Origin of the sequence: Tenacibaculum ovolyticum DSM 18103 (genome assembly GCF_000430545.1) — a bacterium.
Lineage (GTDB): Bacteria > Bacteroidota > Bacteroidia > Flavobacteriales > Flavobacteriaceae > Polaribacter > Polaribacter ovolyticus.
In genome coordinates this window covers 1-57,671 of record NZ_AUMF01000023.1, presented here as the reverse complement: position 1 = coordinate 57,671, position 57,671 = coordinate 1, and the positions used below count along the sequence as shown (strand labels likewise).

The 57,671-nt window shown below is 29.5% G+C and carries 56 protein-coding genes (1 of these 56 running past the window's edge); 34 read left to right on the top strand and 22 right to left on the bottom strand.

What is annotated here, in order from left to right; all coding sequences use genetic code 11:
• The 8 genes from H518_RS0109185 to H518_RS0109150 form a co-directional block, all read right to left on the bottom strand.
• On the bottom strand, nucleotides 1-866 hold the 5' portion of the coding sequence (locus tag H518_RS0109185; protein WP_028888780.1) for an aminotransferase class I/II-fold pyridoxal phosphate-dependent enzyme. Its footprint begins 388 nt before the window's first position; only the first 866 of its 1,254 coding nucleotides appear in the window; it begins with the start codon at nucleotides 864-866; its stop codon lies off the left edge, out of view.
• A 151-nt stretch (nucleotides 867-1,017) separates the two neighbouring features.
• The gene (locus H518_RS0109180) at nucleotides 1,018-3,222 is read right to left on the bottom strand and encodes a xanthine dehydrogenase family protein molybdopterin-binding subunit (protein WP_028888779.1); all 2,205 of its coding nucleotides are present in this window, start codon (nucleotides 3,220-3,222) and stop codon (nucleotides 1,018-1,020) included.
• Nucleotides 3,223-3,233: 11 nt separating this feature from the next.
• Entirely contained in the window at nucleotides 3,234-3,695 is a 462-nt protein-coding gene (locus H518_RS0109175; protein ID WP_028888778.1) for a (2Fe-2S)-binding protein, read from the bottom strand.
• Between the two features lie 77 nt (nucleotides 3,696-3,772).
• Complete coding sequence (locus tag H518_RS0109170) at nucleotides 3,773-4,246, bottom strand: hypothetical protein (protein ID WP_028888777.1); 474 nt, start codon at nucleotides 4,244-4,246, stop codon at nucleotides 3,773-3,775.
• A 79-nt stretch (nucleotides 4,247-4,325) separates the two neighbouring features.
• Nucleotides 4,326-5,513 carry an enoyl-ACP reductase FabV gene (gene fabV / locus H518_RS0109165; protein WP_028888776.1) on the bottom strand — a complete coding sequence of 396 codons (1,188 nt, stop codon included), beginning with the start codon at nucleotides 5,511-5,513 and terminating at the stop codon, nucleotides 4,326-4,328.
• Nucleotides 5,510-5,902, bottom strand: a complete 393-nt coding sequence (locus H518_RS19580) for a hypothetical protein (RefSeq protein WP_051263721.1) — start codon at nucleotides 5,900-5,902, stop codon at nucleotides 5,510-5,512. Before H518_RS19580 ends, fabV begins: the two co-directional genes overlap by 4 nt.
• Nucleotides 5,895-6,842, bottom strand: coding sequence for a phosphoribosylaminoimidazolesuccinocarboxamide synthase (locus H518_RS0109155; protein WP_028888775.1), 948 nt, complete (start codon nucleotides 6,840-6,842; stop codon nucleotides 5,895-5,897). The genes H518_RS19580 and H518_RS0109155 overlap by 8 nt, the downstream gene beginning before the upstream one ends.
• Before the next feature lie 57 nt (nucleotides 6,843-6,899).
• Nucleotides 6,900-7,853 (bottom strand): PhoH family protein, encoded by a 954-nt coding sequence (locus H518_RS0109150; RefSeq protein ID WP_028888774.1) that lies wholly within the window; start codon nucleotides 7,851-7,853, stop codon nucleotides 6,900-6,902.
• Nucleotides 7,854-7,972: 119 nt separating this feature from the next.
• Here H518_RS0109150 and H518_RS0109145 point away from each other — a divergent pair, with 119 nt between their 5' ends.
• From H518_RS0109145 to H518_RS0109115, 7 genes are all read left to right on the top strand, one after another.
• Entirely contained in the window at nucleotides 7,973-8,836 is an 864-nt protein-coding gene (locus H518_RS0109145) for an SAM hydrolase/SAM-dependent halogenase family protein (RefSeq protein WP_028888773.1), read from the top strand.
• 4 nt (nucleotides 8,837-8,840) lie between these two features.
• Nucleotides 8,841-9,137: a putative quinol monooxygenase gene (locus H518_RS0109140; protein ID WP_028888772.1), complete on the top strand. Its 297-nt coding sequence runs from the start codon at nucleotides 8,841-8,843 to the stop codon at nucleotides 9,135-9,137.
• Nucleotides 9,137-9,661 (top strand): GNAT family N-acetyltransferase, encoded by a 525-nt coding sequence (locus H518_RS0109135; protein WP_028888771.1) that lies wholly within the window; start codon nucleotides 9,137-9,139, stop codon nucleotides 9,659-9,661. Before H518_RS0109140 ends, H518_RS0109135 begins: the two co-directional genes overlap by 1 nt.
• Entirely contained in the window at nucleotides 9,661-10,371 is a 711-nt protein-coding gene (gene gldF / locus H518_RS0109130; protein WP_028888770.1) for a gliding motility-associated ABC transporter permease subunit GldF, read from the top strand. Before H518_RS0109135 ends, gldF begins: the two co-directional genes overlap by 1 nt.
• Nucleotides 10,364-12,007: a gliding motility-associated ABC transporter substrate-binding protein GldG gene (gldG, locus tag H518_RS0109125; protein ID WP_028888769.1), complete on the top strand. Its 1,644-nt coding sequence runs from the start codon at nucleotides 10,364-10,366 to the stop codon at nucleotides 12,005-12,007. The genes gldF and gldG overlap by 8 nt, the downstream gene beginning before the upstream one ends.
• Before the next feature lie 31 nt (nucleotides 12,008-12,038).
• On the top strand, nucleotides 12,039-14,804 hold the full coding sequence (locus H518_RS0109120) for a DEAD/DEAH box helicase family protein (RefSeq protein ID WP_205618008.1): 2,766 nt from the start codon (nucleotides 12,039-12,041) through the stop codon (nucleotides 14,802-14,804).
• A gap of 125 nt (nucleotides 14,805-14,929) precedes the next feature.
• Nucleotides 14,930-15,847, top strand: coding sequence for a hypothetical protein (locus tag H518_RS0109115; protein ID WP_028888767.1), 918 nt, complete (start codon nucleotides 14,930-14,932; stop codon nucleotides 15,845-15,847).
• A 61-nt stretch (nucleotides 15,848-15,908) separates the two neighbouring features.
• Here H518_RS0109115 and H518_RS0109110 read toward each other — a convergent pair whose 3' ends face one another.
• The gene (locus H518_RS0109110; protein ID WP_028888766.1) at nucleotides 15,909-16,106 is read right to left on the bottom strand and encodes a hypothetical protein; all 198 of its coding nucleotides are present in this window, start codon (nucleotides 16,104-16,106) and stop codon (nucleotides 15,909-15,911) included.
• A gap of 172 nt (nucleotides 16,107-16,278) precedes the next feature.
• Here H518_RS0109110 and H518_RS0109105 point away from each other — a divergent pair, with 172 nt between their 5' ends.
• The 15 genes from H518_RS0109105 (at nucleotide 16,279) to H518_RS20485 (ending at nucleotide 28,485) form a co-directional block, all read left to right on the top strand.
• Nucleotides 16,279-16,494, top strand: a complete 216-nt coding sequence (locus H518_RS0109105) for a helix-turn-helix transcriptional regulator (protein WP_028888765.1) — start codon at nucleotides 16,279-16,281, stop codon at nucleotides 16,492-16,494.
• 8 nt (nucleotides 16,495-16,502) lie between these two features.
• Nucleotides 16,503-16,982, top strand: a complete 480-nt coding sequence (locus tag H518_RS0109100) for a hypothetical protein (RefSeq protein ID WP_028888764.1) — start codon at nucleotides 16,503-16,505, stop codon at nucleotides 16,980-16,982.
• A gap of 793 nt (nucleotides 16,983-17,775) precedes the next feature.
• On the top strand, nucleotides 17,776-19,140 hold the full coding sequence (gene tssD / locus H518_RS20490) for a type VI secretion system tube protein TssD (RefSeq protein ID WP_051263720.1): 1,365 nt from the start codon (nucleotides 17,776-17,778) through the stop codon (nucleotides 19,138-19,140).
• 3 nt (nucleotides 19,141-19,143) lie between these two features.
• Nucleotides 19,144-19,692 carry a hypothetical protein gene (locus H518_RS0109090; protein ID WP_028888763.1) on the top strand — a complete coding sequence of 183 codons (549 nt, stop codon included), beginning with the start codon at nucleotides 19,144-19,146 and terminating at the stop codon, nucleotides 19,690-19,692.
• Nucleotides 19,693-19,781: 89 nt separating this feature from the next.
• Nucleotides 19,782-19,967, top strand: coding sequence for a hypothetical protein (locus tag H518_RS21060; RefSeq protein WP_155995192.1), 186 nt, complete (start codon nucleotides 19,782-19,784; stop codon nucleotides 19,965-19,967).
• Between the two features lie 227 nt (nucleotides 19,968-20,194).
• Complete coding sequence (locus H518_RS0109085; RefSeq protein WP_043706775.1) at nucleotides 20,195-20,572, top strand: DUF2200 domain-containing protein; 378 nt, start codon at nucleotides 20,195-20,197, stop codon at nucleotides 20,570-20,572.
• A 75-nt stretch (nucleotides 20,573-20,647) separates the two neighbouring features.
• Nucleotides 20,648-21,229, top strand: a complete 582-nt coding sequence (locus H518_RS0109080) for a Crp/Fnr family transcriptional regulator (RefSeq protein ID WP_028888761.1) — start codon at nucleotides 20,648-20,650, stop codon at nucleotides 21,227-21,229.
• 77 nt (nucleotides 21,230-21,306) lie between these two features.
• On the top strand, nucleotides 21,307-22,239 hold the full coding sequence (locus H518_RS0109075) for a ketopantoate reductase family protein (protein ID WP_028888760.1): 933 nt from the start codon (nucleotides 21,307-21,309) through the stop codon (nucleotides 22,237-22,239).
• A gap of 32 nt (nucleotides 22,240-22,271) precedes the next feature.
• Nucleotides 22,272-22,787 carry a retropepsin-like aspartic protease gene (locus tag H518_RS0109070; RefSeq protein ID WP_028888759.1) on the top strand — a complete coding sequence of 172 codons (516 nt, stop codon included), beginning with the start codon at nucleotides 22,272-22,274 and terminating at the stop codon, nucleotides 22,785-22,787.
• A 153-nt stretch (nucleotides 22,788-22,940) separates the two neighbouring features.
• On the top strand, nucleotides 22,941-23,471 hold the full coding sequence (locus H518_RS0109065; RefSeq protein WP_028888758.1) for a sigma-70 family RNA polymerase sigma factor: 531 nt from the start codon (nucleotides 22,941-22,943) through the stop codon (nucleotides 23,469-23,471).
• Between the two features lie 61 nt (nucleotides 23,472-23,532).
• Nucleotides 23,533-24,414 carry a PhzF family phenazine biosynthesis protein gene (locus tag H518_RS0109060; RefSeq protein WP_028888757.1) on the top strand — a complete coding sequence of 294 codons (882 nt, stop codon included), beginning with the start codon at nucleotides 23,533-23,535 and terminating at the stop codon, nucleotides 24,412-24,414.
• Nucleotides 24,415-24,659: 245 nt separating this feature from the next.
• The gene (locus tag H518_RS0109055; RefSeq protein ID WP_028888756.1) at nucleotides 24,660-24,989 is read left to right on the top strand and encodes a hypothetical protein; all 330 of its coding nucleotides are present in this window, start codon (nucleotides 24,660-24,662) and stop codon (nucleotides 24,987-24,989) included.
• A 145-nt stretch (nucleotides 24,990-25,134) separates the two neighbouring features.
• The gene (locus tag H518_RS19570; protein ID WP_205618007.1) at nucleotides 25,135-26,847 is read left to right on the top strand and encodes a SulP family inorganic anion transporter; all 1,713 of its coding nucleotides are present in this window, start codon (nucleotides 25,135-25,137) and stop codon (nucleotides 26,845-26,847) included.
• A 220-nt stretch (nucleotides 26,848-27,067) separates the two neighbouring features.
• Nucleotides 27,068-27,682, top strand: a complete 615-nt coding sequence (locus H518_RS0109045; protein ID WP_028888755.1) for a hypothetical protein — start codon at nucleotides 27,068-27,070, stop codon at nucleotides 27,680-27,682.
• Between the two features lie 383 nt (nucleotides 27,683-28,065).
• Nucleotides 28,066-28,485, top strand: coding sequence for a hypothetical protein (locus H518_RS20485; RefSeq protein ID WP_155995191.1), 420 nt, complete (start codon nucleotides 28,066-28,068; stop codon nucleotides 28,483-28,485).
• Between the two features lie 21 nt (nucleotides 28,486-28,506).
• On the opposite strand, the gene H518_RS20480 is transcribed toward H518_RS20485, so the two are convergent.
• On the bottom strand, nucleotides 28,507-29,136 hold the full coding sequence (locus tag H518_RS20480; RefSeq protein WP_028888753.1) for a TetR/AcrR family transcriptional regulator: 630 nt from the start codon (nucleotides 29,134-29,136) through the stop codon (nucleotides 28,507-28,509).
• 54 nt (nucleotides 29,137-29,190) lie between these two features.
• On the opposite strand from H518_RS20480, the gene H518_RS0109030 reads away from it, so the two are divergent.
• The gene (locus tag H518_RS0109030; RefSeq protein WP_028888752.1) at nucleotides 29,191-30,063 is read left to right on the top strand and encodes an alpha/beta fold hydrolase; all 873 of its coding nucleotides are present in this window, start codon (nucleotides 29,191-29,193) and stop codon (nucleotides 30,061-30,063) included.
• Here H518_RS0109030 and H518_RS0109025 read toward each other — a convergent pair.
• Both H518_RS0109025 and H518_RS0109020 read right to left on the bottom strand, forming a co-directional pair.
• Nucleotides 30,052-30,816, bottom strand: a complete 765-nt coding sequence (locus tag H518_RS0109025) for an NAD-dependent epimerase/dehydratase family protein (protein WP_028888751.1) — start codon at nucleotides 30,814-30,816, stop codon at nucleotides 30,052-30,054. The genes H518_RS0109030 and H518_RS0109025 overlap by 12 nt on opposite strands.
• Nucleotides 30,803-31,468: an aquaporin gene (locus H518_RS0109020; protein WP_028888750.1), complete on the bottom strand. Its 666-nt coding sequence runs from the start codon at nucleotides 31,466-31,468 to the stop codon at nucleotides 30,803-30,805. The genes H518_RS0109025 and H518_RS0109020 overlap by 14 nt, the downstream gene beginning before the upstream one ends.
• Nucleotides 31,469-31,577: 109 nt before the next feature.
• Here H518_RS0109020 and H518_RS0109015 point away from each other — a divergent pair, with 109 nt between their 5' ends.
• Together H518_RS0109015 and H518_RS0109010 are read left to right on the top strand one after the other, a co-directional pair.
• Nucleotides 31,578-32,417 carry a DUF2911 domain-containing protein gene (locus tag H518_RS0109015; RefSeq protein WP_028888749.1) on the top strand — a complete coding sequence of 280 codons (840 nt, stop codon included), beginning with the start codon at nucleotides 31,578-31,580 and terminating at the stop codon, nucleotides 32,415-32,417.
• A gap of 128 nt (nucleotides 32,418-32,545) precedes the next feature.
• Nucleotides 32,546-33,736, top strand: a complete 1,191-nt coding sequence (locus H518_RS0109010; protein ID WP_028888748.1) for an aminoacetone oxidase family FAD-binding enzyme — start codon at nucleotides 32,546-32,548, stop codon at nucleotides 33,734-33,736.
• Here the strand turns inward: H518_RS0109010 and H518_RS0109005 are convergent, their stop codons facing one another.
• The 4 genes from H518_RS0109005 to H518_RS0108985 all read right to left on the bottom strand — a co-directional run bounded on the left by H518_RS0109005 (nucleotide 33,737) and on the right by H518_RS0108985 (nucleotide 38,630).
• Nucleotides 33,737-34,195, bottom strand: a complete 459-nt coding sequence (locus H518_RS0109005) for a GNAT family N-acetyltransferase (protein WP_028888747.1) — start codon at nucleotides 34,193-34,195, stop codon at nucleotides 33,737-33,739.
• Entirely contained in the window at nucleotides 34,195-35,853 is a 1,659-nt protein-coding gene (locus H518_RS0109000) for a sodium:solute symporter (RefSeq protein WP_028888746.1), read from the bottom strand. The genes H518_RS0109005 and H518_RS0109000 overlap by 1 nt, the downstream gene beginning before the upstream one ends.
• A gap of 111 nt (nucleotides 35,854-35,964) precedes the next feature.
• A complete protein-coding gene (locus H518_RS0108990) occupies nucleotides 35,965-36,732 on the bottom strand; it encodes a DUF6503 family protein (protein ID WP_028888745.1) in 768 nt (255 codons plus the stop codon).
• A 128-nt stretch (nucleotides 36,733-36,860) separates the two neighbouring features.
• A complete protein-coding gene (locus tag H518_RS0108985) occupies nucleotides 36,861-38,630 on the bottom strand; it encodes an ABC transporter ATP-binding protein (RefSeq protein WP_028888744.1) in 1,770 nt (589 codons plus the stop codon).
• 1,890 nt (nucleotides 38,631-40,520) lie between these two features.
• Between H518_RS0108985 and H518_RS0108975 the strand changes: the two genes are divergently transcribed.
• The 3 genes from H518_RS0108975 (at nucleotide 40,521) to H518_RS0108965 (ending at nucleotide 43,502) form a co-directional block, all read left to right on the top strand.
• A complete protein-coding gene (locus H518_RS0108975) occupies nucleotides 40,521-40,730 on the top strand; it encodes a hypothetical protein (protein WP_028888743.1) in 210 nt (69 codons plus the stop codon).
• 73 nt (nucleotides 40,731-40,803) lie between these two features.
• Entirely contained in the window at nucleotides 40,804-42,819 is a 2,016-nt protein-coding gene (locus tag H518_RS0108970; RefSeq protein WP_028888742.1) for a tetratricopeptide repeat-containing sensor histidine kinase, read from the top strand.
• Complete coding sequence (locus tag H518_RS0108965) at nucleotides 42,819-43,502, top strand: response regulator (protein WP_028888741.1); 684 nt, start codon at nucleotides 42,819-42,821, stop codon at nucleotides 43,500-43,502. The genes H518_RS0108970 and H518_RS0108965 overlap by 1 nt, the downstream gene beginning before the upstream one ends.
• Here H518_RS0108965 and H518_RS0108960 read toward each other — a convergent pair.
• From H518_RS0108960 to acs, 3 genes are read right to left on the bottom strand one after another with little or no spacing between them, the layout of a single operon-like run.
• Nucleotides 43,495-44,220 (bottom strand): acyl-CoA desaturase, encoded by a 726-nt coding sequence (locus H518_RS0108960; RefSeq protein ID WP_028888740.1) that lies wholly within the window; start codon nucleotides 44,218-44,220, stop codon nucleotides 43,495-43,497. The two genes, H518_RS0108965 and H518_RS0108960, sit on opposite strands and share 8 nt — an antisense overlap.
• Nucleotides 44,221-44,279: 59 nt before the next feature.
• A complete protein-coding gene (locus H518_RS0108955) occupies nucleotides 44,280-44,852 on the bottom strand; it encodes a Crp/Fnr family transcriptional regulator (RefSeq protein ID WP_028888739.1) in 573 nt (190 codons plus the stop codon).
• A 12-nt stretch (nucleotides 44,853-44,864) separates the two neighbouring features.
• Nucleotides 44,865-46,772, bottom strand: a complete 1,908-nt coding sequence (gene acs, locus H518_RS0108950; RefSeq protein WP_028888738.1) for an acetate--CoA ligase — start codon at nucleotides 46,770-46,772, stop codon at nucleotides 44,865-44,867.
• 110 nt (nucleotides 46,773-46,882) lie between these two features.
• On the opposite strand from acs, the gene H518_RS0108945 reads away from it, so the two are divergent.
• The 4 genes from H518_RS0108945 (at nucleotide 46,883) to H518_RS0108930 (ending at nucleotide 52,156) form a co-directional block, all read left to right on the top strand.
• Entirely contained in the window at nucleotides 46,883-47,656 is a 774-nt protein-coding gene (locus H518_RS0108945) for a sulfite exporter TauE/SafE family protein (RefSeq protein WP_028888737.1), read from the top strand.
• Between the two features lie 119 nt (nucleotides 47,657-47,775).
• Complete coding sequence (locus tag H518_RS0108940; RefSeq protein ID WP_028888736.1) at nucleotides 47,776-50,199, top strand: LodA/GoxA family CTQ-dependent oxidase; 2,424 nt, start codon at nucleotides 47,776-47,778, stop codon at nucleotides 50,197-50,199.
• A gap of 2 nt (nucleotides 50,200-50,201) precedes the next feature.
• Nucleotides 50,202-51,266 (top strand): NAD(P)/FAD-dependent oxidoreductase, encoded by a 1,065-nt coding sequence (locus H518_RS0108935; RefSeq protein WP_028888735.1) that lies wholly within the window; start codon nucleotides 50,202-50,204, stop codon nucleotides 51,264-51,266.
• 83 nt (nucleotides 51,267-51,349) lie between these two features.
• Nucleotides 51,350-52,156 carry a TerC family protein gene (locus H518_RS0108930; protein ID WP_028888734.1) on the top strand — a complete coding sequence of 269 codons (807 nt, stop codon included), beginning with the start codon at nucleotides 51,350-51,352 and terminating at the stop codon, nucleotides 52,154-52,156.
• Between the two features lie 167 nt (nucleotides 52,157-52,323).
• On the opposite strand, the gene H518_RS0108920 is transcribed toward H518_RS0108930, so the two are convergent.
• From H518_RS0108920 to H518_RS0108910, 3 genes are all read right to left on the bottom strand, one after another.
• The gene (locus H518_RS0108920; protein WP_028888733.1) at nucleotides 52,324-54,108 is read right to left on the bottom strand and encodes a cytochrome-c peroxidase; all 1,785 of its coding nucleotides are present in this window, start codon (nucleotides 54,106-54,108) and stop codon (nucleotides 52,324-52,326) included.
• A gap of 3 nt (nucleotides 54,109-54,111) precedes the next feature.
• A complete protein-coding gene (locus tag H518_RS0108915; RefSeq protein WP_028888732.1) occupies nucleotides 54,112-55,596 on the bottom strand; it encodes a PhoX family protein in 1,485 nt (494 codons plus the stop codon).
• 186 nt (nucleotides 55,597-55,782) lie between these two features.
• Nucleotides 55,783-56,253, bottom strand: coding sequence for a Dps family protein (locus H518_RS0108910; RefSeq protein ID WP_028888731.1), 471 nt, complete (start codon nucleotides 56,251-56,253; stop codon nucleotides 55,783-55,785).
• Between the two features lie 114 nt (nucleotides 56,254-56,367).
• Here H518_RS0108910 and H518_RS0108905 point away from each other — a divergent pair, with 114 nt between their 5' ends.
• Nucleotides 56,368-57,309: a hydrogen peroxide-inducible genes activator gene (locus tag H518_RS0108905; protein WP_028888730.1), complete on the top strand. Its 942-nt coding sequence runs from the start codon at nucleotides 56,368-56,370 to the stop codon at nucleotides 57,307-57,309.
• Between the two features lie 63 nt (nucleotides 57,310-57,372).
• Nucleotides 57,373-57,671 (top strand): transposase (locus H518_RS19555; RefSeq protein ID WP_043706773.1); only part of this gene is annotated, 299 nt, incomplete at its 3' end.

Here is a 57,671-nt window from a genome sequence, read left to right as displayed (position 1 = left end):
TTTACCATTGGCATTGGTAATGATTTCGCAAACATTTGAGATCTCATGTTGTATTGTAAATACTGAATTACATCTTTATCTCCTGCAAAAAAGGCTCCGATACCTGCCATTGATTTTGCAAATGTAGCAAAATAGACATCTATACCGTCTTGAACTCCTTGCTCAAAACCAGTTCCTTTACCTCCTTCTCCTAGTGTACCAAAACCGTGGGCATCGTCAACTAAGATTCTAAAATTATATTTTTCTTTTAATGCTATGATTTCTTTTAACCTTCCTTGTTCTCCTCTCATACCAAAAACACCTTCTGAAACTAATAGAATTCCTCCTCCAGTTTTTTCTGCTATTCTTGCCGCTCTCTTTAAATTCTTTTCACAGCTTTCGATATCGTTATGTTTATATACAAATCGTTTTCCTGCATGTAAACGGACTCCATCAATAATACACGCATGTGTATCCATATCATAAACGATAACATCTTCTTTATTAACTAACGCATCAATCGCAGAAACCATTCCTTGATATCCAAAGTTCACTAAATATGCAGCTTCTTTATCTACAAATTCAGCACATTCTTCCTCTAGCTGCTCATGATATTTTGTGTGCCCAGACATCATACGGGCACCCATTGGGTATGCCAAACCATCAGTTGCTGCAGATTCACCATCTACTTTTAAGACTTCTGGGTGATTTGCTAATCCTAAATAATCATTAATACTCCAAGTAACTACTTCTTTTCCATTAAAAGACATTCTATTAGATATTGGCCCTTCTAGTTTAGGAAATACAAAGTATCCTTCTGCTTTATCTGCCCATTTACCTAATGGCCCTTTATCTTCTTTAATTCTTTCAAATAAATCTTTAGTCATTGTTACTTTTTGTAATTTTAATATGTTGCGAAATTAATGCTTTTTTAATAGATTTTCAAAATTGAGAACCACTTCATTACTTATAAATAAAAAAGATGCTTATATAAGCATCTTTTTTATTTATATTTTCACAAATTTAAGTATTAACCAATCAAGTTAACTCACTGATAAATGGCTGTTTATACAAACGTTTACCCATAGCTTTGTATATTGCATTAGCTACAGCTCCGCCTGCTGGAGGTAAACCAGGTTCTCCTAATCCTGTTGGTGATAGTTCATTTTTCACAAAATGCACTTCTACTTGTGGGGTTTCATTCATTCTAATTAAACGATATGCATCGAAATTTTTATTAGATGGTTTTCCTTCATCAAAAGTTAAGTTACCATACATTGCGTGTCCTATTCCATCAATAACTCCACCTTGAACTTGATTAATTGCTCCTGTTGGGTTTACTACGATTCCGCAATCTACCGCTGCCACAATTTTTCTTATTACTGGTAATCCTTCTTTTAAAACAATTTCTGCTATTTCGGCCACATGAGTATTATGACTATAATAGGCTGAAAAACCTTTATACACTCCTTCTTCTTCTTTTCCCCAAGCTCCTTTTTCTGCTGCTAATTTAATAGTGTCTTCCATTCGTTTCCCTGAATATTGAATGGCTTTGTCTTCTGTTTGCTTTACATTTTGCAATAAATCGATTCTTAATTGTACTGCATCAATGTTTAATTCTTCCGCTAACTCATCAAGAAAACTTTCTTCGGCATATCCTAAAAAATTTGTGTAGGGAGCTCTCCAAGCTCCTGTGGTAATATTACTCTTTAGACTTTTGGTTGACACTTTATAATTAGGGATGCATCCTGCTGGAAAAAAGTGTGCTTGTCCTGCATACATATTTTGATCTACCGCTGCTTCTTTTAAGTGATATCCAGTTATTTTCTTATCTTTTATTGATGCTGCTATTCTATATTTTATTGCTGGTCGGTATATCCCTGTGGTCATATCATCTTCTCTTGTTGAAACCACTTTTACTGGTTTTTTTATTGCTGCTGATATTTCGGCTGCTTCATAAACAAAGTCACCATATAATCGGCGACCAAATCCACCTCCCATTCTTGTCATATCTACCTGAATTTGACTAATATCTCGTTCTAATAAATCTGCAACAGCCATTGCTGCATACTCAGGTGTTTGCACAGGACCAATTAAATGAACTTTTTCTGAGGTTACATTTGCGAAAAAATTCATAGGCTCTAAACAATTATGAGGTAAAAAAGGCGAATGATATGTTCTTTCAACTATTTTATCAGCTTCTTTAAATGCTTTTTCAATGTCTCCATCTTCTCTACGAATATCAAAATCATTAGAGTCTAATATTTTAGTCAACATTTGATTATGACCATCAGTATTTTCTAATTCTTTATTCTCATTTTTCCAAACAGCTTTTATTGCTTTTTTTCCCTTTATAGCTGCCCAAGTATTTTCAGCAATTACGACTACTTTATCTGTTCTTGAAATTATAAAAGTCCAGTTAGATTTACCTGTATCTAAAAAATTTCTTACTTTTTCTCCAATGGTAATAACATCTAATACTCCTTTTATTTTTTTCGCATCAGAAGCATCAAAAGATTCTAAAATTTGCCCAAACGCAGGAGGCCGTAAAACAGTGGCGTATACCATTCCAGGTGCTTTATAGTCTAACCCGAATAATGGTTTACCTGTTATTATTTTTTCTAAATCAACATTAATTGCATTTTTACCTATAATATTAAATTCTGATGGTTTTTTTAATGTTACTTTTTCTGGAATTTCTAATGTTGCTGCTATTTTAACAACTTCTCCGTATCCTAAAGTTTCTCCTTTAGCATTCGTTATAATTCCTTTTGATGCTTTACATGTTATTGGATCTACTTTCCATTGGGATGCAGCAGCGTTTATCAACATTTGTTTAGTTGTTGCTCCTGTTTGTCGTAATGCTTGCCATCCTCTACGTATTGATTGACTTCCGCCTGCCAATTGTCTTTTATAATTTTTAGTATCTAGTGATGCTTGTGCAACATGTACTTTATTCCATTCAACATCTAGTTCTTCTGCTATAATCATTGGCATAGAGGTTTTTACTCCTTGGCCTATTTCAGGATTTGGTGAATATATGGTTACATATCCTTCTTCTGAAATTTTAATAAATGCATTAAAATCGTTGTAATTTAAGTTTTCTAGATCTATTGATGGTACTACATTGGGTTTACATGCGGTAAACAAGTTAAACCCTATCATGATTCCTCCACTTGCTAATGCTGATGTTTTTAAAAAATTTCTTCTGCTAAACGTAAATTTATTTTCTGTTGTGCTCATCATTCAATTTTTTAAGACATTTTTTCTGCTGCTATTCCTACTGCTTTTTCTATTCGATTGTAGGAAGCGCATCTGCATAAGTTTGCATGCATCGCTTCACGAATTTCTTCTTTTGATGGTTTTGGTGTTTCTTTTAGAAATGAAGCTGCTGTCATTATTTGCCCAGCTTGACAGTATCCACATTGCGGAACGTCTACTTCTTTCCACGCTTCTTGTAATGGATGATCACCATTTTCTGACAGTCCTTCTATTGTTGTAATTTCTTCACTATCTAACATCGCTACTTTTAATTGACAGCTTCTCATTGCTACTCCATTTACATGAACTGTACAAGCACCACATTCTGATATTCCACAACCAAACTTGGTTCCAACCAGATTAAGTTCATCTCGTAAAACCCATAATAAAGGTGTGTCTTCATCTGCAGAAAAAGACATAGATTTTCCGTTAATTTTTAAAGTATAATTTGACATTTTTGTAGTTTTTGTTTTTGCTGGATTAAGCTACGAAAAAATAAAATAACTTTTCTTAAAGAAAACTTAAATGGTAATTATTCTAATTTGTCTAATTCTAAGCGATAATCATATTGCAAATCTTCATGTAGTGTAATTAGTGTTTTTTCTATTAGTTTTACTTGAGTAACTAATATGTTTTGCAATCGTGGGCTTTTTTTAATTGAAGGTTTGAAATTTTTTAACTTCAAACAAAAATATAAGAGCAGTTCTACTTCTGTTTCTTTTTTCTTTGAGAAACGAATGTATTTTTTTGTGCTTGTTAATATTTTACGCATGCTTTTTCTTATAAAGAAGTAGCTTTTGGTATTAATTCCTTCAAATAAAATGTCTATCTCTTTTTTAACTCCCAAAATATAGCTCTCTTCATTATGTGATTCAAACAACAAATAGGTTAATAACTCTTTATTTTCTTTTTTGAATTGAGCTAATTTTAAACATAATTCTAATAATTCATTAGTATTCTTATGTTTTAGTTTGTCTTTTAATATTTTAACGGTAGCTGTTTTCATCTTTTAATTTAAAAATTAAATATAACTAAAAAACCTCATAGACTTTATATCTATGAGGCTTTCAATTTATTTTTTTGATTTACTGAATACTTGGTACTTTAACAAGCTCGTTTACATCTGCTTTATAATCTACACCATCAACCTTAAATCCAAATAACTTAAAGAATTCATTACTATATCCTTCTAAGTCACCTATTTCAGCTAAACTCTCTGTATCAGCTTTTTTCCATAATTCAGAAACTTCAGCTTGTACATCTTCTCTCATTTCCCAATCGTCAATTCTAATTCTTCCTTTAGCATCTAAATCTAAATCTCCTCCGAATAAACGTTCGCTATATAAACGTTGAATTTGCTCAATACATCCTTCGTGAATTCCCTTTTCTTTCATTATTTTATATAATAAAGAAATATATAATGGAATTACTGGTATTGCAGAACTTGCTTGGGTAACCAATGCTTTATTTACTGAAACATATGCTTTTCCTCCAATTGCTTTTAAATCTTCAGTAATTTTAAAAGCTTTTGCTTCTAAATCATCTTTAGCTGCACCAATTGTTCCGTTTCTGTACACAGGTCTTGTTACTTCAGGGCCTATATATGAATAAGCAACTGTTGTAGCTCCTTCTGATAATAAGTTTTCTGATTGTAATGCATCTATCCACATTTTCCAATCTTCTCCTCCCATAACTGTTACTGTATTAGCAACATCTTCTCCTTCGGCTGGTTTTATAGATATTTCTGATACTTTTCCTGTATGAAAATCTACTGTTTTATTTGTAAACACCTCTCCTATTGGTTTTAAAACCGATTTAAAGCGTTTACCTGATTCGGGATGCGTTCTTACTGGTGATGCTAAACTATAAATTACTAAGTCAACCTGACCTAAGTCTTCTTTAATTAGCTTAACAACTTGTTCTTTTATTTCGTTTGAAAATGCGTCTCCGTTTATACTTTTTGCGTATAACCCTGCTTTTTCAGCTTCTTGTTCAAAAGCTGCTGTATTATAAAAACCTGGTGATCCTGGTTTACCTTCTGCTGCTGGTTTATCAAAGAAAACACCAATTGTAGCTGCATCTGATCCGAAAGCACTTGAAATTCTTGATGCTAATCCAAAGCCTGTTGATGAACCGATTACTAATACTTTTTTAGCTCCTTCAATTTTTCCTTTAGATTGTACGTATGCAATTTGATCTTTTACATTTTGTTCACATCCAGTTGGGTGAGATGTTAAACAAATAAACCCTCTAGTTCTTGGTTCTATTATCATTTATTGTTTGTTTTAAAATCTTTAATTTCTAATTGACTGTCTTTAATTCGTTGGCCAATCATCATTAAAATTCTTTTATTAATATCAGCATTATTTTCTTTATAAAATTCAAATTCACTAACAGTAAACTGACCTATAATTAAACCTAAAAACTGATTTTTTAAATTTATATTTTTCTTAGTGATATTATTCACCGCTTTATTAAACTTTTCTTTTTCTACATTTAAAATATCCACTTTTTGCTTATTACAGAAAAAAATGAAAAACTGTAGTAATAAATCATGTTGTAATTTTAAAATTGGGCGCACAGTCTTATTCTGAAAATCTTCAATAGGTATTTCAGATGACAAGTTTAAAACTGGTCTAATAGTTAGTTTTTTACTATCCATTCAAAAAATTAACAACATTTTTATTTATACGATCTAATACATTTGCTGTATTTGCTTTTACAAACTCCTCTCCTGTTATTTGCTCGTATAACTCAATGTATCTGTTTGAAATTTCAATAATTTTATCATCAGACATTTCAGGTATTTGTTGTCCTTCTTTTCCTTGAAAATTATTTTCAATTAACCATTGACGAACGAATTCTTTTGATAATTGTTTTTGTGGTTCTCCTTTTTCTTGACGTTCTGCATATCCTTCTTCATAAAAATAACGTGAAGAATCTGGTGTATGAATTTCATCAATTAAAACAATTTTTCCGTCTTTTGTTTTACCAAACTCATATTTAGTATCTACTAAAATAAGTCCGCGAGATGCAGCTATTTCTGTTCCTCTTTGAAATAAAGCTCTTGTATATTTTTCTAAAACTATATAATCTTCTTCAGATACTACTTTTTTAGAAAGAATTTCTTCTCTCGTAATATCTTCATCATGATCACCGTTTTCAGCTTTTGTTGAAGGTGTAATAATTGGAATCGGAAATTTATCGTTCTCTTTCAATCCTTCTGCCATTTCAACACCACATAAAACTCTTTTACCTGCTTTATATTCACGTGCTGCATGACCAGACATATAACCACGAATTACCATTTCAACTTTAAAAGGCTCGCATAAATGTCCAATCGCAACGTTTTCATCTGGATTTGCGTGTAACCAATTCGGAACAACATCAGCTGTGTCATTCATCATTTTGGTTGCAATTTGGTTTAAAATTTGTCCTTTAAAAGGTATTTGACGCGGTAAAACAACATCGAAAGCTGATAATCTATCAGAAGCTATCATTACTAATAACTCGTCATTTATATTATATACTTCTCTTACTTTACCTTTATAAACTGACTTTTGTTTTGGAAATTGAAAGTTAGTCTCGTTAATTGTATTCATTATATCTTTGTTGTGTTGTTGACTGCAAAAATATGTTTTTTATTCTTCTTTTTCACACTACTCAGTCTCTATACTTTTATACGCTTTAATAATACTTTTTATTAATCGATGGCGCACTACATCTTTATCATCTAAATAAACCATTGCAATTCCTTTAATGTCCTTTAAAGCTAATAATGATTCTTTTAATCCAGAAACTTGTTTACGCGGTAAATCTATTTGACCAGGGTCTCCAGTAATAATAAATTTAGCATGCATTCCCATTCTGGTTAAAAACATTTTCATTTGATTATGCGTTGTATTCTGAGCTTCATCTAAAATAACAAAAGCATTATCTAAGGTACGACCACGCATAAATGCTAAAGGTGCTATTTGTATAATTCCTTTTTCTAAATGTGATTCTAATTTTTCATGAGGTATCATATCTCGCAACGCATCATATAAAGGTTGCATATATGGATCTAATTTTTCTTTTAAATCTCCTGGAAGAAATCCTAAATTCTCTCCAGATTCTACAGCTGGTCGTGTTAATATTATTCTACGTACTTCTTTTTCTTTTAATGCTTTTACAGCTAAGGCTACTGCGGTATATGTCTTCCCTGTTCCTGCAGGACCTACTGCAAAAAGCATATCATTCTTACCCATTAAATCAACCATTTTACGTTGATTTGTTGTTTGTGCTTTTATTAGCTTACCATTAACACCATGAACCAAAACTCCTTCTATCTTCCCTGATTTTCTAATCTCTTCTTCTTTTCCTGTTGATGTTAAAACACGTTCGATACTGTTTTCATCTAATTTATTATACTTGTTATAGTATTTTATTAGCATTTCTATACGTTTCTCAAACTCATCTAGAATTTCTGATTCTCCATAGATTTTAAGTTGATTTCCTCTAGCTACGATTTTAACTTTTGGGAAATATTTTTTCAACTGAGTAATTGTACTATTTTGTGCTCCAAAGAAATCATTTGGGTCGATTTCTGTTATTTCAATGATACGTTCGTTCAAATGATAAATGTTTTAAGATTATTCACAATAAAAATAATGATTATTTTTATTGAATTATGTAATTTCGCAGTAAATTTTAGCTTAAATTTATATCAATTAACTAATAAGCCTTTAAAGTAATGTCTTTTATTACATTAACTACTGATTTTGGAACAAAAGACCACTTTGTAGGTGCTGTAAAAGGAGCTATTTACAGTGAACTACCTGATGCTAAGATTGTTGATATTACACATCATATAACTCCTTTTAACATTACTGAGACTGCTTATATTTTAAAAAACACTTATAAAAGTTTTCCTGATAAAACAATACATATAGTAGGTGTAGATTCTGAATTAAGTGTAGATAATAAGCATATTGCTATTGAGTTAGATAATCATTATTTTATTTGTCCTGATAATGGATTAATAGCCATGATTGCTGCTGAAATAAAGCCTAGTAAAATTGTTGAAATTAATATTCATAATCATATTGATACTAGTTTTCCTGTATTAGATGTATTTGTGCAAGTAGCATCGCATATTGCTAGAGGTGGTAGTTTAAATGTTATTGGAAAAGAAATAACCTCCTATAAAGATAGTATTGAGATACGCCCTAAAGTTAATAAGTTACAAACTGTTATTATTGGCGGAATTATTTATATAGATAATTACGGTAATGTAATTACAAATATTAACAGAAAACTGTTTAATTCTATTGGTAAAGGTCGTGATTTTACTATTGTTGCGAGACGTTATACTTTTAAGAAAATTTACAATCGTTATAACGAAATTGTAGATTATTCGGTTCCTAAAGAAAAAAGAAGTTATGACGGCGGAAAATTAGCCATTTTTAATTCGGCTGGTTTTTTAGAGATTGCTATTTACAGAAGCAACTTAAATACTGTTGGTGGTGCTTCTACTTTATTAGGTTTAGGGTATAGAGATACCATTACTATTGAATTTGAAACCGCTGAAACCCCTGAATTTACCACTATAAATTAAATATATGTTTGTACGAATTGTAAAAATGAGCTTTCATTCAGAAAAAATTGAAGAATTTTTAGCTAATTTTAATACTAAAAAAGAGTTTATACGAAATTCCCCTGGTTGCCGTTTATTAGAATTGTATAGAGATAAAACAAATTCTGATATCTTTTTTACCTATAGTTACTGGGAAACCGAACAAGATTTAGAAAATTACCGAAACTCCGATTTATTTAAAGGTGTTTGGGCACAAACAAAAATTTTATTTAATGACAAACCATTAGCTTGGAGTGTTGACAAAACCATAAGTTTACAATAATGAATTATCCTACTACATTCCCAGAGCTTTCTAGTGAAAGATTAACATTGCGTCAATTATCTTTTAAAGATAAAAGAGACATTTTTAAATTACGTGCTAACAAAGAGGTTAACAAATTAATTACAAGAGAAACTCCTAAAAACCTAAATGATGCCGATGCTTTCATTCAAACTTGTTTAGATGAGTTTGAAAAGGGAAACCGTATTTTCTGGGCAATAGAACAAAAGGAAACCTATCAAATGATTGGAACTATTGTTTTTCATAATATTAATGAAGCAAGCAGTTATGCCGAAATTGGTTACGAGCTAAATCCTGATTATCAAAAAGAAGGTTTTATGACTGAAGCTACAGAGGCTGTTTTAGCGTTTGGAAAAAATACACTGAATTTAAAAACAGTTGAAGCTTTTACGCATAAAGACAATGACGATTCTATTACATTATTAGAAAAACATCAGTTTACTTTGGGCGATGATGATTTGTTTGGAGACAATCGTGTTTTTAGCCTTAATATAAACCAAGAATAATGTATTCAATACTAAAAAAAGAAGTTAATTCATTTTTCTCATCTCCAATAGCCTATTTAGTTATTGGAGTGTTTTTGCTTGTAAACGGATTATTTTTATGGGTTTTTAAAGACAATTTTAATGTTTTAAATGCTGGTTTTTCAGATTTAAGTTCTTTTTTTTATTTAACGCCCTGGTTGTTTTTGTTTTTAATTCCTGCAATTACCATGAAAAGTTTTGCTGATGAGCTAAACAGTGGAACTATAGAGATTTTAAAAACAAAACCCGTAACAGATTGGCAAATTGTATTGGCTAAATTCTTCGCTTCTTTACTTTTAGTATGTGTTGCTTTAATACCTACTTTAACTTATGTATACACTGTTTATGTACTAGGAAACCCAGTAGGTAATTTAGATATTGGTAGTACTGTTGGTTCCTATTTAGGGGTGTTTTTTTTAGCCGCCACTTATACAAGTATTGGTTTATTTACCTCTACGCTTTCTAAGAATCAAATTGTGGCTTTTATTTTAAGCATTTTCATCACTTTTATATTATTCTATGGTTTTGACGCTGTAAGTAGCACTTTAGGTAATACAATACAACAATTCGGAATTAACGAGCATTTTAAAAGTATTAGTCGTGGTGTTGTTGACACACGTGATGTTATTTACTTTTGTAGTGTTATTTTTTTATTTTTATTTATCACCAAACAACAATTAAAAAATGAATAAGAAACTACAACATATTGCTTTCGCATTTATAGGAGTATTATTTATAAATTATCTTTCTAATGTTGTTTATAAACGTTTTGATTTAACACAAGATAAACGCTATACAATTTCTGATGTTAGTTCTAAATTACTAAATAAACTAGATAAAAACGTTTTTATTAATGTGTATTTAGAAGGTGAATTCCCTGCAGAATTTAAGCGTTTGCAAACAGAAACACGTCAGTTTTTAGAAGAGTTAAAAGCAATGAACGCTACTATTCAGTTTCGTTTTATAAATCCTAAAAATATCCGTGAGCGTTTAATTAAACAAGGAATCATGCCTAGTCAATTAACTGTTGAAGAGGACGGGAAATTATCGGAAGCTATTATTTTTCCTTGGGCAGAAATTATTGTTGGTAAAAAAACCGAGTTAGTTTCTTTATTACCTAACTCAATTGCTAAAACACAAGAAAGCCAATTACAAAATGCTATTGAAAAATTAGAATACTCTTTTGCTAACGCCATAAATAATATTACCAACGAAAAGCAACAAAAAATAGCGGTGATTTCTGGTAACGGTGAATTAGAGGATGTTCATTTATATAGTTTATTAAGTGAAATTGGAAAAAAATATCGTTTAGCTAAATTTACGTTAGATAGTGTAGCTAGTAATCCTGAAAAGACATTAAAAGAGTTAACAAACTTCGATTTAGCTATTATAGCAAAACCTACTGAACGTTTTACTGAGCAAGAAAAATTTACGCTAGATCAGTTTATTACAAACGGCGGTAAAAGTTTATGGATGGTTGATACTAATTATGCTGATACCGATAGTTTATATAATCAAGGAAAAATGTTAGCTTTTCCTCGCGATTTAAACTTAACTGATTTATTATTTAGCTACCAAGTTCGTATAAATAATAAATTAATTCAAGATTTATATGCTGCTAAAATTCCATTAGCAACAGGTAACGTAGGTAACCAAGCACAGTTTCAACATTTAAACTGGTATTACCACCCGTTGGTAAATGGAAATCCTAATCATGCTATTAGTAAAAACCTTGCGCCTGTTCGTTTTCGTTTTACCACGCAAATTGATACTTTAAAAGGAAACATAAAAAAAACACCTTTGTTAGTTACCTCTGTATTAACAAAAAAAGTAGGTACGCCTAATTTTGTGGAATTGCAAAGTATTGCAAAGCAACCACAAGAAAAAGAATACAACAATGGTCCTCAACTTTTAGGAGTGTTATTAGAAGGTACTTTTAATTCTGCTTATAAAAACAGAACCAAACCTTTTAATACTTCGCTTTTTAAACAAGAAAGCAAGGCAAACAAAATGGTTGTTATTGCTGATGGAGACATTGCTAAAAATCAAATTTTAAAAGGAAAACCACACGATTTATCTCTTGATAAATGGACTGGTCAACAATTTGGGAATAAAGAATTTTTAATTAATACTATTGATTATTTATTGGATGATTCTGGTTTAATTAAGCTACGTAACAAAACAGTAAACATAAATTTATTAGATAAACAAAAAGCGTATACCGAAAAAAGTTTTTGGCAACTTATAAATATTGGTGTTCCATTAGCTTTGCTTGGCTTGTTTGGTTTTGTTTTTAATTTTTTAAGAAAGAGGAAGTATGCTAAGTAATATTTAATGTAAGTTTACTTAAATTAAAGTTTTGAAAAAGATAACAGTACCTTTTAAAGAAAAGAAAGAAGCATTACTACATTTTCCTACTACCATAAAATTTAAGTATGATTGGCGAAAATATCAGAAGCGTGTACTCGAAGAATTAGAAGGCCATCTTAACGACAATCATTTACATATTATTGCGCCTCCAGGTTCTGGTAAAACAATACTAGGTCTTGAGGTTGCTTTAAGACTTAATAAACCTACCTTAATTTTTGCCCCAACAATAGCCATACGAAATCAATGGATACAACGATTTTGTGAACTTTTTTTACAAACAAGCGAAACGCCTAATTGGATTTCAAAAGATATAAAAAACCCACAATTTTTAACTGTATCTACCTATCAAGGTTTACATGCTGCTTGTTCTGGAACTCAAGAAGAAGAGGAAGAACTTAATGAAGAAGAGACCGAAAACAACAAAGAGCGTAAAACTACCAAAGAAAAAACAGCTGCACTAGTTAAAATTTTAAAAGCTCAAAATATTGGGACTATTGTTGTTGATGAAGCCCATCATCTTAAAAATGCTTGGTGGAAATCATTATCTGAAATAAAAAATGCTTTATCTCCAACAATTGTTGGCTTAACTGCTACACCACCTTACGATGTTTCTTATACCGAATGGCAGCGTTATATTGAGTTAAATGGCCCAGTTGACACTGAAATTTCGGTTCCTGAATTAATTATTGAAGGTAATCTTTGTCCGCATCAAGATTATGTTTTCTTTTCGTTACCTACCGATAAGGAGCATCATAAAATAATTAAATACCGTCAAGATATTAATGCGTTGTTTGATGCTATAACAAGAGATGAAACATTAATTGAAGCATTAGAAAAACACCCTATATTTCAAAACCCTAACGAGCAACTGGATTGGATTTACACAAATCTCGAATATTATTCAGCTACCTTAATTTTTCTTAATGCTATAGGAAAAAACATTAGCATAAATCATTTAGAAGTAATTGGAGATAAAGAGTTTATTATACCTGAGTTAAATTATGAATGGATTGAGATACTTTTAACTTTTTACCTTTATAAAGATCCTGAAAATTTTAAAGAATTTGAACTTCATCAAGAAAAATTAATTAATAAGCTAAAAAGAAGTGGCGCAATGGAAAGGCGTACTGTAAACTTTAGCCACAACCGAAGAGTTAATAAATTTTTAAGCGCTAGTACTACTAAGCTTAATAGTATTAAAGAAATTGTAGATTTTGAGCATAACCATTTAAAACAAAATTTAAGAATGGTTATTCTTACCGATTATATTCGAAAAGAATTTCTTGTACAAAATAAAACAAACGAACTCGAATTAAATAAAATTGGGGTTTTACCAATTTTCGAAAAATTAAGAAGAACCAATACACAAAATATAAAGATTGGCGTTTTAACAGGTTCTTTAGTAATGATTCCTTTATCTGCATACGCTACTTTTAAAGAAATAGCCGCTACCTATAATGTTGATACAATTAGCACTACTCCACTTGAATTTGATAATAATTATTTAATTATAAACGTTAATCAACATCTTAAAAACAATATCGTTACCATAATAACCCAAGTTTTTCAGAAAGGAGAAATAGAGGTTCTTGTTGGCACGAAATCATTGTTAGGTGAAGGTTGGGACGCTCCTGCTATTAATGCATTAATTCTTGCAAGTTTTGTAGGTTCTTATGTTCTTTCGAACCAAATGAGAGGTCGCGCTATTCGTACTGAACCAAAAAACATACATAAAACAGGTAATATATGGCATTTAGTATGTGTTGATCCTACAGCAAATGATGGAGGTGATGATATGCAATTGCTAAAAAGAAGGTTTAAATCTTTCGTCGGAATTTCTTTTGATAAAGAAACTACTATTGAAAATGGAATTGGACGCCTAAACTTACCTGAAAATATTCATACAAAACTACATATTAAAGAAGTAAATAACCGCATTCTTAAAAATGCGGGTATGCGAGAACAGTTAAAACAAAACTGGCATAATGCCTTGCATGGTGGCGTAGTTTTAGTTGAAGAAATAAAAATTCCTTTTAGCGAAAAACAAGATTATAAAAGTATTAAATCGCTTTATTTTAATAGGACCATAAAGTATTTAACAGGTATGGTTAGTTCTGGCGTACTCGGTTTTTCGTATGATGCTTTTGATGCGTTAAATAGAATTAAAAAGTACACAAATATTAGTGAAAAACATTTTATGTATTTGATACTTTTTATGGGAAGCCTCGGTGTTTTACTATATGGTAGACTTACTTTTAAAACTTTAAGAATATATTTTAAATACAGAGATATTTCTAAAGATGTTCGTCAGATTGGTAAAGCTTTATTAACTTGTTTAATAAAAAATAAAATCATACACACACATCATTCAAAGCTTTTTGTTCTTTCTGAAGTTAATAACCAGGGTACTATTTATTGCCATCTTGAAGGCGGAACTACTTATGAAAAATCGGTATTTATTAAATCGTTACAAGAAATTTTAAGCCCTGTTGATAACCCAAGGTATCTTATTATAAGAAAAAGCTTTTTCTTAAACCTGTTTTCACAAAAGGACTATCATTCACTCCCTGAAAATATTGGGAGAAAAAAACAGTCTGCCGAATATTTTGAAATGCAATGGACAAATTTAGTGGGTGCCTGTAAACTCGTTTACACCAGAACTATTGAGGGTAGAAAATTACTTCTTAAATCGAAAATACATTCGCTTGCTTCTGAGTTTGAAAATAGAATTGAACGTATAAATGTTTGGAAATAAAACACATCAAATCCCTGTTAACTAATTATTTTATAGCGTTTAAAGTTTTATTATATTAGTGGACGTATCATAGATATGATAATTAGTAATTGATTATATATATTTGTTCGAAACAAGCTGAAAAAATGCAAAAATTCAAGAAATTCTTAATTGATAATTTAAAAATTGTTCCTAAAGAACGTTTTAAAAAAAGTGAGTTAACCGAATCTTTAAATCAATTTGAGAATTTGTTTCAAAACAATCAATTCAATTTTGAAAATGAATTCTTTTTCAAAGAAAAATATGAGGTTTATGATCTGGCTTTAAACTCTTTAATTTTATGGAATCTTAGCCTTACAAATATCTTATTAAAAGAATCACAAGAATTAAAACATAATCCTATTCCAACACAAAAAGAATACTTTACTCATCTACAAATTCATCTAACAAATAACTTACTATCTGTAAAACATCTATTTAATTTAGGGCTAGACACTCAAGCTAAAAACATTTATCGAAATTCAATAGAAATTTCAGATTTAGCTTTATGTATTTTAAATAAAAAAGATTTTTTTGAAATTCATATTAAACCTCAATTAAATAAAAAAGGAAATCCATATATATCTCCTAAAAATAAAACATTACAATCTCAAGCTGAACATGTAATGATTGGTATTAACAAACATCTAAAAAATGAAACAAAAAACATTATAGAAGTTTGTTGGAAAGAAATAAGAAAAGAACACTATTCAAGCTTATCAGAAAGTGCTCATGGGAACTTCTTTCAAAACACTCAAAACTCATTGAAAAAAACTCATACTAATAAGTTTATCCCTTCAATTGGTGGAGGAAAATGGTTAGGTATGGAAAAATCTTTATCAGATATATGTTTACATCAAATAGCTTCTAAAGGATATTTAACATGGAGTTTAGATTTAAATAACAACATTGACCTTTTTGACAACTCAACTGTACCAAATAAATTAATCTGGTTTCTTGATTTTGTTATCGGAAAAAAACTATTGAAAGAATTAATTGAACCTATGATTCCTACTAATGAATAGAAAAGCCTATTGCCAATATCGATAACCGTTACACCAACTTATAATTTCATAAAAACAAAAATCAAGGATTTCTACGTGTAGAACACATTATTTGCTGTTCTTTAAACTGACCTATTTCATCTTTTAGAGTTTTATTTATATTTTGAATCAAATCATTTTGAACTTTCATAATACTTAATAAATCATGCATGGCATTTAAGTTTTCTAATTGCTTATAAACAATCTGCTCTAAATCGGATTTGGTATATCTTTTGCTCATAATTCCCTAAACATATTGTAATTCAATACAAATATATACTATTTTACAACAACAAACAATACGTTTTTATATTGTAATTTAGTATATTAATATAAGGTCTATAAAATGAAGTGTTTTCTTATATTATTAAAATAGTATAAAGAAACTTTAATATGTCTTGTTAATGGTAAAAATGAATAGAATTAAGGAAGTATTAAAAGAACAAGGAAGAACGCAAACATGGTTATCTGAAAAAATTGAAAAAAGTTACGTAATAGTAACAAACTATTGCAATAATAATGCACAACCAAGCATTGAAGTTCTTCGAAAGATTGCAAATATATTAGATGTTGACGTTAGACTATTATTAGTCCCAACAAAGACTGATGACCAAACAGATAAGCAATAAACACATCATTGAAAAAGACAAAAGAAGCCTTAAGATCTCAGATTTTAAAAAAGTTAAAATATTATAGTAATAGTAAAGGAATCACTTTATTTGACAATCCAAATAATAAATTAAAAGAAAATATAGTCTTAGATAGTAACGAATTAGAAGTACTTTTAATCAAAATGAATAGATCTACAAGAATTGTAGTTACTACTAAATACATTTACATTATCTGCAAAAAAACAAATACCAAGATTTTAGGCCAAGAAATTGATAGATTAGATTACATGGAGTTTATTAATGGTGAAAAAATAATTGAAGAAAAGTCTAGAATTCGAACAATAATTCTACGGTTTAAAATGAATTTTCGAATAGGTAAATATAGAATTGTTAAAAAAAACGGTTCTTTCATTGAATTAGCAATTTACAAAACACGATTTGCCGACTGCTTAAATGAGTGCGTAAAGAAATTAAAGTTTGTTGGAAATAAATACCAAGCAATTTAAAACCCATTTCGAGAGCCCATGTAATCGATAAAAAACATTCAGAAATGTAAGTCCTTTCTAGTTTTAGAGCTTTTCTTTTTTATTGCTTTGGCTATTGACATAGCCCCAGGAGAAATGTTTAAAGAAATTTTTAACGACTTAAAGTTAAAACTATAAAAAATTTACTGCAATTATCAGCGTACCAACTGCAAAGACCATCTACCTCGCTGAAACTCTCAGCGTACTAACCGCAAAGGGCAACTACCCTACTGCAACTGTTAGCGTACCAACCGCAAAGAGCAACTACCTCGCTGCAACTGTTAACGTACTAACCGTAAAGAGTAACTACCACGTTGCAACTGTTAACGTACCGCCTGCAAAGAGCAACTACCCTACTGCAACTGTTAGCGTAGCAACTGCAAAGAGTAACTACCTCGCTGCAACTGTTAGCGTACCAACCGCAAAGAGCAACTACCTTGCTGCAACTGTCAGCGCACCAACTGCAAAGAACAACTACCTCGCTATAACTGTTAGCGTACCGCCTGCAAAGAGCAACTCCCCTATTGTAAGTGTTAGCGTACCAACCACAAAGAGCAACTACCACGTTGCAACTATTAACGTACTAACCGCAAAGAGTAACTACACAAACAAAAAAAGATGGTTTTGCCTTACTTTTTTTACGGCTTTTTAATGCCTTTTCTCTTTTTCATGAAATACATTTGTAAAAAAAAGCAATGTTCTTTTTACAAAGAACAATACCTCCCAAACCAAACACTTATGATTTACACATTTATTAATTGTAAAGAAAAAAATTATGGCAAAATCACAATTGCATTTTTTGGGACATGTAGTAGACTTATTAACAGTAGAAACCGTTTACACTAAAGATTTTAACAAATATAAGGGTGTTCCTATATTCTATAATAAAGGCGGCTTACTTAAATTTGTTTTCAATTTCGAAGCAAATTTTCGTTTTTTAGAACGTATGAAGACTGTTAATTATAAACTTTATAAACGAGGATACCCTATTGACAATGGAAAAATTGTTTTCTACGATGCAAATGGAGACAATTTAAAAGATTGGTATTTTAAAGATGCGCCTGTTGTTTATTATCAGTTTAAATTTGATGCGAATGGTGGCGGAATGAGGGTAGAAATGATAATTTCTCCTGCTATACAAGATTACGGTTGTAAAATTCATAGAAGCTGGCATATAACACCTATTGAAGAAGAAAGTTACAAATCGCCTGTGCAGGCTGCTGCACAAAAAACTATTTTAGTTACAAAAGTAATTGGACCAAAAGAGTTAAAATTAAACGAAGAAGGAACTTACAAGGTAACTTCATACAATCAAACGCCAAGCCAGCAAGAAAAGCAACGTATTAAATGGATGCTAAAAATTGGGGATAAAGAAACACAATTAGAACAACAAGGTGAAGAAATAAAATACACTGCAAAAGACAGTAAACAACAAGGTAAAGAGATATTACTAATGCCCTACCTTAAAAAACATACCGAAATCGTAGGCGTAAAAACAACGATTGTAAAAGAAGTGTTAGTGCTTTACATAGGAGGCGCAAGTGATAAAGAATCATATTATGGAATCCCTGCTACTGAAATTGTTAATTTAGAAGTAAAAGATAAATTTGACGATATTATTGAAAATGAGAAATTAAAAAAACCTTACGAAAGTGTTTATTTAGGATATAATGAAGTGAGGGGAGATAATGATATTCAAAACAATGTAATTTCAAAAATAACAAACAAAGAAAATACCGCAATTTATATTATTGGGCATAGTCTTGGTGGTTGGAATGGCGCACACTTATCACAAATATTAACTGATAAAGGCTATAATGTAGATTTATTAATTACACTTGATCCTGTTGGTCTTGGCTCCGCAGTAACTTATGTTTCAGATATTTTTTGGGGAGCACCAAAGCCTAAAGCTACTTATTGGCTACAAATAAGCACATATCCTAAAGATTATCAAGCTGATGATTTAATAGCTGATTTAGGCGAGCAATGGCGCCCGAAAACAGGTATGCAAATTAATGATGAGTGTAGTTGTAATCATCGTAGTGCAGGATATATGTTTAAAAAAAATTTAAAAAGCACCAATATTTCAGCATCCGATATGTTATTACATCATATAAAGCTATTCTTATCAAAAAAATAATTTATGAAATACAAAAAATATATAATCTTCATTACAATAATTTCATTCATATTTTACTGTAGACACCAAGTTCTAAATCACGACATACCTATTGCAAATATTGAGTTTGTTAAAATTGAAGAAAATATAAAATATGAAAATTCTTTTTATCTTTATTTCACATCAGATATTGAACTTACTGATAATTTAAGAAAAGAACATGTTAACGGAGGAATAACATGTTTTTTCTTAAATAAATCTATAAGTAAAAATGATTTTTCTAATGATAAAGGTTTTATTTTATCATCAGTTAGTGATCTGGAATTGAAGTCAAAAACTACAAAATATAATTATGTAGTAAAAACATTTTTCAAAACAAAAATATATGATAATAATCTCAGTTCGGCTGACAGAAAAAATATAGTATTAAAAGAGGTATCAAATTTATTAAATAAAGAACCGAACTGTATAAGTTGTGTTGCTACATCAGTTGGTTATATGGGTATGCCTAAACGTTATATATCAAATACAATGTACATACCAAAAGAAAATATAAAAAAAATAATGGAGTAATAGTTTAGAATGATGTATTAAATAACGGTATCTAAGACACTCCCTCCTATCATAGATTATAAAATGAATTTGATACCAACGTTGGCAGAATGAGAGTAGAAATGATCATTTCTCCTGCTATTCAAGATTATGGTTATAAGCTTCATAGAAGCTGGCATATAACACCTATTGAAGAAGAAAATTATCGATCACCTGTGCAGGCTACTGAGAAAAAGATAGTTTTTATTTTATCCTTCTCTTTTCTCTTACACTATTACCTAACTCACCTATTTTAAAAGTTACATCAACATAACTACAGCTTTTTTTGAGTTTTCAAACTTTGTAAATACATCGGTGATTATAAGCCTAAAATAGAGTCGATTATTGAAATACTAGTTAATTCTCACTTTTATTCTTTCTAATTTAGAGGTATTAAATTTAACTCTTTTATTAAAGTGTTAACTTAGCATAAAAGTAATTCGCTGCTTAAAACACGTAACAAACTATATCACATCAAATAAAAATGAAAGTTACAGCCGAAAAAGATGAAAAGGTTGCCAATATGATATTCGCATCCATTTATCCACTTTATCTAAATAGATTAGAAAAAAATAGTAGAACAAAAGAAGAATTAGATCAGGTAATTAAATGGTTTACTGGTTTTGATAAAAATACTTTACAAGCACTTATTGATGAAAAGGTAACTTTTAGAACATTTTTTGAAAAAGCTAAAATAAATACAAACGCACACTTAATTAAAGGAGTTGTTTGTGGTTATCGAATTGAAGAAATAGAAGATGAATTTGAATTGTATAAACAATGTAGACGTATGGAAAAACTGATTGATGAATTGGCAAGAGGTCGTAAAATGGAGAAAATTTTACGGAAAGAAAAAAAGTAGAAACTAAAACTTAAAAAACATAAACTCTATTAAAATATAATTTAACCAAAACATTCTGTAACGGAAAATAGACTGATGGATAAATCAATACTTAATAATTATTTCAATTCTTTATTTCCTATACAAAAAGAAGTTATTGAAAAAATCACAGAAACATTTTCTGATTTCACATTAGATAAAAATGTAAAACTACTTGATAAAGATTCTATTAGTACGAAAACATTTTTTCTAGAGAAGGGATATATGCGTTCATATATTCTAAATGAGGATAATGAAGAAATTACTACAAACATTTATTCGGCTCCTTGTTTTGTAAATGATTTTTTATCTTTTTTCAAAAAACAACCAACAAAAGAAACATATCAAACGATAACCGACTGTTCATTTTGGGAAACAAGCTTAGATAATGTACAGAAAAATTTTCATAACATTTCTGAATTCAGAGAATTTAGCAGACTACTATTTGTTATAAATTACTCTAAATTAAATGACAGAGTTATTGAAATGGCAAGTAAAAAAGCAGAAACAAGATATTTAAACCTTATAGAAAAACAACCTCAAATTTTTCAAAATGTTCCTCTAAAAATTATTGCTTCTTATTTAGGTATCACTGACAGTTCATTAAGTAGAATTAGAAAAGAAATTAGTAAAACATAATTTCTTGTCATTTATCAAGTGCTTATTCATTCGAGAGTTTTCATATTTGTAAAAAAACAAAAAATGAATAAAAACATATTGTTATTATAGGTCTTGGAGGTGTTGGTGGTTATTTTGGGTTTAAAATATGTCAAAGTAACGAAACATATAAACAACACCAAATATCATTTATAGCTAGAACTAATACATATAAAATAGTTAAGGAAAAAGGACTTACATTACTTTCTTCTGAACACAAAAACAACACAACAAACCCTAGTGCTATTTATCAGAATATTTCAGAAATTAAAAATCCTGATTTGGTACTCATCTGTGTTAAAGAATATGATTTAGAGAATGTTTGCAACCAACTATCAAAAGTAATTACTAAAAATACAGTTTTACTACCAATGATGAATGGAGCTGATATTTATGATAGAATTCGTAAAATAATATCTAATAATATAATCTTACCTTCTTGTGTTTATGTAGCATCTCATATAAAAGAAAAAGGAATCGTTGAACACAAAGGAAAACCAGGTCAATTAATTTTTGGTAAAGATCCAGAACATATTTCTGGAAATATTGATTGGGTTATAAACTTAATAAAAGAAAGTAACATCAATTTTAATTTTAAAGAAGATTCTCAAATTGATATTTGGACAAAATTTATTTTTATTGCAAGTTTTGGTTTAGTAAGTGCTAAATACAATTCATCTATTAGTGAAGTTTGCTCAGTTAAATTACAAAAAGAAGAGGCTACAAAAATTATGATTGAAATAAAATTAATTGCAAATAGAAAAGGAATCTATTTAGACGATAATATTATTCAAAAAACATTTGAAAAAGCCTTAACTTTTCCATTAAAAACACCAACATCCTTACAACTTGATGTTAATTCAGGAAAAGAATATAACGAACTAGAACTATTCGCGGGTGCTATAATTAATTACGGAAAAGAAATAAACGTAGATACACCTTTTACTGATACGATATATCGAGAAATAAAGGTTTTAATAAGTAATATGTAAAAGCATAACAATCAACAATACCCGAAAAATTAATGAAAAGAACAATTTATTTTTTATTAGCTCTTATAATTACTAGTTGTGTAAAAAACACGAAGCATTCTTTTAAACTTGAAAAAGAATTAATCAAAACTGGCTTTATAAAAACTTCAATTGAAAAAGAAACAACAGGTCATATTCTTTTATCAGTAAAAATTAATGAGAAAAAAGCAAGGTTTGTTGTTGATACCGGAGCTTCTAATTCGGTTATTGATGAAAATCAAAAAGAAAGACTGAATATTAACGCTACTATTTCTGATATAGTAGCAACTGGAGCTGGAAGAACAGATATACCAATAGCGATAGCTAAAAATGTTAAATTAGAAATAAATTCTTTATTATTAGATAATAAAGAATTTATTGTAATGAATCTTGACCACATAAATTTAGCTATAATGGATTATAATGGCCAAAGGGTTGACGGAATTATAGGTTCAGATATTCTAACTGAAATTCATGCCATAATTGACTATAATGACTTAAATATTTTCATAAAATTAAAAAGTAATTAAACTGCCTATAACAAAACCTAAAAAATTGCTTTTGAATTTTCTACTTGAGATAAATACGCTAAAAATTAAAAGTTTAGGTATATTTATAAACTAAAAGAAAAAAATGTAACGATTTGTTAGCCGAAACGTTATGTGAAAGCAAAAAACAAAATTGTGAAAACTGAAATTAATACTATTTGGATTGACCTAAATGAAGAGCTTTATAAATTCATTTTAAAGAAAGTAAAAGATGAACAAACTTCAAAAGATATACATCAAGAGGTTTTCTTAAAAATTCAAACTAAAATTCACCAATTAAAACATACTTCTAAACTTACCTCTTGGGTTTATCAAATTACAAGAAATAATATTATTGATTATTTTAGAAAAGTAAAAAACAAAAATATCTCAATAAACGAGATAGATATTCCTGAAATAGATACGAATAGTTTTGATTATTCGAATTTAACAAATTGTATCAATCAAAAAATAAAAAACCTTTCTTCTCTACACAAAGAAGCAATTATTTTAACATCCTTTAAAAATTATTCGCAAAAAGAACTAGCAGAACATTTAAAAATTTCATACTCCGGAACAAAATCAAGAATTCAAAAAGCTAAAGAAATTCTAAGAAAAAATATTTTAAACTGTCCAAATGTAGAATCTGATAGTACTGGAAAGTTAATAGATTTTGAAAATAATTAAATTTAGCTACGTCTTTTTATAACCTCTATCGTCCATCTTATATAACATATAAAAAATAAAAATGGACAGTTCAAAAAAAATAGTTAAAGTACAAATTATTAACGCTTTTTCAGAAAATGGAAAAGGAGGTAATCCTGCAGGTGTAGTTTTAAACGCAGATGATTTATCTAATAAGAATAAACTTGAAATTTCTAAAAAAGTAGGTTTATCGGAAACCGCTTTTGTTTCTAAATCTAAAACAGAAGACTTTAAATTAGATTTTTTCACCCCCAATAAACAAATAGCACATTGCGGTCATGCTACTGTAGCCACATTTTCTTACCTAAAACAAATCGGAATTTTAAAAAACAATAGCTCTTCAAAAGAAACTATAGATGGAAAAAGAAAAATAGAAATAATTGGAGATTTAGCTTTTATGGAACAATTATCGCCAAAATACACAAATGTAAGCCACAAAGAAAGTGCTATTCTAAAATCATTAGGCCTAAAGAAAACGGATTTAATTACAAACGCTCCAATTAAGTTAGTTAACACAGGAAATTCATTTATACTTATTCCTGTTAAGAGTTTTGAAATTTTAAAAAATATAACTCCAGATTTTGACTTGATATCAAAAGTCAGTGACGAATTAGATTTAATTGGCTACTATGTTTTTTCTACAGATACAAAATATGATGCTACTTCAAGAATGTTTGGTCCTCGTTATGGAATACTAGAAGAAGCTGGAACAGGAATGGCCGCTGGCCCACTTGCTTGTTATTTATTTGATATTCTAAAAATTAAGAAAAGAAGTTTTCATATTCAACAAGGTAAATATATGAAACAACCTTCTCCTAGTTTAATTATCACAAATTTGAGAATTGATAAAGGAGAAATCAGAGATTTAATGGCTGGCGGAAAAGGAATATTAGATAAACAATTAAACATTGAAATAAACTTATAGAACTCAAAAAAACTATGAATACAAAACATCGGTTAATTTTGACTTCCTAAAAGATCTTGATTTATTTATAAAGTCGCCAAATATAGAATTTGGCGACTTTCGATAAAAAAATAAACGCAAAATATTGTATTTAGTTTGTGTAAATCTCAAACACATCACTTTTCCTACGTTTCTTATACTTAATATTAGCTTCCATTAAAAAACTAAGACAAATTCAAAAACAATTTTTACATTTGTATCCGTTTATGAAATTTATCAAGAAGCATATTATTTTTTCATTACTAGTTATAGGAATTCTTTCCTTAACTATTAACGTAAATGATTCTTCCTTTTTTAACCAATCTTTTGTTGAAACTGAGCTTGAAGAATCTATTTCGGAGATTGATGAATTATCATTTGATGTAGATATTTCTAATTCTGATGATGGAGGAAATAATGGAATCGCAGCTTTAGCTTTTCGAACATCTTTTCTTCAATATTTTGATTACACTTCTTCTTTAGTTTTAAACTCTAGAAGCTTATCTCAAAAACTCCCACTTTTTATTCTTTATTGCTCCCTTAAAATTGATTGTTAGTTTTTAAATAAACGATTTATCTAAAGTATAAGATAATCTCATTTTTAATAATTTACATTTTACATGTGCAAACTGACTGTTTGTTCGGTGCGCATTAATACAATCAATTTAGAGTCAATAAAACATGAATACAAAAAATATTTTTATGTATCTCAAAAGAGATGCATTAGCAGGAACTGTAACAGGAGTTATGGCAGTTCCATTAACAGTCGGAATTTGTTTAATGTCTGACTACCCAGTTATGATAGGGCTTTATACGGCAATTTTTGCAGGAATAGTAAGTTTTATAACTTACCTAATAAAACCAGGTAACTATACAGGAATGCCTGGAGTTGCAGCAGGTTTAGCTCCCGCAATGGCTTTAGGGGTAATGAGTTTTGGAATGGAGAATATGCCATTTGTAATATTACTTACCTCTATTTTTCAAATAATCGTTTGGAAATTTAGATTAGAAAAATACATTTTGCGAATTGTTCCACACTATTTGGTAGAAGGATTATTGGCTGGTGTTGGTCTTAAAATAGCACTAAAATTTGTACCCTTTTTATTCGAATTACAATCTGGAGAGTTACACAATTTTAACGATTGGATACACATAGATTGGTTAAATTTTAACCGAGACAAAATAGCTATTCTATCTATTATTTCGTTTACCATATTTATTTTACTTTACAAATATTATAAGAAAAAAATGCCTGCATTGCCTTATTTCATTATTATGGCTACAAGTATAGGAATCTCATTTTTTATTGATTTACCAAAAATATCTATAGAATCGATACCTTTTAAATTATCACTTCCACTACCCCATTTTATGGATATGAGTAGTTCAGAAAGCAGTTTAATGCTTCTTAAAATGGTCGGTTTTGCCATGATGTTAGGTACAATAGATGTTATAGAGCAAGTAATGAGCAACGTAGCCATAGAAAAAATGGATCCTCTAGAAAGAGAATGTGACACTAATAACAGTTTATTGGCTATATGGATTGCTAATCTTGGAGCAACTTTGTTTGGTGGAATGACAAATTTAGACGGTTTAGCAAAAAGTACAACAAATACTGTAGCTGGGGCGGTAACAAAGCTCTCTAATTTATTTACAGCAGCTTTTTTATTTTTAGTAGTTCTTTTTCCAATAGTAATAACAACTTTACCAGAATATGCATTAGGAATTATTATGGTTTACTCTGGTTGGAAAATGGTCGCTAATATTTCACATGTAAGAGCAGAAGGTAGATACGCCTTAATTCTTGCAGCTGTTTGCGGTTTACTAGTTTTTAAACTAGGAATTTTCGAAGGTTTACTCATTGTATTAACTGCACATGCTATTATTCAATTCATTTTTATGAAAAGATTAGGTAAATCAAATCAAGAAGTTTGGAACCAATTTAAAAGTTCTTTTACCGAAAAAACTATTTTCAAACTAGATAATGAAGATGCTCTTGCTGATCCACAAGTACCAATATACAACAAGTTGCTACAAAATGTAAACAGTAAAAATTTAGAAGGAATAATGTCTTTATATCACAATAATGCTGTTTTAGTTCCATCTTTTTCAAGTAGAATAAGACGAAACAAAGAAGAAATAAAAGATTACTATGCTACATTATTTAAAATGGATGGATTGTCTCTTGCGCAAGAAGAAATATATCTAAATAAAACAGATGGCCAAAGAATTGATTCTGGTGTTTATGAGATTTCTTGGCAAAATGGAGGTTCTATAACAAGTTACAAACTTAATTTTATTATGGTAATTGAAAACGATAAGATTATTGCACATCAATCTAGCCACCAACATTCCTATAATATATCTATATCACGTTGGGTAGATGAAAAAGATAACGGAAATTTTGTTATGTAACAATAATATAACTTAATATATATAGCGGTTTGAGTGAGTACTCAAACCGTTTTTGCTTTTAAATTAAACACTTTATTTAAGTACATTTAAACCAACTATTTCTATTATACAAACCATTTACGAGAAATATTTAGCAATTTTTCACTGGAAACAGGGTGAGTAAATTATCTGAAGTATAAGATATTTGTGTATCATAAAAATTAAACATAAAATAAATACTATGACACCAAAAGAATTATCTTCATTAGAAGGCGTAGAATTAGCAAATGCATTTGTAACTTATTTTAAACCTTGGGCTTTAACTCCTGCATGTATTAAAATATTAAAAGAAATTTCTACTAAAATTGTTAATGTAAAATATGAAGATGATTTAAACATCCATTTTAATAATGATGATGAAGAGGAAGTTTCTATAACTTTTGGAGCTGCTTATAACGGTGACTTTAAAGATACGAACTTAAAAACACCAGAATCTTATAAAACTGTAGTTCGAATGCACAATACAATAACATTTGGCGATGGAGTACCTAATGACATAGGTTTTTACGGCTACGATGGTGAAGCTCCTTCATCTGAATTTATGTTAGAAGAACTTGAAGGTGATGAGGAAATACACCAAGGATTTTGTGACGCTGGTCAAAATTGGATTATTTGGGATTATCAAAGAAAAAATGCTTTAGGAGAACCTGTAATTATAATAGCTGACCATGGATTAATTGTTGAAGACAATGATGATTTTCCAGAACAAGATAAAATAGCTTTCGGAGTTGGAGGCCTTTTTATAAGATTAATGAAAGAATTTATATTTAACGATACAAATTATGGATGGGGATAAAATGAAAAAATCTTATAACCTAATTTGGTTTTAGGCTGTATAAAGAGGCCCTGTATCCCGTTAAATCATTTATTTTGTTATTATTTATAGCAAAATAAATGATTTGACTATTTAATGAATTGAAACCACTTTATTACTAATTACTTAAGGTATCCCCCCTTCTTAAAACAGATATAAACAAATACAAACCAACAACTTAAAGCTACATAAATTTAACACTCCTACTAGCCTATATTACAAATACAACGCTTAGGTAATACAAGAAATATTATTGCTAATTAGAAAAAATGACAAAGACAATCAAAATATTACCTCTAATAATACTTTTTGTAATGAGTTATACTTCATACTCTCAAAAGAGTATTTTCAAAAACAAATTAAGTATGAATTTTACTAATATTACAAGTTTAATAAACCTTGAAGAGTTTGAAAAAATAAAAGAATTTATCCTCAAGAATGGAGATAAAAGAACTTATCGTAATTATGACAACAATAACCCTCATTATAAATTCATTAATTGTGATGTTTTTATGGGGGCTGATATTGGACAACGTAATATAAATAATGATCCAAAAGTTTCAGATTTTAATCAAGTAACCATAACTGATTTTAATTCTGATATTAAATATTATGAGCTCATTATTATTAGAAAAGGAGATTTAAAAGCTGAAAAAGCATGGATTAAAAAAGGAATGAAAGAAGAACAGGTATATTTAGTAGATGTTTATAATAAAGGATTAAAGTTTATGAAAAATAATTTACCAAACTATTTAAAACAAATAAAAAAGGAAAGTACTTTTTAAACAAGTTCTCTCTATACTATATTAATCAAAAAAAATTGGTAATACATTTTTAAATTCTTTTTTACCTTTATCTGTAAGAAATGGATACAACATACTAAAAAGTGCATTTACTTGATTATCTATTGCTGTTTCTTTTAAAATATTTGAATAAAGTCCAGTAGAATACAACCACGTATTCCCATAATTAACCATTCTTTCTGCCAATAAATTATACTCTACGTTAAAAGAGGCATCTCTCATTAAATTTTTATTTTTCATCATTTTAAACAAAAACAAGCAACCATCAACCCTATTTGTATAAACTTCTGTAAAATGTTTTTTTACTTTCTCACTAACATTTAAAAGATTATATAAATCTGTCCAAAAATATTTATAAGCAATCATTCTTCTCATACTATGCTCAATATCATTTCTAATTTGAGACATTGACAAGTCCATATTTCGTAAGCTCTCAATTCTTTCATCAAATTCTAAAACCATTTCAAAATACAAAGCTTCAAATATATCTTCTCGTTTTTTAAAATGATAGTTTAAATTACCTGAACTCATATTTAATTCTAAAGCAATCATTCTTATAGTTACTTGACTATAACCACTTTTATTAAAAAGGGTTCTTGCTGTTTCTAAAATCATTTTTTTTCTTTTACTCATTAGTAAACTTGTCCTAAAAAAATATTATTAGTAAATTTGTCCTAAAAATACAAAATGGCATCATTATACAAGTCAGAATTTGGAAAAAAAGAAATAATAAATCTTTACAATCAAAAGTTAAAGGAATTACAAATAACATATAAATGTAAGTTGATTGACACCATTTTTGGAGAAACTAACATTATTATAGTTGGTGATGCTACAAAACCTCCTTTAATAATAGTGCATGGATCAAATGGCTGTGCTCCTATCTCCTTAGAAACTTATCCTACTCTCTCTAAAAAATTTCAAATATTTGCAATAGATGTTTTAGCGCAACCAAACAAAAGTGCTGAAACTAGATTAAGTATGAAAGATAACAGTTATGGATTATGGATAAACGAACTAATTAATAAGCTTGAATTAAAAAATGTAACTATGGCTGGTTTTTCATTTGGTGGGTTAATAATTCTTAAAACATTAATTCAAAATGAAAATAACATTAAAGAAGTATTTCTATCAGCTCCTGCATTTATAGTAAATGGAAACCCATTAGTGGCATTATTCAAGGTATTTATTCCTATGAAACGATATATAAAAACTCAAAAAAGAAAATATCTTGAAAATTTTTTAAATACACTTTTCACAGATAAAGATGAATTTGCTCTTAACTACTTATCTAAAGTATTTTTACATTTTAAAATGGATTTCACTCCCGTTCCTGTAATAAAACAAAAAGAGGCCTCATTACTAAAAACACCAATTACCATAATTGCTGCAAAAAAAGATATTATGTTTCCAGGAATAAAGATGCTTAAACGTGCAAAAAGTATTTTTCCATCTTTAAAAAACACTGTTTTATTAGAAAATTCAAAGCATGTTCAAAATAAAAATGACAATAGTAAAATAGAGCAATTGATTTTGAATGAACAACGCTTAAATAGCTAACAAATCATCGTAAATAAAAGTGTAGCCTAATTGCTTTTGTACTTTATCTGAATTTATAATTTTATATTTTAAAGCCACAGAGTCATTAAAAACTGGTAATTCTTTGTTTAATTTTTTTCTAGCATTTATATAATACTCTTCACGCGTTGGATGATGATTTGAACAAGCATTAAAAACTTCACCAAAAACATTCTGTGTAATTATTTGATACAAAATTTCGATACAATCATCTTGATGTATCATATTTACAAAACCTTTTGGGTGTGGTATTTCCTTGTCTTTAAACCAATTTCCTGGCTGTCGTTCTTGCCCAAACAATCCTGCAAAACGAACTATGGTTGTATCAAAATTTACATTCTCTCTAAAAGCATTTTCTATTTCAACTAAAGGAGCGTTTATTGTTGCATCTTCTTCTGTAACTTCTCTATTTAAACTCGGATATACAGAAGTAGAACTTACGAAGAGTACTTTTTTAATAGGAGATTTTTCTATTTCTTTAAGTAAACTTTTAAAACCCAAAACATTCTTTGAAGTAATTGCAACAATCAATATCTCAGATGCTAAAAATGGTTGAATTGTTTCTTCAATAACCTCATCAATATCAACTAAAAAAGGATGAATTCCGTCTTCTTTTAAAATGGTTAACTTATCTACAGACGTGGTAGATCCTTTTATTTTAAATCCCTTACTTTTTAAAAATATAGCCACAGGTTTCCCTAGCCAACCACAACCTAAAATACTAACATCCTTCATTACAACAAGTATCGTCTTTTACTAATTTACAAGAAATCACCGCTAATAAAGCACCTAAAATTGGAGCTAATATATACAACCATAAATGTTCTAAATGACCAGACACTAAAGCTGGTGCGATAGAACGAACAGGATTCATAGAGGCTTTTGTCATTGGTCCTGCAAACATTGCTTCTAATAATACAACTCCACCAATAGCAATTCCTGCCATAACACCAACTTCTTTACTTCCAGTAGAAACATTAATAATAGTTAACATTAAAAAGAAAGTTAATAATAGTTCTAAAATAAATGCTCGCCACGGTTCTAATGTCGGAATCGTTGCTCCATAATATTCACTTGCAGGAAACAACACCCATAAAATAAAACTTGCTAATAATGCTCCTAATAACTGTGCAATAATATATTTCGGAACTTCTTTCCAAGAAAATCGTTTAGCAAAAGCAAAAGCTATTGTTACAGCTGGGTTAAAGTGAGCACCAGATATTTCTCCAAAAGCATATATCATTGCCATTACAATTAACCCCCAAGTTATAGCAACCCCCGTATGTGTTAAATCACTTCCTCCAGTTATTTCATTTACCGTCATTGCACCTGTACCACAAAAAACTAAAGCAAAAGTTCCTATTAATTCCGAAATGTATTTTTTCATGCTGCAAATATCAATTAAAAACTTGATACTTATTTTAAGTTTTCGTTAACATTTAACTATCTAATTCCTTGTAAATTTAGCATCAAGAATATAACCTAAATCAATTATCATGAAAAAAATAGTTTTAAGTTTATTTGTAGCTGCTATAGCTCTGACTACAAATGCTCAAATAAAAACTCCAGCTCCTAGCCCTTCTTCTAAATTAGAACAAGCAGTTGGCTTAACAGATGTAACTCTTGACTACTCTAGACCAGGAATGAGAGGTAGAACAATTTTTGGAGATTTAGTTCCTTTTAATAAGGTATGGAGAACAGGAGCAAATGCGAACACAAAAGTAACTTTTAGTAATAACGTTACTATTGACGGAAAAGAATTAAAAAAAGGAACTTATGCTTTATATACAAAACCAGCAAAAGGTTCTTGGGAAGTTATTTTTTATACTGATTCTAATAACTGGGGAACTCCTAGAAAATGGGATGATAGTAAAGTAGCATTATCAACTACTGCTAAAGTTCAACCAATGCCTATGAAAATAGAAACTTTTACGCTTTCTATTGATGATATTACAAATAGCTCTGCTGTTATTGGTATCTTATGGGAGAATGCTTATGTAGGTGTTAAATTTAATACGCCTACTGATAAAGGTGTTGAGGCTAGCATTACTAAAACAATGTTAGGACCATCTGCTGGAGATTATTTTAGTGCTGCAAAGTATTATTTAGATGAAGGAAAAGATATTAAGAAAGCTAAAACATGGATTAACAAAGCAGTTGATATGACTAAAGACAAGCCTCGTTTTTGGTATTCTCGTCAACAAGCATTAATCTTAGCAAAAGCTGGAGATAAAAAAGGAGCTATTAAAGCTGCGAAAGCATCTTTAGCTGGCGCTGAAAAAGCAGGAAATGCAGACTATATTAAAATGAATAAAGATTTTTTATCTAAAATGTAATTCTTATTTTTAGTAAAAATTAACTACGCTTATATATCATAAAATGTCCACTACTTTGGTTGTGGGCATTTTTTGATTTTATAAACTATTTTTATCACCTCTTAAAAAACAAATGCTAACTTTGTTTTATGAAAAAATCAATAGCGATCATTGGTGGAGGTTCTTCTGCTCTTATTACTGCTGCTTTCTTAGATGCTAATAAATTTAATATTACTGTTTATGAAAAAAAGAAATCGTTAGGAAGGAAATTTCTTGTTGCTGGTGATGGAGGCTTTAACCTCAGCCACGGAGAAGCTATTGAAAAAATGATTACAAGATATACTCCTGATATTTTTTTAAAACAAGCCTTATTACATTTTACAAATAACGATTTACGTAAATGGTTATTAACTATTGGTATTCCTACTTTTGTAGGTAGTAGCAACAGAGTGTATCCAGAAAAAGGGATTAAGCCGATTGAAGTTCTTACTAAAATTAAACAATTTTTAATTGATAAAGGTGTTCAATTAGTATACAATTATGAATGGAAAGGCTGGAATATTAAAGATGAACTAATTTTTAATAACAATGAAATTATAAATACTGATTATACCATTTTTGCAATGGGTGGTGCTAGTTGGAAAATTACTGGTTCTGACGGCTCTTGGTTAGAAACATTTAAAAACAAAGAAATAAATACACTTCCTTTTTTACCTGCAAATTGTGCATATGCAATTAAATGGCCGAAAGAATTCATCTTAAAAAACGAAGGACAACCTTTAAAAAACATCGCTTTATCTTGCTTAGATAAAATACAAAAAGGTGAGCTAGTTATTACTAAATTCGGATTAGAAGGAAATGCTATTTATGCCTTGAGCCCTGAAATACAATCGCAACTTTCAACTAAAAAAACAGCAACGATTTATCTTGATTTAAAACCAATGTTTAGTCTTAATGAAGTAATTCAGAAGATAAACGCTTCGCAATTAAGAACAGTAAAAGACATACTTAAAAAAACATTAAAATTAAGTACCCCTCAAATTAATCTTCTAAAAGCAACTTTAACCAAAGAAGAATTTACTAATAAAAATATATTATCAGAAAAAATAAAAGCGTTACCACTTATTATACATAGTGCTGCACCATTAAATGAAGCAATTTCTACTACTGGTGGTATTTCTTTAAATGAAGTAAATGAAAACTTTGAACTTCATAAACTTAAAAATAATTTCTGTATTGGTGAAATGCTAGATTGGAACGCACCAACAGGTGGTTATTTACTGCAAGCTTGTTTTAGTATGGGTGCTTATACTGCAAAGCATTTAAATGATAAAGATTAATTATTTTAAGTTTCTTCTCATATTTATTAAATGTTTACTAAACCCTGCCTTTTCATACGCTCTAATCGCTCCTGGGTTATCAGCATACACATCTAATCGAACTTCATATGTATTTTTAGAAATTGCCCAAGCATACAAAGTCTCAATAATTAATTTATTGATTCCTTTACCCCTGTATGAATCGTCAACAAACATAAACCCTAAATAAACAAATTTAGCATGTTTTAGATATGGCTTTGCTTCATCAATTCTGCCATAACCAGAACCTACGACTCTCTTACCATCTACCGCTACAATCACCTCAACATCATCAGATAAAATCATTGCTTTAATATCGTAATATGATATTTTCTCATCTTTTAAAGTAGGATCAAAAGGTCTTTCAAAATTAATCAGTCCTTGCTCAAATTCTAACAAGATTGGTAAATCTTCTTGTATTGCTGCTCTAGTTGTAATCATTATTCTTTCTTATTAAAAAATAGTTGTAATGCAGAAGCTATTAAAATTACTAAACCAGCACCTAAAGCATTCAGCCATAAAAAAGGTAACCAGTCTGCTTTCCAAACATATATAATTATTAGCTGAGTAATAATTGCGGCTATAAAAACTGCATTCGATTTTACAAACTTAAAGAAGAACGCTAGTAAGAAAATACCTAATACATTTCCATAAAAAATAGAACCTATAATGTTTACTAACTGAATTAAGTTATCAAATAAATTAGCCACACAAGCAACCGAAATAGCTAAAATACCCCAGCCTAAAGTAAACAACTTCGTCATTTTTACATAATGTGCATCATCATACTCTTTACCTACGTTACGCTTGTACAAATCGATTACTGTTGTTGATGCTAAGGCATTTAATTCTGAAGCTGTTGACGACATTGCTGCTGATAAAATAACAGCCAATAACAACCCAATTAAGCCTTTTGGTAAATTGTTTAGAATAAAATAAATGAAAACATAATCTTTATCATTTGTTTCTACCTGAGCGTCAGCTTTTGTAATTACTGCTTTTGCTTGCTTTTTTATCGATTTATCTTGTTCATTTAATTCTTGAAGTTGCTTTTTATTTTCATCTGTTAAACCTTCAAAAATTAATGTTTTCTTTTTATTTTCTATTTGAATATGTTGCTGCTCTAAATTTTTATATTCTAGAGCATATTCTGAGTTTACAATTGCATCGTTTGCTTTTGGATTAAAGTTTAAAGGTGCTGTGTTAAATTGATAAAATACAAACACCATTACACCAACCAGTAAGATAAAAAACTGCATTGGTACTTTTAATAATCCATTAAAAATTAAACCTAACTGACTTTCTCTAACAGATTTCCCTGATAAATAACGTTGTACTTGACTTTGATCTGTTCCGAAGTAAGAAAGCATTAAAAAAGTTCCTCCTAAAATCCCTGTCCAAACAGTATAACGATTGTTTAAATCCCAAGAGAAATCTATAACTTTCATCTTATCAGAAGCTCCTGCAATTTCTAGTGCTTTTGTAAAAGTAATTCCATCAGGTAAATATTGTAGTATTAAATAGAAAGCAATGAACATTCCTGCAAAAATTACTGCCATTTGCTGTTTCTGAGTAACACTTACTGCTTTTGTTCCTCCAGAAACAGTATAAATAATTACTAAAAAACCAATAATGATGTTTAGCATTACTAAATCCCAACCTAATACCGCTGATAGAATAATAGCGGGAGCAAAAATTGTAATTCCAGCAGCTAAACCTCTTTGAATTAAAAACAGAATAGCAGTTAAGGTTCTTGTTTTTTTGTCAAAACGCCCTTCTAGATACTCGTAAGCAGTGTAAACTTTTAATTTATGATAAATCGGAATAAATACCAAGCAAATAATAACCATTGCTATTGGCAATCCGAAATAAAACTGAACAAAGCCCATACCACTATGAAATGCTTGTCCTGGTGTAGATAAAAATGTAATGGCGCTCGCTTGGGTTGCCATTACCGACAACCCAATCGTCCACCATTTACTATCGTTTCCTCCTTTAATATACTCTTCTGCGTTTTTACTCCCTTTTGTTTTCCAAACTCCGTAAAAAACAATAAATAATAATGTTAACGAAAGTACAATCCAATCAATATTTTGCATATTCTAGTTCGTATATAAATTTGTAATTATATAAAATAACGCAATGTAAATTACGTTTGCAATTAATACAAAACTGTACTCTTTTTTCCAAGTATACTTTTGGTTACTCATTTATTTTGTTGGTTTTTCAAAAAAACTACCTGCTAATGATGCTTTACTTAATAAAGGCAATGAAAATTCAGTTGGCTTTCTTGCTGGTTCAGTTGGGTTACCTTGTTCGTTTTTTTGGTACCAAGTTAAAGATTTTGGTAATAAAAAACCGTTAACATTTTCCCAATCATTATATCTAATAAGACTAAACTTATCAGAAGCCTTTTTACTAAAGTAAGTAACCGTATACCCTAACCAACTCATTTCTTTTGTTGTTTCATCAAAATAAATAAAGTAATTATCATCAGATGAGTTACCTACATTTGCTTTATAAGATATTTTAAACCCAGGATATTTCTTTCCTTCAAACTCTAATGGCTTTACTTCAGAATATACAATTCCGTCATCTGCTAAAACAAATGGCATTGCATAAAAATAAAAATATAGATTGTAGTAAAATTTTGGGTCCTTTTTAAATTTTGTCGTGTCTGAAACCCAAGTATTTTCTCCGTTAAATCCATAAGAATAATCAGAAGAGTTAACAACTGCTTTTCTTGAATGCAAATCGGTTGTATGCTCTTCTCCATTTACACCATATGACAATGTTTTCATTTTATTCCAACTATCAATTCCTCCATGTTTTTTAAACACAGCTGCTAAAGCTTTTGGGTATTTTATTTTTGTGGTTTCTTCTTTTAAATTCTCTTTAACTACAGTTTCTTTTTTCACATCTTTTTTACATGAAATAGAAATTACTGTAATTGCGATTAGTAAGGCTAATTTTCTCATTTTTTTATTACTCTTTTATATTCTATAAAGTAAAGTCGAATATTAGCTGTAAACTTACACAAGTTCTTTTAAAATAAAAAAAAGCGTACTAAAATAGCACGCTTTTTTATTTTCTGCTTTTAAAATATTTATATTTTAGCTTGGTACGTGTATAAATCAAAATATCGCCCCTTTTCAGCTATCAATTCATCATGTGTACCTCTTTCAACTATCTTTCCTGCTTCAACAACTAATATTTGATCTGCTTGTTTAATAGTACTCAACCTATGTGCAATTACAATGGTTGTTCTGTCTTTTATTAATTCTGATAAACTTTTTTGAATTAATGCTTCACTTTCTGTATCTAAACTAGAAGTAGCCTCATCTAAAATAATAATTTTCGGGTTCGCTAAAATTGCTCTTGCAATTGCCAAACGTTGTCGTTGCCCTCCTGAAAGTTTTACTCCTCGCTCTCCTATTAATGTATTTAAACCTTCATCAAAACGATCAGTAAACTCATTTACATACGCGGCTTTTACTGCATTTTGTAACTCTTCTTCGGTTGCATTGGGTCTTGGAAATAAAATATTTTCTCTAATAGTTCCTTCAAACAAAAATTCATCTTGTAAAACAACTCCTAAGTTTTTTCTATAAGAGTTTAATTGAACTTTTGACATGTCATTGTTGTCAATCGTTACTTTTCCTGATTTTGGATTTAAAAAAGTTGCTGACAAACCTGCAATTGTAGATTTTCCTGAACCAGAACTACCAACCAAAGCTGTAACAGTTCCTGACGGAACCTTAAAACTAATATCTTTTAAAACTTCTTTTCCTTCTTCGTAAGAAAAAGAAACATCTTCAAAAATAAGTTCTCCTTTAACATCTTCTAGTTCAATAACTCTCTCTTCGTCGTCCTCTTCAGCTTCCATATTCATTAACTCCTCAGTTCTATCTAAACCTGCTAAAGCTTCTGTTAATTGACTACCAATGTTACTCATCTGCACAATTGGTGCAATCATTAACCCTAATAAAAAAGTAAATGATAAGAAATCTCCAACAGTTAATTCGCCAGTCATTATTTTGTAACCTCCAATTCCCATAATTCCTGTAGAAGCAATTCCTAATAAAAATGTTGCAGAACTAGTCATAACTGCTGTTGCTGTTAAACTTTTTTTAACATTTTGAAATAAAAGATCAACTCCTTTTTCAAAAGATTCATTTTCTTGCTTTTCTGCATTAAAGGCTTTTATTACTCGTACACCTGCTAAAGTTTCTGTTAGTCGTCCTTTTACCTCAGCGTTAATTACACCTCTGTTTCTAAATATAGGCCTAATATATTTGAATGCCTTTAAAGCTATCAATCCAAATACAGCTACGGGAATTATCACAAAAAGTGTCATAGATGGGCTTATTTTAATTAATAAAACCAAAGAAATTACTGCTGTAATTGTTCCTCCTACTAATTGAACTAATCCTGTTCCTATTAAATTACGAACTCCTTCTACATCACTCATAATTCTAGAAACCAAAGCTCCAGATTTTGTGTTATCGAAAAAGCTTATTGGTAAAGACAATACCTTCTTTTGAACTTTTGCTCGTAACTCAGAAATTAAATACTGGGCTTGCACGCTTAATATACGTGTTAATAAAAAAGATGTGATCGCTTGTATTAAAATAGCTCCACCAACAATAAATAATAAATTATACAATTCATCATAATCTTTATTAGGTATTACGTTATCTAATAACGATTTTATTTTTAATGGTGCAACCAAACTTGCCAATCTACTCACCACAATTAATATTAGCCCAATAAACACTAACCCTCTTTTAGGCCATATAATGGTTTTAAATGCTTTAGTAATAGAAATTTTCGGTTTCTTTTTATTCTTATTTGGTACTGTACCTAGGTGCTTCATATTTTATTTTTTATACTAACAAAATAGTATCAGCTATTTTTTGTCAATATATATGCCATTTATAATTAACATGACAGATTAGCAAAAAGTGTAATCTTTACCTTTAAGAAAGGTTATACATCTTAAATGTACGCTATTATAGAAAACAAAAAAACACCTAAATAGGTGTTTTTTTTGACTAGCTTTCTTTTTTTACTTTGGTTTAGAGTAAAAGTTTTTTCATAGAATTTCCCCCGACGTATTAATATAAACCCTCCGATTATATTTCCTTTATACAAGGTGCAATTTTCAACCGGTACAAAGATATTTCATCTTTATAAAAACTTGGTGAGGTTTACCCTTACTTTTAGTGAGGCGCCCCCTTACTTTTTATAAACACCATATAAATTGTTTTTTATCATTTTGATTTCTGTAATGCTCGAACTAACAACAAGAGTTGCCCACCTACTTAAAACTAAATGTTTAATTGTACATATTTAACTACTGAGCTTTATTACACATTATAAAAAACAAAAAAACACCTAAATAGGTGTTTTTTTGACTAGCTTTCTTTTTTTACTTTGGTTAGAGTAATATTTTTTTCATAGAATTTTCCCCGACGTATTAATATAAACCTTTAGCTTATATACCCTTTAAACAAGGTGTAGTTTTTAACCGGTACAAAGATATTTCATCTTTATAAAAACTTGGTGAGGTTCTCCCTTACTTTTAGTGAGGCGTTCCCTTACTTTTTATAAAAACGATATAAATCATGATTTATATCATTTTTTAAAAATATCGTATATTTGCCTCATAATGAAAAAAATAAATTTACATATACGACAAGGAGTAACAAAACTAGCATCTAGTTTTTGTGAAGGTGTTGATAGTCCAATCTATCAATATCGGACATTATATGTTGATTTAAACAAATTTGAAACATGATTTGATTATAAAAATTAAGAATATATAAAGCGTCCAATTACTTGGACGTTTTTTTTATACCCTATTTTAAAAATATGATATTTTAATTATAAACATATAAACTAAGATCCTTTGACTACTAAGCAATTGAATTACAAAACATTGCATTAAAACTCAATTTCTAGGTAAAATACTAGAATAAAATTCCACGCCCCAAAAACAACGCAACTAGTTGACTATCAGTTAATTAATTTTAATTTTTTATTGTTTTATTCCAAAACTTATATATATTTGCATCATAATTATTTAACTGATTAATATTAAAAATTATGAAATTAATTTATTTAAACGAAACTATCAACAACCTATTTAAAGTAGGATTTGATTATTACATAAAAAAGGATAAGGATATTTACTGTGAAAAGCAATATTTAATGATGAACTAATAGTTCTACTTAATAATATACACGTAAAGGCGCCTTAAAAGGCGTCTTTTTTGTTTTTAACAAAAAGGTGATTAAGCATCATCTATATGTTAAAAAACTTGCATAATTCGTTATTTTTCACTATCTTAATGAAGCTAAAAAATGAAAAATTATGAAAAAGATAAAATTGCATAAACTAAATGAAACGGAACGTTTACTAAGTAAATCAGTACGCTTCCTAAAAACAGTCACATTAACTCAAATGATGTTACTATTTTAGAACTACAATCAACTAGCGTTCATTAAAAATCACAAACGCTTCCTTTATTTATGACAAAGTAGAATTCATGAAGTCTGTTGTACTCAATAGGCCTTAACAGTAATGAGTCTTCACGGATTGATGTTAAATAGCAATCCAATTCTACAACTACCCAAAATACTTGGGCTAGAAAACTATTGTCTTGATTTAACCAAGACATAGACATCGAAAAAAACATTTCGATACTGTAATAGCTGCAAATGCGGCAAGGAAAACTATTGTCAAATTTTAAAAACTAAAATTATGAAAACTTTAAAAACTATAAAATATACGTTAATAATTACTCTATTAATTCTTTTAAGTACAAGTTGTACTGACCTAACTGAAGATTTAGTTCCTGAAACTAAAACTCAAAATACAGAACTAATTTCTGGAGGAATCGATACTCTGAATAATCTTGATACTGGTGATGATGGTGATGGTGGAAGCAGTAATGGTAGTAAAGGAAACTAACTTCTTTTATAAATACAAGCCTTTAACAAATGTTAAGGGCTTTTTTTTTAGATTTGCTTAAAATAATCAACTATTGAAATCTATCAAAAAAATTGCTCTTTTTATATTTTTCCTATCTATAGGAAATCAATTGTGTTTTTCAACTTCCAAGTATTTTAAATTTCAAAATGACAGTATTAAAATTTGGATAAAAAAAGCTAAAAATAAAAAACTCGATAGTACTTCAAGGTCTAATCTTTTAATAAAATCTTATAATTATATTACAAATAACAACAAACAACTCCCTTTAGAACTAAGCTCTATTGCCTATGAGTTTTATGAATTAAAAGATACTACCTCTTTTTTTAAAGTAAATAAAATAGCTTTAAACTCAGCCATAAAAAATAAGCACACCTATGCCATTGGAGATACTCATTGGAATTATGCTTCTTATTATATAAATTTAGAAATATATGATAAAGCTTATTTTCATTTTAATAAAGCTTATCAAATATTCATAAAAGAAAATCACAAGAAAGAAGCCTCTTCTGTTTTATGGGGAATGACACGCATAAAAGGCTACTATAAAGATTATATTGGTAGTGAAATTTTAAATATAAAAGTTATTGAATTATTTAAAGAATTAAATAATCATGAAAGACTTTATGATTCCTATAATCATCTTGGCTTATTACAGCATGACATCAAAGAATATGACAAAGCCGTAGAGTACTACTCTAAAGCAATAAAATATTATAATAAAATATCTAAAAAAATTAAAGAAAAAAATTATATTGGAATATACAATAATATAGGGAATGTTTATTTAAAGAAAAAAGAATTTAAAACTGCTCTTATATATTATAATAAAGAACTTAAAACAAAAAAATTAAAGAAAGATCAATATGCTAGGGTGCTTAATAATAAAGCATACTGTAAATTATTACTATCTGACACACTCAATATTAAAAGAGACTTTTTTACAGCTTTACATATAAGAGATAGTATGATAAATAAAGCAGGTATTGTTAGTTCTAAAATTCATATTTCTTATTATTATAAATACAAAAAAGACACTATAAACGCTTTAAAATATGCCAAAGAAGCAAACACTTTAGCCAAGAAAATAAAAAACGGAGGAGATTATTTAACTACCCTTAAGCAATTAGCAAACCTAGATACAAAAAATGCTAAAAAACATTTAGATCGCTATATAGTCTTTAACGATAGTTTGATTAGTACTGAGCGAAGAACTCAAAACAAATTTACGCGCATAGAGTTTGAGACTGATGAATATATTGAAGAAACCGAACGCTTAAACCAACAACAAATTTGGATAATAGTTACGAGTATTGCAGGAATACTTATTTTAAGCTTATTATATTTCTTACGCGTACAAAAAGTAAAAAATGAAAAACTTCAATTAGAAAGTGAGCAACAAAAAGCAAATGAAGAGGTGTATATTTTAACGCTTCAGCAAAAAGCTAAACTAGAAGAAGAAAAGGTTAAAGAACGTAATAGAATATCTGAAGAATTACATGACGGTGTATTGGGGAAACTTTTTGGAACTCGTTTTGGCTTAGGTTTTTTAAACATTAAAGGAGACGATGATGTTTTAGAAAAACATCAATCTCTTTTAAATGAACTACAAGACATTGAAAAAGAAATTAGGGATGTTTCTCATAAGTTAAATGATAATTTTAATAGTGACACGGTTAACTTTACCTTTATAATAACACAACTTTTAAAAGATAAAAGCGAACTCGGAGATTTTACTTATGAATTTAATATAGATAACGAAATTTCATGGAAAACAACAAATGAGGTTATAAAAGCAAATATATATCGTATTATACAAGAAGCTCTTCAGAACATTCTTAAGCATGCAAAAGCAGAAAAGGTTACTTTAGCTTTTTCAAAAGATGATCAACATATTATTATCGAGTTAAAAGATAATGGTGTTGGTTTTAATTCTAAAAAAGGAAAAAAAGGAATTGGTATAAAAAATATTAAGTCGAGAGTAAAAAAATTAAACGGTTCTGTTGAATTTTTATCAGAACTAAGCAAAGGAACTTCACTTATTATTAAAATACCTTATAAATTTGAGTAATGACAGATAAAAAATACACTGCTTTAATTATTGATGATCATCCATTAATTTCTGAAGCCTATAAAAGTGCTTTTACCTACATAGACCAGCAGAATGAAAACATTTCGTTTGATGTGTCTGTTGCCCATGATTGTGACACTGCCTTTGCTTTTATTAAAGAGTGCGCTGAATCACTTAAAAATGTTGATATCATTTTTTTAGACATGAGGCTTCCTGCTTCTGCAGATGGTAAAATATTATCTGGTGAAGATTTAGGCTTATTAATTAATAAAATGTTACCTGATGCTAAAATAATAGTTTCTACTACATTTAATGATAATTATAGAGTACATAGTATTTTAAAAAACATAAACCCTGATGGTTTTCTTGTTAAAAACGACATTACTCCACAAGAATTAGTTACCGCTATACAAGACGTTATTAATGAACCTCCTTATTATAGTAAAACAATAATGAAGCTTCTTCGAAGTCAAGTTACTAATGATTACTTAATTGATGATATTGATAGAAAAATTATTTATGAATTATCAATAGGTACTCGAATGAAAGATTTACCTAATAATGTGCCCTTATCGATTACTGCTATTGAAAAAAGAAAACGTCATATAAAACAACTTTTTGGTGTTAACAGTTCTGATGATAAAGATTTAATTTTAATAGCCAGAGATAAAGGTTTTATTTAAGTTTAATTAGTTTCATCTTATCTAAAACAACCATTATACAATAAGTAACATCGATTTCATGCCATCTTACACCTCCAAAGTTTGCTCGACCTCCGTGGGCATGATGGTTATTATGGTACCCTTCTCCCATCATTAAAAAATCGAATGGTAATAAATTTTTAGAGGTATCACTTACTTTAAAATTTACATAACCATAAATGTGAGCAAACCAATTAATTATTACACCGTGTATTGGCGCCATTAAAAAAGCAACTGGTAAAAATAACCATTGCCACCAAGCAGTAGCAAAAAAGGCAAAGAACACCACATATAGGGCTCCCCAAGCCAACCTGGATAGTTTAGAACTCGCAAAGCTGTCAAAACTCTTCCACTGCGGTACGTTTTTAGTAAATTTATCTTCTATTGCAATTCTATTGTTATTTATATCTTGATAAATATTTTTAGTACGCCACATCATTTTAAAAAGATTCTCATCATACTTTGGTGAGTGTGGATCTTTCTCTGTATCAGCATAAGCATGATGTAATCTATGCATTACACCATAACCATAAGCACTTAAATAGTTTGATCCTTGTGTTAACCATGTTAAGAAAAAACATGCTTTTTCACCAAATTTAGACATGGTAAAGGTTTGATGTGCTGAATATCTATGTAAAAAAAAAGTTTGAAAAAACAACCCTGAATACCATAAAATAATCATAAAAACTACTACTGTCATTCTTGTAAATTTAGTTTACAAAGAACCAATTTTAGTATCGCAAAAAAAATGAACCTAAGTTAAGTAATTCGTTTTCTAATTCTACTTAAAGCCTGTGCTGTAACTCCTATGTAGGATGCGATATACTTTAATGGAATTTCTTTAATTAGCTTTGGTCGCTCATCAAATAATTTAAGGTAACGTTGTTCTGCAGTTTCATTTAACAACGATTGCTCTCTTTTAGACTTTATTAAATACAGTCGTTCTGAAGATAGTCGTCCTAATGCGTTTCCAATACTAGTTTCTTTGTATACTTCTTGTAAATCTTCATACGACATACTCCACATTTCTACATCTGTAAGTGTTTCTAACTCGTATAATGAAGGAGATTGTGTTAAAAAAGAATCATAAGCACTTATAAACTCATCACTAAAACAAAATCCAAAGGTAATTTCCTTTTCTTTATCTTCTTTTGGTATAAAAAAACGCACAATTCCTTTATCTATAAAAGAAATATAATTTTCTATTTCTCCTACTTCTAATAGTTTTGTGCGTTTTTTCACTTTTCTTAGTACTAATCTAGAGGTAAAAAATTCCCAATCACTATCGTTAATCAAAAGTGATTTTTCTAGATAAGTTCTAATATTTACAATACTCATGTTTCGTTACAATCTATTATCAATAATATCTTGCACAACTTCAGGGTTTAACAAAGTAGAAACATCTCCTAAATTATCCAATTCGTTATGCGCAATTTTACGCAAGATACGACGCATAATTTTACCCGATCGTGTTTTAGGTAAACCTATTGTAAATTGAATTTTATTTAATTTAGCAATTGGACCTATATGTTCTGTTATTATTTGATTTATTTCTTTTCGTAAATTATCATGGTTTCTACCTTCACCAACATCTTTTAGTATTACATACCCGTACAATGCATTTCCTTTTACATCGTGAGGAAAACCAACAATAGCACTTTCTGCCACAGCAGGATGTTCATTAACAGCATCTTCTATTGGTGCCGTACCTAAATTATGACCAGAAACAATAATTACATCATCTACCCTTCCTGTAATTCTATAATATCCTACCTCATCTCTAAGTGCACCGTCACCAGTAAAATACTTGTCTTTAAAAGCAGAAAAATAGGTTTCTTTATAACGTTGATGATTTCCCCATATAGTTCTTGCCATTCCTGGCCATGGAGATTTAACACACAAACGTCCATCAACTTGATTTCCTTTTATTTCTTGCCCATTCTCATCCATTAATGCTAACTGTATTCCTGGCAATGGTAAAGTTGCGTAGGTTGGTTTTGTTGGCGTTATATAAGGTATTGGAGAAATCATCATTCCGCCAGTTTCTGTTTGCCACCAAGTATCTACAATAGGACTTTTTTTCTTACCTACATTATCATTATACCAATGCCATGCTTCTTCGTTTATTGGTTCACCAACGGTACCTAAAACTTTTAAAGATGATAAGTCATGGGCATCTACAAATTCTAACTTTTCTTTTGCTAAAGCTCTAATTGCTGTAGGTGCAGTATAAAATTGACTTACTTTATGCTTTTCTATAATTTCCCAAAACCTCCCAAAATCAGGGTAACTTGGTACTCCTTCAAATAATACTGTCGTTGCTCCGTTTGCTAACGGACCATATACGATATAACTATGCCCAGTAATCCAACCAATATCTGCTGTACACCAATACACATCGTTTTCTTTATAATTAAAAACATTTTTAAAGGTATATGCCGTATAAATCATATAACCTGCTGTGGTATGTAACATTCCTTTCGGACTTCCGGTTGATCCAGAGGTGTATAAAATAAATAACGGGTCTTCCGCATCCATTATTTCTGGTTCACATATTTCTGAAGCTTCGTTTAATAATGGTTGCAACCATTTATCTCTACCTTCTTTCATTTGAATGGTTGTATTTATTCTTTTAACAACCAAAACTGTTTCAATACATTCACAATCATTTAAAGCTTCATCTACAATTCCTTTTAAATCGATTGTTTTTTTCCCACGGAAAGATCCATCTGAAGTAATCACCATTTTTGCTTCACAATCGTTTATTCTAGTTGATAAAGCAGCTGAAGAAAATCCTGCAAATACAACTGAATGTACAGCTCCTATTCTTGCACAAGCTAATACCGAAACTGCTAATTCAGGAATCATAGGTAAATAAATGCAAACTCTATCACCTTTATTAATTCCGTTCTCTTTTAAAACATTAGCAAATTTACAAACTCGTTTGTGTAATTCTTTATATGAAATATGCGCTGCTTTTTCATCAGGATTATTGGGTTCGAATAAAATAGCTGTTTTATCTCCTCTTATTCTTAGATGTCGATCAATACAATTTTCTGTAATATTTAGTTTTGCTCCTTCAAACCATTTTATTTTTGGTTCTGAAAAATCATGCTCTAAAACAGTATTCCATTTTTTTCTCCATACAAAGTGCTCTTCTGCAATTTCTTCCCAAAATAACGCAGGGTTTCGTACTGATTTTCTATAAACCTGAAAATATTCTTCTAAAGTCTTTATATGATAGTTACTCATAATTTCAATTTATTTTTAAGTGTAACAATTTACACCTTTTTTAAAATTTATGGTTATTTTTTCTACAAACAACACTTTAAGAATGACTAATTTAGTATTTTCGGTTTTCTATGGATTTTTTTCTACAAACACTCACACATAACTGGCATATTATTTTATTATTTTTTTCAGTTGCCGTTCTATATTCTTCAGTCGGTTTTGGTGGGGGTTCTAGCTATTTAGCAATTTTAGCACTTACTGGTTTAGCTTTTTCACAAATTAGGGCGATTTCATTATTTTGTAATATCGTAGTAGTTACGGGTAATGTATTTATATATATTTATCATAAAAAGTATAATTGGAAAAAGGTTATCCCTCTAGTTTTGTTTAGCACTCCTTTTGCTTTTTTAGGTGGATATTTACGCATTAATCAAACCTTTTTTTTTATTCTTTTAGGAGTTACTTTACTATTTGCGGCTATTACAATGTGGATTTCTAAACATTTAAATTCATCTAAACAAGATGTTACAAATTTAAGTGTCTCTAAAAATGCCGGATATGGTGGTTTCATTGGTTTCATTTCTGGAATGGTTGGTATTGGAGGTGGTATTTTTTTAGCTCCTTTACTTCATTTAATACATTGGGACACGCCATCTAAAATCGCAGCTACAGCAAGCTTCTTTATTTTAGTAAACTCTATTGCTGGGCTAATTGGTCAATATACCAACCCTGATTTTTTTATTGATTGGAATTTAACCTCTGTACTATTAATAACTGTTTTTATTGGGGGGCAAATAGGAAGTAGATTGAGTAACAAACTACTAAAGCCTATTCAATTAAAAAAGGCAACTGCTATTTTAATAGCATTTGTTAGCATTCGTATTTTATACACCTACATTTTATAATTAAAATAAACCTCTCTTGTTCCTAAAAAAAAGGCACTCGTGGTTTTTTTTAAAATTGTCAACTTCCTTATCCCTAATTTTAATGGTATAATTTTTATGAACTTAAAACTTAAACTATTATGAATTTAAAAATCTATCCTTCAATAGGAATTGCAAGAATGGGTAATGGACCTGCAAATAAAGAAGATGTTATTTTTAGTCCTGAAGTACCTTGGGCTAATCTTTTTGAAACTAATCAAGAATATCATACCATAAATGGTGCTCTTAAAAAACAAGCACAACGTTTTTATATTTATGAATGTGATTCTAATGATATTCCTATACGCAAATTAGAAATACAAAACGCACAAATAGAATGGACTGTTGAAGTTGCTAATAAAAAACCTTTTTGGTATGACTTTAACAACAGTTTAGATCTTTCTATTAAAACTGATAATGAAAACTTAAGCGACACTTTTTACAACGATAAAATTGCTCCAGGAATTAGTACTTCTCGTAGAAATCCAAATGTATTAAACGAAAAACTAATAAATTCTGGTGATAAAAATTTTAGAAAAGAACTTGTAAATAGTCCTTCTTCTGTAACTGTTTCTTCTGAAAACATAAAGCAAAAAATTGGAGGCCAATTCCCTTTTCCTCAAGATACTGAAGCGAAAAGTAAAATTGCAACAGCAATGAAAACGGAAGCTAAAGATGTAAGTTTAGGAACTGCTGAATATGACGAAGGGACTTTAATTTTTTACCCCGCAGATGGTATTTCGGCAGCATTAAACCCTTCTGACTTAAATACCGATTTTGCAGATAACTCTAATTGGTATGATGATATATGTGATGGCCGTGTTACCGCCAAAGTTACCGTAAATGGACAAACATTTAAACTTAACAATGCTACTTCAGCTGCTTGGATTGCTACTGCTCCACCAGATTACGCTCCGCAAATACAGCCAATTTCTACAATGTATGATCTTATTTGCGGAACTGCAAATGAAGGATATAGTACTGATTTTAGCTTAATATTTCCGGTTTTGTATAGATTATACAGAATGCAATGGGTAAACGCAAGTGATTTTTTAGCACCTTCTTTCAGAGAAATTATAGATCAATTATCTGCTATTGAATTTAAATCTTTATTCAATAATTCATTAGAAGCACAACCTATAAGAGAAAAAATATTTAATCTTTTTAGAAACCCAAGGTATAGTTACACTAATGAACCAGTTATCCCTAGTAAAAGTACTACTGACATTACCAATTTAGGTAGTGGTACAGAAGATTTAAAATATCCTTTTTACCCAGGTGATGGTATCAATTACCCAGGTAGCCCTGCACAATGGTTTGCAATACCACCAATGTTATATGAACAACTAAAAAGTTGGAGAGATGGAAACTTTAATAGCTTAAATAATAATTTCACTTCTATGGATGAAATTGGACTTTACTATCAAAACATCTACTTAGAAGCTGCAAAAGACCCTTCAAAAAGTGCCTTATTAATGACCAGAGCTGTCTTAGAAACATTATACGGTGGTGGCTTTCATCCAGGTGTTGAACTTACATGGCCAATGCGACATAAACAAATGTATGCTGAAAATAAACTCACTTTTACAAATATCAAAGAAGGTGCTTCCTTTTTTGGTTTAAGAGAAATACGTATTGCATCGGCAACACAAGAAGAACAAGCGGCTATTTTTTATAATGATTTTGGTTTTCAAATGAACACAGATAATGTGAAAGCATCTCTAGATCCATCTAATGAAGAAAGCTGGTTATGGAAAACAACTCCTGGAGATTTAACTAAATGGATGGGAATTCCTTGGCAATCTGATGCAGGTAGTTGCCAGAAAGTCTTTTTAGATAGTCAATACCCAATACCAGCATGGTGGGCTGCAAATTTACCTGTTGATGTATTAACTGAAGATAGCCTAGTTAAAATACAACAAAACAATATAAGTAATGATACAAAACAATATTTATATGCCAATAGATTACCATGGTTAATGACCACAGACACTGGTTATATTGGGTATCATGCAGAAGGTGGTTATCTTAATGGTTTAATTAATATGGTTTATAAATGGAAAGATATTGGTGTTGTTGCTGGTCGAAATGCTAATACCTCTGATATTCCTGAAATTGTATATGTTTCAACAGAAAGTAAAAACGTTAGAGACACAACAGTAATTTTTTTAGGTAAAGAAATTACTTCTACTCCTGTAAACTTAAATCCTCCTAGTGTTTTTTACACAAACACAAGAGAAATGGTTTGGTTACCAGAAGGTAAAAGCATGTACTTATCATCTACTAAAGATAGTACAGGAAATGTTTCTGTAGATGATGTTTTAGAACTTAGCATTAATGGAAATATTGTTTTAAATCAAGACTTTAGTAATGGTTGTAGTGGTAAAATCACACCGCTATCTCCTATAAATATTACAGATCTTTTAAAACCATTTACAAATAATTTTGTTACTATAACAATAAACTACATAGATAAATGTGGAGGATATAAATCTGCAACTAATATTTACTTAACTATAAAATAATTATGATTCCTGAGACTTACTTAAAAACAACCGTTCTTATTGTTGGTAAAGGAGTCTCAGGACTCGTTTTAAATTACTTGTTAGAAAAGAAAGGTATTCAAACAATATTACTAGACCGAAAAACAAACACCTCAAACCCTATACTTGCCGAGACAATTCCTCCCTCAACACTACAACTACTATATGATATCGATTTACTTTCTGTTTTCGAAAATTGCGCTAGTAGAACGTATGGATATCAATCTAAATGGGGGACTAAAACGATAGAAGAAGAAAATTTTTTCAAATACAATCCGTATAAATATGGGTTAAAATTAAACAAAAGAAAACTACTATCAGAATTAGAAAACAATACAAAAACACATCAGATTACCTGCAATAAAATTATAAATATTGAACATAAGAAAAATAAAGTAATTACCACTATTCTTATAAACAATGAAGTACGAACTATTAATAGTAATTTAATTATTGATGCTACTGGTAGAAAAAGAGCTATTCTTAAACAGTTTAATATTAAAACAAAAACATATGATGAAAATTTAGCATTCATCTGCTATGTCCCAAAAAGCAATTCAACCTTAAAGTATAATTTCTTTACAGAATCATTTAAAAATGGTTGGGGAACAGTTTCAAACCTTAATGAAACTACTAATATCATTACTTTATACACCGCTAATAAATCGCCATTACACAAACAATTAACTTCATTTGCTAATTGGAGAACTATTTTACAAAATACACTCGTATTAAAAAATCATATACCTTTTAATGACGATTTTAAAATTTTGGGTAAACAAGCAAATTCGTCTGTATCTAGTAAAATTTACACTAAAAATTGTTTAGCTATTGGAGATGCTGCCATTGCTTTTGATCCTATTTCCTCGCATGGTATTTCAAATGCCATCTTTTGCGCTTCAGAAGCAGCAAAAGCCATTGAAAAATTTTACACTAATACTAACGATGCGGTTTTTATACAATATGAAAACACATTACATTCAATTTTTAATCAATATTTAAAACAAAAAGAAAAATTGTATATTTCTAAAACACTTGTACATAATTAACTATAAAAACTTTAAACATCAATTGTGTATGTGTTAGTTTACAGATATATTTGAAGAATCAATAAATCAATAAAAAATCAACTATGTTAGAGTATATTTTTACACTAGTGATGCTAGTGCTTTTACAAGCAGTTTTAGGTTTCGACAACTTGCTATATATTTCTTTAGAGTCTAAAAAAGCACCTTCATCTGACCAGAAAAAAGTTAGAAAGGTTGGTATCTTAATAGCAATTGCTTTAAGAATTATTTTATTATTTGTTTTAGTATCAATCATTGAGTTTTTTAAAAATCCTTTTTCTTTTTTAACTGGTGGAATAGATAATATTATTCACTTTGCTTTTAACGGACATAGTATTATTGTATTACTAGGAGGAGGTTTTATTATTTATACTGCTATTAAAGAAATATGGCACTTAATTTCTACTCAAGGGCTTGAAGTTTCTGAAATGGCTACCGAAAAAAAAACGAAATCATCAAATGCTGTTATAACTAGTATTGTTATAATGAATTTAGTTTTTTCTTTTGATTCTATTTTAGCTGCCATAGGACTTACTAGCGATATAGAAAGCCCTACTGCTGCATTTATTATTATGGCTATTGCTATTGTTTTTAGTGGCTTATTAATGCTTGTTTTAGCTGATAAAATATCGGTTTTCTTATCAAAAAATAGAATGTATGAAGTATTAGGGTTGTTTATCCTTTTTATTGTTGGTATCATGTTAGTTACCGAAGGAGGACATTTAGCTCATATTAAAATATTCGGAAATGAAATTGTACCCATGAGTAATACAACATTTTACTTTGTTCTTGCTGTTTTAATTATTGTAGACGTTGTTCAAGGTCGTTATCAGAAAAAACTAAGTGCTCAAGACAAACAAAAACTAAATTAAATAAAGTTTTTATTTCAAATAAGAGAAAAGAGCAATGGAATTTCCATTGCTCTTTTCTTTTAAACTATTCTCTAATATAACTAATACCTTTTCTAATTTAAAATAACCGTAATAAAGCGCCCTTTTTCTTTCTATTTCAGAATAAAAAGAAACAAGAACTGGCATAATTACTCATCAGTTAATGTCTTCATAAAATCGATAACCTGAGAAATTTCTTTTGTTGATAAGCTTAAACTATCAAAAGGTAGTGTTTGATATTCGTTATGAAACCCCAAACCAGCGCCACCTCCTTTATTATAAAAATCCATTACCTCATTTAGTGTTTTGTACACACCATTATGCATATATGGTGCTGTTTTAGCTATATTTCTTACAGAGGGTGTTTTAAAAAAATGTTTACGTTCATTTGTTTTATACACATTGTACCTTCCTAAGTCTGTAGATATTTTAGCATTAATAGTATCCGTTGATGCTGGAACTCCAATAAATTCAATTTCAGTATCATTATAATTAGGAGGAACTGTACCGTTAAAAATAGGCGCAAAATGACAAGATGCACACAATGCTTTTCCCATAAACAAATTAAATCCTTGTTTTTCATCTGCTGATAACGTTTCCTCCTCTCCTCGCATGTTTTTATCAAACTTAGAATTAAACGTATTTAAAGTTCTAATATATGATGCTATTGCATGACGTATATTAAAATTTGTTCTTTTAGAGCCGTATAAATTTGCTAGTGATTTTTTATACTCCTTATTTTTAGAAACACGTTGTACTACAGAATCCATAGACATATTAAATTCATTATGATTCTCTACAACTCCAACAACCTGACCTTCTAAACTACCTGCTCTAGCATCCATAAAAAAACTACGCTGATAGGAAGCATATGTTAATGTTGGACTGTTTCTTGTTTGCTTTTCATTAAAGATTCTTCGACCATCTGTAAAAGCTAAATCTTTAACATGACAAGTTACACAAGCCATATCGTAACTTTTAGAAAGAGATTTATCATTAAACAATTGCTTACCTAAAACTACCTTAGCTGCTAATTGAGTGGTATCACTTAAATGATCTGAAAAATAATTTAAATTTAATGCTTCTGATGAAAAGAGTGTAGTCATATTATTAGACAATGCCATTTCAAAAGGAAATTTAACCTTCCAGTCTTTTTGAACTTCAACTAATAATTTTAACTGAGTATTTATATGCTTCTTTATAAAATTGAATCTATCAAAAGTATCAAAATCATGATCTAAATCATTTTGAGCAGCTATTATTGCTGCTTCAAATTTATTGTATAAAACTTTTGATGTAAACTTCTCTTTATTTATTAGAATAATATCTAATAGTGTTTTATAAGTATACGTACTTTCTAATAATGATTGATTTAAAACTGGTGAATCAAAACCTGTTATTCCAGTAGTTGCTATTCTTGTAATTTGATCTCTTACTAACCATATTATATGATGTGCTTTTAATTTAATAGCAACATTTTTTCGCATTAGTTTTAATCTAGCGCTTGTTACTCTTATTGCTCTTTCTAAAAAGTCTTTATTTATATTATCTTCGTAAATAAGTTCTTCTATTACCTGAAAACCTATTGGATTTACAATTCTTGTATCATTACTCGCTTCTCCATGAACTCCGATAATATTTGGAGCGTTCAATGATTTATAATTATCTTTATCTGAGAAGGCTAAAACTGGTTCTGATAATTTAAAAGCCTTGCGAGCTAAAACATATATCTCCTGTTGCTCTTTAATAGTCTTCCCTTTCATACTATCTAAATTATCAATAGCATTAGAAAGATGAGCTATATATAGTTTATTAATTTTATCAGAAAAATTAGTAATTGAGTTATACTTTTCTGGTTTATCATTGCATGATACAATTAAAAGCAAAAGACATACACAAAGGTATGTCTTAGCTTGACTGAGTAAGTCTTTCATTTTTTATCTTTCTAATCCTGTAATTAAGTGTAAAACAGAACCTTCTTTTCGGTTTGTTAAATTAGGGTTTGCCTTTGGATCGGTAAATGATGTTCCGTCTGCTGGCTCCCATCCATGATTTTGAGTTATCACTAAAAATTGATTTTTCCCATTATTTACGATATCTGTAACATCAATCATTCCTGTAATTTCCCAATATTTAGATGTTCTACCATAGCCTAAAGATGCTGCTCTTTCTTGATCACATTCTAAAACCGTTTTAATTACTCCAGTTGATAAATTATATTGATATAGTTTAGAATAACCAATAATATTTGCATTTTCTGAAGCATATCCATTAGGATCTTCTTGAATATAAACATAGTTTTCAGTTACTAAAATGTTATCAGGAGAATGAAATCCATCTGCTTTACCTCCAACTTTATCACCATCTAATACACATGTTATTTTTGCTGTACCAGTTGGGTCAGTATCATTTAATACTACCTTGTAAACACGCCCTAATATAGCACCTTTACCTACTAATCCTGGTTTGTTACGACCTGTTACGGCAAAATATATTTCTCTATTATTTGCAGCAGAACCTCTTCTCCAGTCAATATCTTCTAATCTAGAGAACCCCATAACACCTTTCGTTTTACACTCAGCATCTAAGGCATTAATTTCTTTTTCTTCTAACTCAACAAACTCAACATCATATTCAGCTCCTTCAGTCATATCAACTTCATAAGTTACGCCTGGCGAGGTAACTTTTAAACCATATAATTTTCCATTATTTAAATCACCTCTATCACCAACATACATTCCTAGTTGACCAGATGGCACTTCGTTATTAGCATTATCATCACCTATAAAAGCTACCGTTTTATCTGCATAAGCGTCTTTACCTATAACTACAGCATTTTCAGTAGACCATTGCCCCATTGCTGTTACCATAGTTCCTGTACTTGCATCAGAAACCGATTTATAAGGATCAGTTACAAAAACACCTTTAGAAGCTCCTCCCCATTCACCACCTGATAAATATAAAGGTCCGAAACCATGTTCGGTAGGTGATATCATAGAGCCTGAACATTGAGCTGTTTCCCCTGTTGCTGTTGCATTTAAAATATATGCCGCTGATATTGGTCTTAAATTTTCGTTTAATTTAATTCTTGCAATAGAGTAATCTGCTTCAATATTATTTATTAAAGTAAAAGTACCATCTGTTTCTGGTAGTAATCCAGCACCGTCTGCCATAGAACCGTATACAAAATCTGGTGAGTTTGGTATTATATCTTCTGATGATAATATTGGTGTAATTTTTATCCCTACAAAATCATTCGTAACTTTTAAAAAATTTGGAGTTTTTGATGCTGCTAAATAAACAGTTGCATCAGTACCGTTTACCCCATCAACACCTTTTTCCCCGTCAATACCATCTTCACAAGATATTAATGTAATTGGAATTATTAATAAAGCCAATAAGCCTAATTTTAGATTTTTCATTGTAATTCTATTTATGTTTTTTAATAAAACAAATTAAGAGCTCGTTTGTAAAACTTGTGGTAATACAATTTTAATAACACATCATTAAAACGTAAACTTTATTAAGAGAACTTAAATAATTAGAATTATTCTAAACAAAAAAAGGTGAGCTAAATTAGCTCACCTTTTTTATAAAATTTATTATGATTAACCTAACCAAGCATTTAACATCCATATTGTTTTCTCTTGCTCAGCAATAAAATCACTCATCATTGAGTTTGTACCTTCATCATCTGCTTCTCCTGATAACTCTAAAATTCCTCTTTCAATTTTCAATAATTCAGATAATGATTCAATAACCAATTCTACCGCATCAACATCTTTACTTATATTTTTTCCTACAGGAACCTTAGCTGCCTTTATATAATCATCAAAAGTATGTAACGGTGTTCCTTGTAATGTTAAAATTCGTTCAGCAATTAAATCTACTTTTAGCTGAGAATCTGTATATAACTCTTCAAACTTCACATGTAATTCAAAGAAACTTTTCCCTTTAATATTCCAATGCAAACCTCTTACATTTTGGTAGTACACCTGAAAATTAGCTAATAATACATTTAATTCTTTTACTAATTCAATTGATTTTTCTTTATCTAATCCTAAAACAGTTGTATTCATATTATTTTAATTTAGTAATTTATCTTTTGCTATGTCAAAATTACATTCAAATAAATAAAAAAAACTATAAGTGTTATTGATAGTTTTAATATCTTTATCAAAAAATTTGATACAATGACAATCACACAGTTAAAATATACCCTTGCTGTAGCTGAATACAAGAACTTTACTATTGCTGCTGAGCACTGTTTTGTTACTCAGCCCACTTTAAGTATGCAAATACAGAAATTAGAAGATGAATTAGAAGCTAAAATATTTAATCGTTCAAAAAAACCAATTGAATTAACAGAAGTTGGTGAAAAGATTATTGAACAGGCAAAAGTTATTGTTGATGAAAGTAATCGAATTATGGATATTGTTCATCAACAAAAAGGATATGTAGGTGGTGAGTTTAAACTTGGTATAATACCCACTGTTATGCCTACATTATTACCAATGTTTTTAAAAACTTTTAATAAAAACTACCCAAAAGTTCAATTAATTATTGAAGAATTAACAACTGAAGAAATTGTTAGAAAGTTAACTGATGGGCATATTGATGCTGCTTTAGCTGCAACTCCATTAGAGAACGAAGCTATAAAAGAGCGCGTTTTATATTACGAACCTTTTGTTGGTTTAATACCTAATGAACATCGTTTGTATGACCAAAAAAAGATTAAAATTGAAGATTTAGAGGTTGACGACATTTTACTATTAGAAGATGGTCATTGCTTTAAGAATAGTATTATTAATTTATGTAGAACCAATAAGAAAAATTCAACACATCATTTTCAATTAGAAAGCGGAAGTTTTGATACGCTTATAAAACTATCAAAAGATGGTTTAGGAATGACTTTACTACCTTATTTAAATACGCTAGATTTAAATGAACAAGATAAAGAACATTTAAGAGATTTTGAAACTCCGCCTCCAGCAAGAGAAGTTAGTTTAATATACCATAAATCTCAGCTTAAAATGCAATTAATTGAAGCTCTAAAAAGCACAATAGATAGTGTTGTAAGAGGTGCTATTGCTTTTAGCGATGTCGAAATTATTAGTCCGATAAATAAAATTTAGCGCATAAAAAATCCCGCAATTACACTGCCCCCAAAAAGTTAGACACTATTTGGGGGTATTTTTATGGGCAGAAAAGTCAAGTATGATTATGCATTTAAACTTGAATGTGTAAAATTAGTTTTAGAATCACACTATTCAGCAGCAGCTGTTTCTAAACAAAAAGGTCTAAATGAATCTAACATTCGTAAATGGGTTGGTTTTTACAAAGCCCAAGGGAAAAAAGGGTTATTACCTAGGAATAACAGGAGCTATTCAGCAACTTTCAAGTTAGAAGTCTTACAGACAATTGATAAAGAGTTTTTATCGTTAAGAGATGCTTGTTTTAGATTCAATATTCCAGACCCTGGTGTGATTGTTAAATG

What these genes read in the sequence shown, in the direction of transcription:
- H518_RS0109180 (WP_028888779.1), bottom strand. Translation starts at nt 3,222, where the DNA reads ATGAGCACAACAGAAAATAAATTTACGTTTAGCAGAAGAAATTTTTTA.
- H518_RS0109175 (WP_028888778.1), bottom strand. Translation starts at nt 3,695, where the DNA reads ATGTCAAATTATACTTTAAAAATTAACGGAAAATCTATGTCTTTTTCT.
- H518_RS0109170 (WP_028888777.1), bottom strand. Translation starts at nt 4,246, where the DNA reads ATGAAAACAGCTACCGTTAAAATATTAAAAGACAAACTAAAACATAAG.
- fabV (WP_028888776.1), bottom strand. Translation starts at nt 5,513, where the DNA reads ATGATAATAGAACCAAGAACTAGAGGGTTTATTTGTTTAACATCTCAC.
- H518_RS19580 (WP_051263721.1), bottom strand. Translation starts at nt 5,902, where the DNA reads ATGGATAGTAAAAAACTAACTATTAGACCAGTTTTAAACTTGTCATCT.
- H518_RS0109155 (WP_028888775.1), bottom strand. Translation starts at nt 6,842, where the DNA reads ATGAATACAATTAACGAGACTAACTTTCAATTTCCAAAACAAAAGTCA.
- H518_RS0109145 (WP_028888773.1), top strand. Translation starts at nt 7,973, where the DNA reads ATGTCTTTTATTACATTAACTACTGATTTTGGAACAAAAGACCACTTT.
- H518_RS0109140 (WP_028888772.1), top strand. Translation starts at nt 8,841, where the DNA reads ATGTTTGTACGAATTGTAAAAATGAGCTTTCATTCAGAAAAAATTGAA.
- H518_RS0109135 (WP_028888771.1), top strand. Translation starts at nt 9,137, where the DNA reads ATGAATTATCCTACTACATTCCCAGAGCTTTCTAGTGAAAGATTAACA.
- gldF (WP_028888770.1), top strand. Translation starts at nt 9,661, where the DNA reads ATGTATTCAATACTAAAAAAAGAAGTTAATTCATTTTTCTCATCTCCA.
- gldG (WP_028888769.1), top strand. Translation starts at nt 10,364, where the DNA reads ATGAATAAGAAACTACAACATATTGCTTTCGCATTTATAGGAGTATTA.
- H518_RS0109115 (WP_028888767.1), top strand. Translation starts at nt 14,930, where the DNA reads ATGCAAAAATTCAAGAAATTCTTAATTGATAATTTAAAAATTGTTCCT.
- H518_RS0109110 (WP_028888766.1), bottom strand. Translation starts at nt 16,106, where the DNA reads ATGAGCAAAAGATATACCAAATCCGATTTAGAGCAGATTGTTTATAAG.
- H518_RS0109105 (WP_028888765.1), top strand. Translation starts at nt 16,279, where the DNA reads ATGAATAGAATTAAGGAAGTATTAAAAGAACAAGGAAGAACGCAAACA.
- tssD (WP_051263720.1), top strand. Translation starts at nt 17,776, where the DNA reads ATGGCAAAATCACAATTGCATTTTTTGGGACATGTAGTAGACTTATTA.
- H518_RS0109090 (WP_028888763.1), top strand. Translation starts at nt 19,144, where the DNA reads ATGAAATACAAAAAATATATAATCTTCATTACAATAATTTCATTCATA.
- H518_RS21060 (WP_155995192.1), top strand. Translation starts at nt 19,782, where the DNA reads ATGAGAGTAGAAATGATCATTTCTCCTGCTATTCAAGATTATGGTTAT.
- H518_RS0109085 (WP_043706775.1), top strand. Translation starts at nt 20,195, where the DNA reads ATGAAAGTTACAGCCGAAAAAGATGAAAAGGTTGCCAATATGATATTC.
- H518_RS0109080 (WP_028888761.1), top strand. Translation starts at nt 20,648, where the DNA reads ATGGATAAATCAATACTTAATAATTATTTCAATTCTTTATTTCCTATA.
- H518_RS0109070 (WP_028888759.1), top strand. Translation starts at nt 22,272, where the DNA reads ATGAAAAGAACAATTTATTTTTTATTAGCTCTTATAATTACTAGTTGT.
- H518_RS0109060 (WP_028888757.1), top strand. Translation starts at nt 23,533, where the DNA reads ATGGACAGTTCAAAAAAAATAGTTAAAGTACAAATTATTAACGCTTTT.
- H518_RS0109055 (WP_028888756.1), top strand. Translation starts at nt 24,660, where the DNA reads ATGAAATTTATCAAGAAGCATATTATTTTTTCATTACTAGTTATAGGA.
- H518_RS19570 (WP_205618007.1), top strand. Translation starts at nt 25,135, where the DNA reads ATGTATCTCAAAAGAGATGCATTAGCAGGAACTGTAACAGGAGTTATG.
- H518_RS0109045 (WP_028888755.1), top strand. Translation starts at nt 27,068, where the DNA reads ATGACACCAAAAGAATTATCTTCATTAGAAGGCGTAGAATTAGCAAAT.
- H518_RS20485 (WP_155995191.1), top strand. Translation starts at nt 28,066, where the DNA reads ATGAATTTTACTAATATTACAAGTTTAATAAACCTTGAAGAGTTTGAA.
- H518_RS20480 (WP_028888753.1), bottom strand. Translation starts at nt 29,136, where the DNA reads ATGAGTAAAAGAAAAAAAATGATTTTAGAAACAGCAAGAACCCTTTTT.
- H518_RS0109030 (WP_028888752.1), top strand. Translation starts at nt 29,191, where the DNA reads ATGGCATCATTATACAAGTCAGAATTTGGAAAAAAAGAAATAATAAAT.
- H518_RS0109025 (WP_028888751.1), bottom strand. Translation starts at nt 30,816, where the DNA reads ATGAAGGATGTTAGTATTTTAGGTTGTGGTTGGCTAGGGAAACCTGTG.
- H518_RS0109020 (WP_028888750.1), bottom strand. Translation starts at nt 31,468, where the DNA reads ATGAAAAAATACATTTCGGAATTAATAGGAACTTTTGCTTTAGTTTTT.
- H518_RS0109015 (WP_028888749.1), top strand. Translation starts at nt 31,578, where the DNA reads ATGAAAAAAATAGTTTTAAGTTTATTTGTAGCTGCTATAGCTCTGACT.
- H518_RS0109010 (WP_028888748.1), top strand. Translation starts at nt 32,546, where the DNA reads ATGAAAAAATCAATAGCGATCATTGGTGGAGGTTCTTCTGCTCTTATT.
- H518_RS0109005 (WP_028888747.1), bottom strand. Translation starts at nt 34,195, where the DNA reads ATGATTACAACTAGAGCAGCAATACAAGAAGATTTACCAATCTTGTTA.
- H518_RS0109000 (WP_028888746.1), bottom strand. Translation starts at nt 35,853, where the DNA reads ATGCAAAATATTGATTGGATTGTACTTTCGTTAACATTATTATTTATT.
- H518_RS0108990 (WP_028888745.1), bottom strand. Translation starts at nt 36,732, where the DNA reads ATGAGAAAATTAGCCTTACTAATCGCAATTACAGTAATTTCTATTTCA.
- H518_RS0108985 (WP_028888744.1), bottom strand. Translation starts at nt 38,630, where the DNA reads ATGAAGCACCTAGGTACAGTACCAAATAAGAATAAAAAGAAACCGAAA.
- H518_RS0108975 (WP_028888743.1), top strand. Translation starts at nt 40,521, where the DNA reads ATGAAAACTTTAAAAACTATAAAATATACGTTAATAATTACTCTATTA.
- H518_RS0108965 (WP_028888741.1), top strand. Translation starts at nt 42,819, where the DNA reads ATGACAGATAAAAAATACACTGCTTTAATTATTGATGATCATCCATTA.
- H518_RS0108960 (WP_028888740.1), bottom strand. Translation starts at nt 44,220, where the DNA reads ATGACAGTAGTAGTTTTTATGATTATTTTATGGTATTCAGGGTTGTTT.
- acs (WP_028888738.1), bottom strand. Translation starts at nt 46,772, where the DNA reads ATGAGTAACTATCATATAAAGACTTTAGAAGAATATTTTCAGGTTTAT.
- H518_RS0108945 (WP_028888737.1), top strand. Translation starts at nt 46,883, where the DNA reads ATGGATTTTTTTCTACAAACACTCACACATAACTGGCATATTATTTTA.
- H518_RS0108940 (WP_028888736.1), top strand. Translation starts at nt 47,776, where the DNA reads ATGAATTTAAAAATCTATCCTTCAATAGGAATTGCAAGAATGGGTAAT.
- H518_RS0108935 (WP_028888735.1), top strand. Translation starts at nt 50,202, where the DNA reads ATGATTCCTGAGACTTACTTAAAAACAACCGTTCTTATTGTTGGTAAA.
- H518_RS0108930 (WP_028888734.1), top strand. Translation starts at nt 51,350, where the DNA reads ATGTTAGAGTATATTTTTACACTAGTGATGCTAGTGCTTTTACAAGCA.
- H518_RS0108920 (WP_028888733.1), bottom strand. Translation starts at nt 54,108, where the DNA reads ATGAAAGACTTACTCAGTCAAGCTAAGACATACCTTTGTGTATGTCTT.
- H518_RS0108915 (WP_028888732.1), bottom strand. Translation starts at nt 55,596, where the DNA reads ATGAAAAATCTAAAATTAGGCTTATTGGCTTTATTAATAATTCCAATT.
- H518_RS0108910 (WP_028888731.1), bottom strand. Translation starts at nt 56,253, where the DNA reads ATGAATACAACTGTTTTAGGATTAGATAAAGAAAAATCAATTGAATTA.
- H518_RS0108905 (WP_028888730.1), top strand. Translation starts at nt 56,368, where the DNA reads ATGACAATCACACAGTTAAAATATACCCTTGCTGTAGCTGAATACAAG.